This is a genomic window from Planctopirus hydrillae (assembly GCF_001707835.1).
GTDB lineage: Bacteria > Planctomycetota > Planctomycetia > Planctomycetales > Planctomycetaceae > Planctopirus > Planctopirus hydrillae.
In genome coordinates this window covers 57,672-115,342 of sequence record NZ_LYDR01000071.1, presented here as the reverse complement: position 1 = coordinate 115,342, position 57,671 = coordinate 57,672, and the positions used below count along the sequence as shown (strand labels likewise).

Annotated in this window: 48 protein-coding genes and 1 tRNA gene (2 of these 49 cut by a window edge); 18 read left to right on the top strand and 31 right to left on the bottom strand. The window is 54.0% G+C overall.

The window, feature by feature from the left end; all coding sequences use genetic code 11:
* Positions 1-80 carry the 5' portion of a sigma-54 interaction domain-containing protein gene (locus A6X21_RS10205; RefSeq protein ID WP_205847449.1) on the bottom strand. The gene continues 1,093 nt to the left of window position 1, outside the view, so the window shows 80 of its 1,173 coding nt (coding positions 1-80); its start codon is at positions 78-80; the stop codon falls past the left edge of the window.
* Positions 81-869: 789 nt separating this feature from the next.
* Here A6X21_RS10205 and A6X21_RS24330 point away from each other — a divergent pair.
* Positions 870-1,220 (top strand): hypothetical protein, encoded by a 351-nt coding sequence (locus tag A6X21_RS24330; protein WP_131818281.1) that lies wholly within the window; start codon positions 870-872, stop codon positions 1,218-1,220.
* A 649-nt stretch (positions 1,221-1,869) separates the two neighbouring features.
* Here the strand turns inward: A6X21_RS24330 and A6X21_RS10195 are convergent.
* A complete protein-coding gene (locus A6X21_RS10195; protein ID WP_068847664.1) occupies positions 1,870-2,853 on the bottom strand; it encodes a glycosyltransferase family 9 protein in 984 nt (327 codons plus the stop codon).
* 182 nt (positions 2,854-3,035) lie between these two features.
* Here A6X21_RS10195 and A6X21_RS10190 point away from each other — a divergent pair, with 182 nt between their 5' ends.
* Positions 3,036-3,329: a helix-turn-helix domain-containing protein gene (locus A6X21_RS10190; RefSeq protein ID WP_068847663.1), complete on the top strand. Its 294-nt coding sequence runs from the start codon at positions 3,036-3,038 to the stop codon at positions 3,327-3,329.
* Positions 3,330-3,571: 242 nt separating this feature from the next.
* Positions 3,572-4,348, top strand: coding sequence for a hypothetical protein (locus A6X21_RS10185; protein WP_131818280.1), 777 nt, complete (start codon positions 3,572-3,574; stop codon positions 4,346-4,348).
* 77 nt (positions 4,349-4,425) lie between these two features.
* On the opposite strand, the gene A6X21_RS10180 is transcribed toward A6X21_RS10185, so the two are convergent.
* The 3 genes from A6X21_RS10180 to A6X21_RS10170 all read right to left on the bottom strand — a co-directional run bounded on the left by A6X21_RS10180 (position 4,426) and on the right by A6X21_RS10170 (position 7,762).
* A complete protein-coding gene (locus A6X21_RS10180) occupies positions 4,426-5,700 on the bottom strand; it encodes a tyrosine-type recombinase/integrase (RefSeq protein ID WP_068847661.1) in 1,275 nt (424 codons plus the stop codon).
* A gap of 114 nt (positions 5,701-5,814) precedes the next feature.
* Positions 5,815-5,887, bottom strand: a tRNA-Val gene (locus A6X21_RS10175).
* 252 nt (positions 5,888-6,139) lie between these two features.
* Positions 6,140-7,762 (bottom strand): serine/threonine-protein kinase, encoded by a 1,623-nt coding sequence (locus A6X21_RS10170; RefSeq protein ID WP_068847660.1) that lies wholly within the window; start codon positions 7,760-7,762, stop codon positions 6,140-6,142.
* 345 nt (positions 7,763-8,107) lie between these two features.
* Here A6X21_RS10170 and A6X21_RS10165 point away from each other — a divergent pair, with 345 nt between their 5' ends.
* On the top strand, positions 8,108-9,415 hold the full coding sequence (locus tag A6X21_RS10165) for a CPBP family intramembrane glutamic endopeptidase (RefSeq protein ID WP_068847659.1): 1,308 nt from the start codon (positions 8,108-8,110) through the stop codon (positions 9,413-9,415).
* 58 nt (positions 9,416-9,473) lie between these two features.
* On the top strand, positions 9,474-10,559 hold the full coding sequence (locus A6X21_RS10160) for a DUF2891 domain-containing protein (protein WP_165603750.1): 1,086 nt from the start codon (positions 9,474-9,476) through the stop codon (positions 10,557-10,559).
* A 9-nt stretch (positions 10,560-10,568) separates the two neighbouring features.
* On the opposite strand, the gene A6X21_RS10155 is transcribed toward A6X21_RS10160, so the two are convergent.
* The 4 genes from A6X21_RS10155 to A6X21_RS10140 all read right to left on the bottom strand — a co-directional run bounded on the left by A6X21_RS10155 (position 10,569) and on the right by A6X21_RS10140 (position 15,180).
* Complete coding sequence (locus tag A6X21_RS10155) at positions 10,569-12,362, bottom strand: hypothetical protein (protein WP_240490229.1); 1,794 nt, start codon at positions 12,360-12,362, stop codon at positions 10,569-10,571.
* Between the two features lie 211 nt (positions 12,363-12,573).
* Positions 12,574-13,722 carry a TlpA family protein disulfide reductase gene (locus A6X21_RS10150; RefSeq protein WP_165603749.1) on the bottom strand — a complete coding sequence of 383 codons (1,149 nt, stop codon included), beginning with the start codon at positions 13,720-13,722 and terminating at the stop codon, positions 12,574-12,576.
* A gap of 194 nt (positions 13,723-13,916) precedes the next feature.
* Positions 13,917-14,090, bottom strand: a complete 174-nt coding sequence (locus tag A6X21_RS24645) for a hypothetical protein (RefSeq protein ID WP_165603748.1) — start codon at positions 14,088-14,090, stop codon at positions 13,917-13,919.
* Positions 14,091-14,151: 61 nt separating this feature from the next.
* Entirely contained in the window at positions 14,152-15,180 is a 1,029-nt protein-coding gene (locus A6X21_RS10140; protein ID WP_131818283.1) for a DUF1559 domain-containing protein, read from the bottom strand.
* Positions 15,181-15,838: 658 nt separating this feature from the next.
* On the opposite strand from A6X21_RS10140, the gene A6X21_RS10130 reads away from it, so the two are divergent.
* On the top strand, positions 15,839-16,783 hold the full coding sequence (locus A6X21_RS10130) for an AraC family transcriptional regulator (RefSeq protein WP_131818279.1): 945 nt from the start codon (positions 15,839-15,841) through the stop codon (positions 16,781-16,783).
* A 147-nt stretch (positions 16,784-16,930) separates the two neighbouring features.
* On the opposite strand, the gene A6X21_RS10125 is transcribed toward A6X21_RS10130, so the two are convergent.
* Both A6X21_RS10125 and A6X21_RS10120 read right to left on the bottom strand, forming a co-directional pair.
* Complete coding sequence (locus A6X21_RS10125) at positions 16,931-18,097, bottom strand: hypothetical protein (RefSeq protein WP_068847652.1); 1,167 nt, start codon at positions 18,095-18,097, stop codon at positions 16,931-16,933.
* A complete protein-coding gene (locus A6X21_RS10120; RefSeq protein WP_068847651.1) occupies positions 18,094-18,507 on the bottom strand; it encodes an ACT domain-containing protein in 414 nt (137 codons plus the stop codon). Before A6X21_RS10120 ends, A6X21_RS10125 begins: the two co-directional genes overlap by 4 nt.
* 335 nt (positions 18,508-18,842) lie before the next feature.
* On the opposite strand from A6X21_RS10120, the gene A6X21_RS10115 reads away from it, so the two are divergent.
* The gene (locus A6X21_RS10115) at positions 18,843-21,713 is read left to right on the top strand and encodes a hypothetical protein (RefSeq protein ID WP_068847650.1); all 2,871 of its coding nucleotides are present in this window, start codon (positions 18,843-18,845) and stop codon (positions 21,711-21,713) included.
* Between the two features lie 15 nt (positions 21,714-21,728).
* Here A6X21_RS10115 and A6X21_RS10110 read toward each other — a convergent pair whose 3' ends face one another.
* Both A6X21_RS10110 and A6X21_RS10105 read right to left on the bottom strand, forming a co-directional pair.
* Positions 21,729-22,802: a hypothetical protein gene (locus tag A6X21_RS10110; protein WP_068847649.1), complete on the bottom strand. Its 1,074-nt coding sequence runs from the start codon at positions 22,800-22,802 to the stop codon at positions 21,729-21,731.
* A 250-nt stretch (positions 22,803-23,052) separates the two neighbouring features.
* The gene (locus A6X21_RS10105; RefSeq protein WP_068847648.1) at positions 23,053-24,306 is read right to left on the bottom strand and encodes an NAD(P)/FAD-dependent oxidoreductase; all 1,254 of its coding nucleotides are present in this window, start codon (positions 24,304-24,306) and stop codon (positions 23,053-23,055) included.
* 311 nt (positions 24,307-24,617) lie between these two features.
* Here A6X21_RS10105 and A6X21_RS10095 point away from each other — a divergent pair, with 311 nt between their 5' ends.
* Positions 24,618-25,154: an NUDIX hydrolase gene (locus A6X21_RS10095; protein ID WP_068847646.1), complete on the top strand. Its 537-nt coding sequence runs from the start codon at positions 24,618-24,620 to the stop codon at positions 25,152-25,154.
* Positions 25,155-25,191: 37 nt separating this feature from the next.
* On the opposite strand, the gene truD is transcribed toward A6X21_RS10095, so the two are convergent.
* The 13 genes from truD to A6X21_RS10030 all read right to left on the bottom strand — a co-directional run bounded on the left by truD (position 25,192) and on the right by A6X21_RS10030 (position 39,754).
* Positions 25,192-26,418: a tRNA pseudouridine(13) synthase TruD gene (gene truD, locus A6X21_RS10090; protein WP_240490228.1), complete on the bottom strand. Its 1,227-nt coding sequence runs from the start codon at positions 26,416-26,418 to the stop codon at positions 25,192-25,194.
* A gap of 171 nt (positions 26,419-26,589) precedes the next feature.
* Positions 26,590-27,360 carry a peptidylprolyl isomerase gene (locus A6X21_RS10085; RefSeq protein ID WP_068847644.1) on the bottom strand — a complete coding sequence of 257 codons (771 nt, stop codon included), beginning with the start codon at positions 27,358-27,360 and terminating at the stop codon, positions 26,590-26,592.
* 115 nt (positions 27,361-27,475) lie between these two features.
* Positions 27,476-28,765: a beta-ketoacyl-ACP synthase II gene (gene fabF, locus A6X21_RS10080; protein ID WP_068847643.1), complete on the bottom strand. Its 1,290-nt coding sequence runs from the start codon at positions 28,763-28,765 to the stop codon at positions 27,476-27,478.
* Positions 28,766-28,996: 231 nt separating this feature from the next.
* Positions 28,997-29,485 (bottom strand): 3-hydroxyacyl-ACP dehydratase FabZ family protein, encoded by a 489-nt coding sequence (locus A6X21_RS10075; RefSeq protein ID WP_068847642.1) that lies wholly within the window; start codon positions 29,483-29,485, stop codon positions 28,997-28,999.
* Between the two features lie 176 nt (positions 29,486-29,661).
* Positions 29,662-30,048, bottom strand: coding sequence for an acyl carrier protein (locus A6X21_RS10070; RefSeq protein WP_068847641.1), 387 nt, complete (start codon positions 30,046-30,048; stop codon positions 29,662-29,664).
* Between the two features lie 199 nt (positions 30,049-30,247).
* Entirely contained in the window at positions 30,248-31,003 is a 756-nt protein-coding gene (gene fabG, locus A6X21_RS10065; RefSeq protein ID WP_068847640.1) for a 3-oxoacyl-[acyl-carrier-protein] reductase, read from the bottom strand.
* 160 nt (positions 31,004-31,163) lie between these two features.
* Positions 31,164-31,667, bottom strand: a complete 504-nt coding sequence (locus tag A6X21_RS10060; protein WP_068847639.1) for a 3-hydroxyacyl-ACP dehydratase FabZ family protein — start codon at positions 31,665-31,667, stop codon at positions 31,164-31,166.
* Between the two features lie 344 nt (positions 31,668-32,011).
* A complete protein-coding gene (locus tag A6X21_RS10055; protein WP_068847638.1) occupies positions 32,012-33,574 on the bottom strand; it encodes a hypothetical protein in 1,563 nt (520 codons plus the stop codon).
* 51 nt (positions 33,575-33,625) lie between these two features.
* A complete protein-coding gene (locus A6X21_RS10050) occupies positions 33,626-35,284 on the bottom strand; it encodes a hypothetical protein (protein WP_131818278.1) in 1,659 nt (552 codons plus the stop codon).
* Positions 35,285-35,329: 45 nt separating this feature from the next.
* Positions 35,330-37,573 (bottom strand): hypothetical protein, encoded by a 2,244-nt coding sequence (locus A6X21_RS10045; RefSeq protein WP_131818277.1) that lies wholly within the window; start codon positions 37,571-37,573, stop codon positions 35,330-35,332.
* Positions 37,574-37,609: 36 nt separating this feature from the next.
* Positions 37,610-37,981 carry a hypothetical protein gene (locus tag A6X21_RS10040; RefSeq protein ID WP_068847635.1) on the bottom strand — a complete coding sequence of 124 codons (372 nt, stop codon included), beginning with the start codon at positions 37,979-37,981 and terminating at the stop codon, positions 37,610-37,612.
* A complete protein-coding gene (locus tag A6X21_RS10035; RefSeq protein WP_068847634.1) occupies positions 37,975-38,694 on the bottom strand; it encodes a hypothetical protein in 720 nt (239 codons plus the stop codon). The genes A6X21_RS10040 and A6X21_RS10035 overlap by 7 nt, the downstream gene beginning before the upstream one ends.
* Positions 38,695-38,884: 190 nt before the next feature.
* Positions 38,885-39,754, bottom strand: coding sequence for a lysophospholipid acyltransferase family protein (locus tag A6X21_RS10030; protein WP_240490227.1), 870 nt, complete (start codon positions 39,752-39,754; stop codon positions 38,885-38,887).
* Between the two features lie 215 nt (positions 39,755-39,969).
* Between A6X21_RS10030 and A6X21_RS10025 the strand changes: the two genes are divergently transcribed.
* The 4 genes from A6X21_RS10025 to A6X21_RS10010 are packed head-to-tail and all read left to right on the top strand — an operon-like array spanning position 39,970 to position 43,095.
* Positions 39,970-40,779 (top strand): MotA/TolQ/ExbB proton channel family protein, encoded by an 810-nt coding sequence (locus tag A6X21_RS10025; RefSeq protein WP_083233526.1) that lies wholly within the window; start codon positions 39,970-39,972, stop codon positions 40,777-40,779.
* 51 nt (positions 40,780-40,830) lie between these two features.
* The gene (locus A6X21_RS10020; RefSeq protein WP_068847632.1) at positions 40,831-41,352 is read left to right on the top strand and encodes an ExbD/TolR family protein; all 522 of its coding nucleotides are present in this window, start codon (positions 40,831-40,833) and stop codon (positions 41,350-41,352) included.
* Entirely contained in the window at positions 41,349-41,861 is a 513-nt protein-coding gene (locus A6X21_RS10015) for an ExbD/TolR family protein (RefSeq protein WP_068847631.1), read from the top strand. Before A6X21_RS10020 ends, A6X21_RS10015 begins: the two co-directional genes overlap by 4 nt.
* 55 nt (positions 41,862-41,916) lie before the next feature.
* Positions 41,917-43,095 (top strand): hypothetical protein, encoded by a 1,179-nt coding sequence (locus tag A6X21_RS10010; RefSeq protein ID WP_131818275.1) that lies wholly within the window; start codon positions 41,917-41,919, stop codon positions 43,093-43,095.
* 66 nt (positions 43,096-43,161) lie between these two features.
* Here A6X21_RS10010 and A6X21_RS10005 read toward each other — a convergent pair whose 3' ends face one another.
* From A6X21_RS10005 to A6X21_RS09995, 3 genes are all read right to left on the bottom strand, one after another.
* Positions 43,162-44,916: an ATP-dependent DNA ligase gene (locus A6X21_RS10005; protein WP_068847629.1), complete on the bottom strand. Its 1,755-nt coding sequence runs from the start codon at positions 44,914-44,916 to the stop codon at positions 43,162-43,164.
* Positions 44,917-45,018: 102 nt separating this feature from the next.
* Complete coding sequence (locus A6X21_RS10000; protein ID WP_068847628.1) at positions 45,019-45,939, bottom strand: sugar transferase; 921 nt, start codon at positions 45,937-45,939, stop codon at positions 45,019-45,021.
* Between the two features lie 56 nt (positions 45,940-45,995).
* Positions 45,996-46,193 (bottom strand): hypothetical protein, encoded by a 198-nt coding sequence (locus tag A6X21_RS09995; protein WP_131818274.1) that lies wholly within the window; start codon positions 46,191-46,193, stop codon positions 45,996-45,998.
* 687 nt (positions 46,194-46,880) lie between these two features.
* Here A6X21_RS09995 and A6X21_RS09985 point away from each other — a divergent pair.
* Positions 46,881-47,435, top strand: coding sequence for a hypothetical protein (locus A6X21_RS09985; RefSeq protein WP_068847625.1), 555 nt, complete (start codon positions 46,881-46,883; stop codon positions 47,433-47,435).
* Positions 47,436-47,577: 142 nt separating this feature from the next.
* Here the strand turns inward: A6X21_RS09985 and A6X21_RS24640 are convergent, their stop codons facing one another.
* Positions 47,578-48,975 carry a BBP7 family outer membrane beta-barrel protein gene (locus A6X21_RS24640; RefSeq protein ID WP_068847624.1) on the bottom strand — a complete coding sequence of 466 codons (1,398 nt, stop codon included), beginning with the start codon at positions 48,973-48,975 and terminating at the stop codon, positions 47,578-47,580.
* Between the two features lie 496 nt (positions 48,976-49,471).
* On the opposite strand from A6X21_RS24640, the gene A6X21_RS09970 reads away from it, so the two are divergent.
* Positions 49,472-50,722, top strand: a complete 1,251-nt coding sequence (locus A6X21_RS09970) for a serine hydrolase domain-containing protein (RefSeq protein WP_068847622.1) — start codon at positions 49,472-49,474, stop codon at positions 50,720-50,722.
* A gap of 22 nt (positions 50,723-50,744) precedes the next feature.
* On the opposite strand, the gene A6X21_RS09965 is transcribed toward A6X21_RS09970, so the two are convergent.
* Positions 50,745-51,803: a DUF1571 domain-containing protein gene (locus A6X21_RS09965; protein ID WP_068847621.1), complete on the bottom strand. Its 1,059-nt coding sequence runs from the start codon at positions 51,801-51,803 to the stop codon at positions 50,745-50,747.
* A gap of 777 nt (positions 51,804-52,580) precedes the next feature.
* Here A6X21_RS09965 and A6X21_RS09950 point away from each other — a divergent pair.
* The 4 genes from A6X21_RS09950 to A6X21_RS09935 all read left to right on the top strand — a co-directional run.
* The gene (locus A6X21_RS09950; RefSeq protein WP_068847618.1) at positions 52,581-53,405 is read left to right on the top strand and encodes an ATP-binding cassette domain-containing protein; all 825 of its coding nucleotides are present in this window, start codon (positions 52,581-52,583) and stop codon (positions 53,403-53,405) included.
* The gene (locus A6X21_RS09945) at positions 53,402-55,876 is read left to right on the top strand and encodes an ABC transporter permease subunit/CPBP intramembrane protease (protein ID WP_068847617.1); all 2,475 of its coding nucleotides are present in this window, start codon (positions 53,402-53,404) and stop codon (positions 55,874-55,876) included. The genes A6X21_RS09950 and A6X21_RS09945 overlap by 4 nt, the downstream gene beginning before the upstream one ends.
* A gap of 237 nt (positions 55,877-56,113) precedes the next feature.
* A complete protein-coding gene (locus A6X21_RS09940) occupies positions 56,114-56,785 on the top strand; it encodes a vWA domain-containing protein (RefSeq protein WP_068847616.1) in 672 nt (223 codons plus the stop codon).
* Positions 56,786-56,903: 118 nt separating this feature from the next.
* On the top strand, positions 56,904-57,671 hold the 5' portion of the coding sequence (locus tag A6X21_RS09935; RefSeq protein ID WP_068847615.1) for a helix-turn-helix transcriptional regulator. Its footprint extends 282 nt past the window's final position; the window shows 768 of its 1,050 coding nt (coding positions 1-768); the start codon lies at positions 56,904-56,906; its stop codon lies beyond the right edge, outside the window.

Below are 57,671 nucleotides of genomic sequence, written 5' to 3'. Positions count from 1 at the left end.
CGAACACCCTCTTCCGCCGAGGACTCGATCAATTCAGCAGGGAATGACGTCTTTGCCAGTAAGACCCAGACCGCGGCCATTGCTGGAGTACCAGGACTTACATGAAAGGTACGATTGCGGACAACACTTTCTGATTCGAGGGACCGTAGGACGCTGACAGCAGCTTCGTAAATCTCGCTGAAGCGAGTGGGACCGCTCAGGCTCACCGGCCAAATCTCGGCGTCGATTCCGGTTTGCTGCGAAAGCCACTTTACAAACGCTTTGGTGTCTGAAGAAGGGTGGTCTGAGAGCAGATGGATTTCGTCAAACTTGCGAGCCAACGCGGCGTTTGCAATCGGTCCGATACCATCCCGAAGTTCACCTCGCGCTGCTCGCAGGTCAGCCAAACCGATCCAGGAGATGAGTGCGTTCCGTTTCATCGCCACAGTTTACAAGAAATCTTGTGTTTCGCAAAGAGTCTTGTGCCGTCTGGCCATTTGAATGTTGGGGCACCCGGGGGCAGCCCGAACAGCCTTGATAAAGCGAAGCGGAAAACGCGCCATATAGGGTGATGCCCCTGGCGTAGCTCTCAACAGCTCGCCGCGAGCGAACAGCACCCTCTTGAACATCGGTTTCTGACTGGTCTTCGCGAAGCTGTTCTGTTTTCTGGAGTGGCTGTCAGGCAGGCGGAAGCGATGGTCGGTTCCGCGCGGTATTCCACGAAAACGGAGGAACTGAAATGTTTCGCAAATTGTGCAGATTCAGACTGAGGTGCGGGACCCGGCTGCCATTCAGGTGGCGTGAAATTGGCTTAAGTTACCGGTATCTGTTTTTGGCGAGACGAAGCTGTTCACCAGCTCGGCGGTCGGGCGGACAGTGCGGTTACCGTAATGACACTTTTAGGTATCGCCACTGCGACGATCACTTTTGCCATTCTTGGCGAGCGATGGGGCAAGCAACGGCCTCTCGACCGGTTCCTGCAAGGATACTCCATGGAAAAAGCGACGACTACGCGACATCGGCTGCTTCGGCCAACCAAGAAATGGCCGGGAGATTCCTCCCAACAACTTTTGACCCATAGGAAGCCGTCGCGACTTCACGACGAACAGCAATCGCTATTGCGGCGGATGTCACGACTCAAGCAAGTCTTTCACGCTATCGAGAAGCAGCAGCGGATCCATCACCCGCTTGGCGGTGGCGACTGGGTCTTCCGCCAGATGCGACTGCTGGCTCTGTCGTAGCCGCACTGGATGCGGGAGAGATCGTCAATGGTCGATATGTTTTACAGCCAGGAGTCTTTTTCCCGGCCAAATCGATCGACGCAAGTGTAAATATCGCCCCTATCGCGATCGTTGCTGGAATAGACCAGTGTGTACCGTTGGTTCGGTTGGAGGCTGGTCTGCTAGACGAACTCACCAAACCCAATTGATCGTAATCCAAAAGATGTGTCGAGTCATCATCGATGATTAAGCTAATGCGGCTGAGGACATCATTCATGTGACTGGAAATTCCGTCGTCGAAGGTCAGTTCCCGGCCATTGGGAGAGGTGAGCGTCTGCTGCCGCACGGTATTGGCACTGCCGTTGGCAAAGCCCATCTGCACGCTGGGGGATGCCCCCGTTTTGAGCACCATCCCCAAATTCAAACAGATGAACGAAGCCTATACGGCCACCTGCGACGCTTGAAACCGCCTCGCGAAGTTGGAGGAAGAAGTCTCCAAATCCTTAGAAACCGTCGCCGAATACCAGTACGAAGCCAGAACTTTTTGCATTGTGCTGAAGAACTATGATTCAAGAGTTCTCTACGAAACCACTCACGCCTAACAGCTGGCAAACATCGAAGAATGAATCGACATTAGATTTACACCATCTCAGCACTCCAAAAATCCAATCTATAAGGTGCTTTTCACCTCACTTACGACTTTAGAGACAAAGTGGGGTGAAAGCAGCGCCATGCATTGGGGTACTCTTTCTGTTAGACATTCAGGAGAGAGATTGGTGCATTTTCTAGTGTCATGATCGTTATCTGGTGAAACGTTGGTTTTCCAGCAGCCATCCTTCTCACAGCAGTTCAACCGCCCAATCGTGTGGAGGAAATGGTGCGGAACTCTCACTGGTTCACACTTCTTGCCAAAATGCCCACCGGGTGAATTGGTGTAGGCTTCCCACCACCAGGGTTCGCGGCCTCCGGCGATCACAATGCAAGGTTTCTGGAATGCGGCTGCGGCATGCATTGCGAAGGTCACCGGGCAAATGACACCAGACGCGTTTGAGATTACGACTAGTGCTTCTCGAAGAGTTGTCTGTCCGACGAGGTCCACTACTCCGCTGAGGCGAGGATGTGTGTGTCCTGGAAGCTGGGCTCCGATCTGAACAACTTGGATTCCCTGAGTTGCCATTTGGTCAACGAGATTCTGCCAGTAACGAGTGGGCCATAGCTTTGCTCGATTGCTTGTTTTTCCGCCCGCCACAACAACCCAGTATGGGTCGTCTACGGGTACATGTGATTTTTCGATTTCGGTAAGATGCAGGTCTCCATAGGGCTTAAGGAGTTCTAAATTCAGACCGAGCTGTGCGCTGAGCCGTCGATGAAATGAAGTGAGATAGTGGAACTGAATGCGAGTTGCTTCCGCTTGTGGATTCTCCAACGTCAGTTCCATACGAGGCATACCCGCTGGAAACTCCGCTCCCCAAAAGTGAGCGATGTGAGGATTGTTCTCCCAGATCGCACCGCAGGCGCCAGCGATATGAATCTCGAAGCGGTCGGGATATGACAGGGCCAGATCCCGCACTACGGATGTCGCACAAATCGTGTCACCGGGTGCTCGCCAGTGAGTCAACAGAATCGGCTGTTTGTCGGTTCGTTCTAACGGCATCGGCCAATCTTTTCTTTGAATGATCCATTCTCAAGCCAATTGTGATTCGGGGCCTAAATTTCCACAAAATTATCTCCGTGACACAGGTTGCCAGTGGATGACAGTGGGCTGACACAGAGCGTGCTTATGTTCTTCTTCGTTTCGAACTGTGGCATTCACTTTCATTGCAAACGGAGTTGAGCATGGCGATTGATCTTCGAGCGGAACAGCTCATTCTTCTGGGAGAAGCGTGTCGCAGGCTTTCGGTTGTCGCCAGTCCCCCGACATTGTGGCGCTGGCGTACCCGAGGTGTGAATGGAGTTAAGTTGGAATGCGTCCGCGCTGGCCGCAAGTGGTATACCACCTACGAAGCCCTGAATCGTTTTCTTGATGCTCAAAGTAGCCTTCCTGTCCCATCTCCCGCCCCAAAATCTCAAGAACTCAGTATCAGAAGTGACAAGACACATGACCGTCTGAAAGCTGCGGGGTTGCTCTGAAGCGACGGACGATTGGGCAAGCTTTCAGCGGATAGCGATCTACAACGGGGCTGGATTGACTGTGTGCACTGCGTGCCATCATGTTGACCTCTCCTCGGGTACAATGCTCTCTGAAAAGCTGTCGTGAACTGGTAAGGCACGGGATTCGGTTTCACAAGCCAAAGGAGGTTCGCTAGCCTGAACAGCATGCAAACCTTCAGATGGCTTTATGGATCCATCCGAATCAAGCCCAGAGTCACGAGATGCCTGCCTCGTCCAATGAACCCTTCGATGCTACGGATCCCGATCGGGCCGCCGAATTTCGACTGGCGGTCGCTGGCTTCATCAAGAACCTCATCTGTGCCAGGGAGAATTCTGGATCAGCTCCACTTCCCACAGCAACGACAACCCCTTGGTTCCCTGATCAGAAGCGATCCATGGCCTCCTGCAGAGTTCTGCTCAATCAGGCCCGAACCCAGTTTTCGTCCCTCCAGAATCGTTTCTGCGGTTACTTGGACTCCGAACCATACTTTGATTCCTCTGAGACTCCCAGTTCACTGGCAGAAGTCTTCTTTCACACCCGAAATCTCCTCCTCGACTTTACGACAACATCCGCACTCGATGCGGCCATCGCCAAAAGCGACAACTCTTCGACCATCTCGTGGGATCAGGTCGCCCGCTGGGAACACCTGCCACGGCTTCGATTTCTCCTGGATCGCTTGCCCATCTCACGGACGTCCTTAGTGCGTCAAAGTGCCTATCCGACTTTTCGCATGGACCCCTCGTTTCGGTGTGTGGAAAATGGAACCTCCTTCTCGTCCCTCTCCCCTTCTGGGAAGAAGCTTCTCCTCGCCATGAGTGGACGCTGCTCGATCAGTTTCCATGCTCTGTGGGACCATGTTTGGGGGCCTCAAAAAGTCTTGTCCGAAGACGCCATCCGCAGTTTGGTCAAACGGCTCAACAAGCAATTCCAACAAGAGGATTTTCCTTGGCGATTATCGACTTCCGGACAGACTCTCTCCTGGATTCCCCACGCCTAAACGGCCAGACAGAGAGTCATCTTCGACTCGCTGTCCCATCCATCTGATGGGGACACGATCCGGTGGAGCTGAGAGATCTAGCCGATGAGCCGCATAATCTCGGCCGCCTTGGTGAAATCGCGTTCCGCATAGATTTCGGTGACTTTGGGGTCAGCATGCCCCAACACGATCTGGGCGGCCTCCAGACCAAAACGTTCCCGGATGGTAGTGGCCCGTGTATGTCGCAACTGATTCGGCGACCAGCAGTGCTCCTTGCGCCAGGCGGCCGCTTCCAATTGCCGTTCCTTCTTGAGTTTGGCGAGCTGTGCTGGAGTGAGCGATTTGTCTCTTTTCAGGAATCGATCGATGTAACGCAGTTCGTCCGGCATTTCGAACGCCGTTTCACAACCCCGTTGAATGGCCCGATTGTAGGTGTCCTTGGTGTAGAACTCGCACAGCGTCCGCTGATCGGCCCGCCGGGCCTGTGAGGGGGTCATAGGCGATTGACGGGATTCCCTCCGTGTACGACTTCGCTCCTGTTCGGACTCACGGGGGGAGAAACAATAGGCGTCGGCGGCTCTCAACAGATAGGGGGCGAGAATCTTCTGGCCTTCGGGACCAATGAAGATCTTCCGCTGGCGTCCATGATGTTCGGTCTTGTGATGACGGGGGATATAGCTCCATGCCTCGTTATCCCGTCGGGTCACGTCGCCAGGGCGCAACTGGCAGACTTCTCCCGGCCGCATCCCCGTGAGCAACTGGAGCCGCACCATATCGGCCACGACAGATGTGAAGGCCGGGAGTGTGCGTTCGACAATCGACTCTGGAACAGGACGAACCGGATCCGATTCGCGAGCAGCCGTCCGGCCTTCCCGGAGCCCCGACACAGCCACCAGAGCCTGATAGACGCCGGGAGGCACCAGTTCTTCCTCCACTCCCCATCGGAAAACCCGTTTGATCTTGCCAACCAGGCAGTTGATGTAGTTCCGGCAGTGACCAGCTTCGATCATCGTCTCCCGGACTCTTTTGAGAGACCGGGGGCCGAAGTCGCGAACGAGGGTTTGGCCGTAAAGCTGAATGACGGGACGCAGGGCCTGGCGGAAGTGGTTTGTCGAGCGGGTTTCCGTGCCATCCCGATGACGGTAATAGGTTTTGGCAAAATCCAGAAACAGGAGGGCCAGATCATCGATCGTCAGGGCCACTTGGGAAGGGTCCTGCCCCATCAACCACGCGGTGACCAGTTCCTCGTACCGCTCGCGGCTCTCGGGCGTGCCGAACTTGCCGAGGTACGTGTCTTTTCCCGAAATGCGGACCCGGGCTTGTCCTGTGGGACGATGCAGAAGGTATGCCGGTTTTCGTTTACTGAGCGACATGGCAGCAGCCACCTCAAAAAAAGTGGTAGAAAAGTGGTAGTCACCCACTTTTCTGCTGCACCGCCGAGTGTGGCGGGTAGTCGCAAGTATTGACTCAGCAAGGACTTACAGGATTGGTCGATACAGGATTCGAACCTGTGACTTCCACCGTGTGAAGATGGCACTCTAGCCACTGAGTTAATCGACCGTTGTGTCTCGTTCAATGAATCGATGAGAACATTGCATGTGTAGAGATTCTGGCAGATTGCTGGTTGTTTCGCAACTTTGCCGGACCGTCTTGATTCATGATTGAGCAAAGGTTGGCTGTGACGGTTGGGGCTAGATCGAGTGAACTGGGGCAGCGTACAGGCTGGTTCGGGCCCGAAGGGGACATGCATACATTCCATTTGGGGGAAGCGAGAAGTTCCTGGAGAGGGGACCGACACGGGCGAAATCTGTCTCAATTCTTATCAATACCCGTCAGCAGTTTCTCAATCGCATCAGCCTGGTGACCAACCTCGAGGACACTGCGGCGAATTTCTTCAGGATCGATGGTCGAGCGCGGGTAAGTGTCGAGCATCACAAACACGCTGACTCCGTCGATCTCACGAATGGCCAGTCCTCCATGCAGAATGACCGCATTCAGTCGGAGTGCTGTTTCAAAATAAGAGGGCGTCGCTTCACAGCAGATGCTCGAGATCGTCACCAGTCGATCGACAGCCGCATGCTGGCTCGGTTCGATAAAGGCCGCCTGCTTACGACCACCCGGCAAATCGATATCGATACGAAAGCCTTCTTCGCCATGCCTTGACCACCGCACATTTGCGTGATGGCGGAACGCTTCCTCCACCAGCGCTTCCAGATCGACCTCATGCCCCAGAATGGCCTCCAGCAGTCGCGCTGCTTCAATTCCTGATTGAGGCCTGTTCCCCGGAGCAGAATCCATTAACTGATGCATGGCTTCTGCCATTTCGAGTGTGACTCGCGGGTTGATTTCCCGGGCCGGTCGATACTCTCCGCGCGAAACCTGTTGAATCAGTTCAGGAACTTCGTGAGCCGGAAATGGCAACTGACTGGTCAATAACTGATAGTACATCACTCCGAGGGAATAGACATCGCTGGCAGGTGTGGCTGGGTCTCCTCGAAACAACTCGGGAGCCATATATTGAGGTGTGCCAACAATTTCCCTGCGACCATGAAGTGCTCCCTCGACGGATGTCCGGCGGGCCAATCCAAAGTCGCCGATCTTGGGAACCCCCTGATGTGTCAACAACACGTTATCGGGCTTGAGATCGCGATGCAGAATCTCATGTCGATGGGCCACTCCCAGGCCTTCGGCAATGCGTAAGGCCATCGAGGTTGCGCGAGTAGCCGCCAGGATCCCTTCATCCTCCACTCGCTGACGTATAGACATACCGGGGACAAATTCCATCTCGAGATAATGCAGACCGTCGATTTCTCCCAGGGCATAGATCGAGACAATATTCGGATGATTCAAAGCTGCTGCTGCCTGCCCTTCGTTATGAAAGCGATCGACAAATTCACGATCCTGCTGGACCAGTGCGGGTGGCAGAATCTTGAGGGCACAGAAGCGTTTGAGGACTCGATGCCGAGCCAGATAGACCCGTCCCATGGCACCTGCACCGAGCAATGCTTCGCACTCATAGGGGCCAAAACATGCCCCAATCAATTTTTGATCAAGCCCTGCTTCGGTCGATGCCTTCACAAAATTTCTGGAACGAAAAGCCGCCGGCTTGGGTTCTCCTTCGGGTTGGCCTCCCTCTGGCGCAGTCTTGTGCCGAGATTCCCCTTGTGAGAGAGGATCAACCTGTACCAGAGGATCAATATGCAGGTGCGTACTGCATTCGGGTGAGTGATGCTGATCCACCGTTGCGCCACAACGCGGGCAAACGACATGCTGCTTCTCACCCATGGTGGCTTTGGTTCGATCCACACGAGTTGGTTCAGCCTCTTCCAGATCCATGTGAAAAGAAAACTGACAATCCGGACAAAAGACCGCAGCCAGGAGCCTCGCATTTTCCGAAGGCGTAATTCCGACAGAGGGTTGAGGCGTTGAATCCATGCAGCTTATTCCCACCACGCATCAGCGAATGGCTATGTAAGAAACTTTAGAAGCCCTTTGGTTAACTCCGGGGTCTTTCTGTCGAATTTGCGTTGTGCGATCAAACCTGCTTCAACACGACATGGAAGTTATGGTAATCAAAGCCAGCAGGAAAAGACCATAATCCTTTGAATTTGGCTCGCATTTCATCGCGAAGACGAACCATGTTGTTTATGTTCAAACGGTACTTTTCAGGAGTTGCGACCGCATAGAATCATTCCCCTTTGATCCAATTGCATTGTGTCTTCGTAGTACCTCTGCCTCAGAGAGCCGTCTTCCAACTCGACAATTCATCATGGAATCTCCATGTCCGATGACCTTGAACCAGCCAGTCCTCAGTTCGCCCAGCCAGTTCCAGGTGATACGGGAACTCCTGCCATTCATCCGGTACAGCCGCCACTTTCGTTGACCGATTTTCTGGATGAGGAATCTGCTCCGCCTGTGATCAATACTTCCTTAGTCAGCAATGACGAGAGTCTGCCGAAGTTTGTCCGTTCACGACAGTCACTTGGCCCCGGCCTGGGCGAAGCCATTGGCTGGACAGCGGGTGTCTTTGGCAGTCACCTCCTCTTGAGCGTGGGGCTGCTATTCATCATCTCGATCGTTTCCGCTGTCTATCTGGTTTCGACAGAAGGCATTAAAGACCCCAAAGAGCTCGAACGACGACTCACCATCGACTCCATGGGCTCCTTGGGAAACACCATTCTCGTCTGTGGCGAGCAGTGGTTGATGGTCGGTCTGACCATCGTGGCTGTCTGGCTGCGCATGGGAAAACAAGCCACCCGGCAACTCAATCTCGATATGCCGCACCCCTACCAGCTATTGATCGTCACCTGCCTCGTGCTCCCTCTAGGTGGCATCGCCGATCTCAGCTATCGACTCGCTTCGATCCCGTGGGATTTTCTCACGAATCAAAGCGACTTATTTGCCCAACTCGATCAGGTGAACATGGTCGAGCAAATGCAGAGTATGACGGCAGCGATCCCTTTGCCACTATTGATTCTGGCGATTTCGGTTTCACCTGCCATCAGTGAAGAACTGGTCTTCCGGGGCCTGCTGGTCCGTGGCTTGCTGGCCCGCTGGGGTGTTTGGTGGACAATGCTGATCTCGTCCATCCTGTTCGCCTTGATCCATTTTCATCCCCTGCATGTCATGGCAGTCTTTCCGATTGGCATGGCACTTTTCTGGATCTACTACACCACGCGTAACTTCTGGTTGCCCATGTGGCTGCATCTGCTCAATAACCTCTGCTCGATCCTGGTGATGCGCTGGCAGGGAAGTCTCGAAGAGGTGCTCGACAACACCAATACCATGCACTTGGTGGTACAGTCGGGAATTGCATTATCGGGAACTTTGATCGCTCTATGGCTGCTCCATAAAAATCGAACCCGGTATGTGAGTGCCTCAGGAGACGAGTGGAATCCTCCCGCGGCTCCCATCTCGTCTCCTCCAGTTCAGCTCGGTTTTCAACGCCAGGTGAAGGTCGTGGGAATTCCTGTATTTGTGATTGGTGCAGCTCTCACGGCTTTGTTGCTCTTCGTTCAGGTCCGCTCGATGATCGGGCCACTTGATGAAACGAAAGCTGGCGTCAATGAACCTGCTCCGGCAACATAAGTGCACACGACCTCACGTTTCGCTCACGATGATTCCGCACTTCCACGGCGAATTCCGCATGCCCGCAACCTCTCCACCCGGTCTAGATATCGAAGAGATCACCACGATCATCAGTCGGTGGGCGCAGGGAGGACTTGTCCGCGAGTTCCCCTCGTTTTTGCCGCAGGTTCTGCAGCAACCCTCGAAGATCAGTTCCCCGCGTGAGCTCTGGCCTGTCTTCTATGGCTGCTTTGACTGGCATTCGGCTGTGCATAGCCACTGGGCTCTCGCTCGCTATGTGCGCTGGCTTCCTTCTCACCCGCAAGCCGTATCCTGGATCGAAACGCTGCAACATCAGATCACACCATCCGGGATGGCAGGTGAATTGGCCTTCTTTACTCGATCCAACTGGCCCAGCTTCGAAAGGCCGTATGGCTGGGCCTGGTATCTGGAACTTTGCCACGAACTGGCCACTCATCCCGAGCCGGTTTTGCGGAACCTCTACCCGAACTTACAACCACTGGAACAGATCTTGAGAGATCGCTTCCGGGATTGGCTGGAATCGCTTGATCGCCCGATACGGACTGGGGAACACAATCAAACAGCCTTCAGCCTTGGAATGATTTACGACTACTCAAAGGGCATGGGTGATGATGCACTCTGCACGCTCATCACTCAAAAGTCCTTATCCTGGCATGCTCGCGATACCCACCTTTCCTGGTCATTAGAACCGTCGGCTCACGATTTTCTTTCGCCTTCACTGGCAGTCGCGGATCTCCTGAGCCGCACGATCGATGATCCCGAGGAGTTCCGCCAATGGCTGCGAAACGCCTTCCCTCAGTGGCATGACAATTCAGCCACATTGCTCGCATGGCCCACGGTCGAATCCCTGGATCGCATGGATGGGAAGAACGCCCATTGGGATGGTCTGGCATTCAGCCGGGCCTGGATGCTGCTGAGGATCGCCCGGCGACTTCCCCATGACCACCACCTCAAATCGGCATTTATCGAGGCCAGTCATCGGCAGGGAAGACGCGGACTGAATTCCCTGACCAGTGACAGCTACATGACAACCCACTGGGTGGGAAGTTTTGCCGCTTACTGGCTTTCATTCCACCTCAGGCATGATCCACACTCTGACAAACCTTCTTCCAGCATCGCCTGAGCCCGATCTTCAAGTGGCGGGCTTGGCCACAGGCTCGGTTTTCGTCAGGAAGGTCGATTCCAGTTCGGCAATCCGGCTCAATGCCGCCAGATTTGCAGTGTCCTCCATCAACTTCAAATTGGCTGAGAGTACCACAGTTTCGAGCCAGTATTTCAGTCGTTCGAGTTTGACAACATCCAGCTCTTTCTGCTCGCTCTCTTTCGAAAGCTGCTTAATTGTCGCGAGTTCCTTTTTCATTTCGGCATAGCGCGGATGCTCGACAATCACTTGCCGCACAGCATCGGCTTCTTCGGAAATCAAACGGGCTGTCTCAGGATGCCAGGGGCTCGCCATCACTGGCCAACGCTTCTTCACAGCCGCACCAATCTCCCGCTTGATACTCGATACGGTCGTCCGTCGGCGACGGACTTCTGAGTCTGTCCGTGCTTTCTCATCACGCTTCTGACGAATCGCTTTCTCGACATCGTCCGCACGATCAGTCCCCGTCAGTAAGAACTCCCGGCTCAGCCCTTCAATTACCGACTTCTCAACTATCGTCGCATGCTTAACCAGCTCATCAACTGGTGAATTTGGTGTCAGTAAGCCATCCTGCCCTTTAGTTTTAGAAGCGTGTCGCAGAAAGATGTCGGTCGTCCGCACGGGAATGTCGATAGTACGCGCTGTCAGCACGGTATAGGCATGAGCTTCCAGAAACGAAGTACGACCGTCCTGATCATAATCAGGGCTCGTTACCGATTGACCCGTTCTCGATTCCCCACAGAGAGCTTCAAAGAAGTAAGACGAATACTCTCGATAATCGGCCTCGTTGATGTTCGGCGTACAGCCAGCCGCCACACGATCAGGAACTGTCGAGAAGAACCCGCACCGGGGATGCTCTGCCAGACCATTGGCAGGATTCCCCTTTTTAAAGATAAAGTTCCCAAAGCCACCGCTGTAGCACTGCACCATGACGGCCACCACCGGCACATCGGGCGAAAGCTCATCCAGTTTCTCAGTCCACTCTGTGACGGACATATCCGTACTCTTCCACAGATGCATGATGTTATTAGCAAACGCCGGTTTGCGATTTCCTCCCTCGGGACGCTGCCGATCTGCCGGACGTGGTTCGCGTTCTGCATCGGCCCCGGTTTTGGAACTGTCGGAAACAGATTCCTTATTGCTGGTCTCTGCCTCGACAACAGCCTCTGGTTTGGCTGAATCTTCGGGTTTGCTCGACTCATCCGATTTGGATTCGGAACTGTTAGATGGCTCCATCCGGGTCGGTCGTGCCGATGCGGGAGTATTCATTACTGGTTCATTGCCCGAGCGTGGGAATGGGCCTCGTGAAGATGACGATTCGCCGCGAGCTTTCCCGCCATGGCCAGTGAAATAGACAATCAGGCGGTCGCCACCGGCCAGTTGTGCACGAAAGTCCTTTAAGGTGTTCTCGATTGTCGTCGGATCAGCCGCTCCATCCACGACGGGAAGCAGGCTGGTGCGATAATCGAAGTTCACTCCGTTGGCCGGGCCAATGAGATCTGCCAGCAGCATCCGGAGATCTTCAGGGTCTCGCTGAGCATCGAACTGTAAATCCGTCTGTACATCACCACCATCCGAGAAAAGAATCTTCTGGTGGATATCTGAGATATTCAGCCGCTCAAGCACGCGCTGAAGATAGCGAACGTTATTTTCGAGAGAGATCTGATTGCTCTCAGGCCGCGGGCCGCCGCCAATCGTCAGCAGATGATCGCTCGCCCAGAGTGTCCCCCGGGCCAGCATCGACAGGGAACACACAACAGCTATAGTCAAAGAGATTCGAAGCATGTCATTCCCATCCAGACAAGATCTGTCCGATGACCGGGCGAGCCCCCGAATCATGAAGACCTGATGAACTCATCTTCAAATTGTGATCAAGACCAACGGGTCAGTACAGAAAAAAGCATCTCGAGCGCGCGCATTTCAGAAAGTGCTCGTCCATCTCGTCAAGGAAAGGGAGAGAGATCGACCCACATGTCAGATACCGAGCCACGACTCGTTAAGGTTTATCAGACGATTTATCTGTAACCGCTTCAGACTCCGGTTCCTTCTCGACTGGTGGTTCGACTCCTGGAAACTCCTTCTTCAATAGCTCTTCGAGTGCCTGACCCCGTGCGTTAATCGAAATCACTTCGAAATTCCGCCCGATCAGAATCATGCGAGGAATCGAGTTGATCGAATAGTAACGCGCATTCGGTGAACCTGCCCCTTCCTGATAATCATGGACAATCGTCCAACGAAGCGGCTTTTTCTCCAGGAACTGATCGAGGGCTTTACGGTTGGAATCGACACTGATCCCCACAATTTCAAACCCATGGGGATGATAAGTCTCATAGAATTTTGTCATGCGGGGAAACTCAGCCACACAAGGGCCGCACCATGTCGCCCAGAAGTCAACCAGCACAACTTTCCCTTTGTAAGCAGCCCAGTCGAAGGAGTCGCCCGTGATCGTTTTTTCGGCAGTCAGCACCATTTCATGACCTGGCAACTGTAAACGACGCAATACCCCTTCAGCCGACGCCAGGAGTCTTTCGGCTCGAGGATCAGTCACCGTTTTCAAGTCGGCGACATACCCTTCCAGCAGGTCGGCCGCAGCCTCTTGTTGAGCCGGCAAGGCCGAATTCGCCAGTTGCACAATCGTCGCCATCACGCTCATCTTCTCACTGAACGAGGCCTCATCCAGCAACTTCTGATGATCCTTTAACTTCGCAATCGTCTGGTCCAGCGGCGTCCCGGGCTTCAACAAATCCACCTCTAAACACTTCAGTCTGGCGATTCGGTAGAATGATTTGTCTTCCCGAGCCTGCAGCCCGCTGATCAACTCTTCCAGTTTCTCCTCCGATCCCGCACTTTTCAGGCTGACCAGACTCAGAAGAATCTGAACTCTGGCCAGTACCAGGGCTCGTTGATCCACTTCAGTCACAGCCTTATTAGAAAGTTCTTCCGCCTGAACCAGCAAACCTGTCAGTTGCTCAACACGCTCACTCGGCTTCAGCGTCGCCACCTTCGCCCGACTCCCCAGAGACTGCAACTGCTTCTGCAACTCGGCAATCGATTCCACCACGGTCTTCTGATCTGTGCTCTGTTGGCCAGGAGCCACTTCCTGTCCATACATCACGGGACAAGCGACATAAGAAAATAATGCCACAACACTCAACAGCCGCCACATTCTTGATAACATAACTACTTAGTCCATTTCATATGATAGAGCAGACACATTGGCACCGGGAATCGATTTCAAGAGCCAGATTGTCTTACAAGAACAGCAATGACAATTCTTTAAATCAATTATAATAAAACGTCATATGACGAATTTCACCAAGATCTATTTGTTATCAAAATCTAGTTAACCGGCATCAGTTCGTCCGAAAGAGGCTGGCCATCTTCGGATGTCCGGGCCTGCTGATCCTGGGGGTGCGGCCCATCCTCAGGTGGTGCCAAGAACCAGAAACTCCCCAGCCAAAGGACAAAAATCACTCCAAACACAATGTAGAGAGGCTTTATAGAAATCCGCATAGTCCCATGTGGCTCCGCACCAAATCCTGAGGCCATCGACACGACAACTTAATAGCTGAACCTAGTATTCACCCACCACATCGGCATCGCCAATCCCGGCCAACGACTGCCTGAGTATCACCTGATCCATATTGATACTGAACGGCCTGACTGAGCCATCAGCCAGAGCGAACATCGCCATTCCGGGATGTGCGCTGGCGAAGCGGTAGAGCAAAGTCTGGCCCGATCCTGCGTAATAATTATTGGCCACAGTGCCGAAGCACATTGGCATCGAGTTGGTGCCCATCCAGGCAGAGGACTGGTACAGGATTTCGTTCCGCCAATCTCCGCGCACCTCTCCAAATAGTAGCGTGTTGGTGGTGCCATCAGTGATGTCACGCAGCTTGGTCTTGCTACGTCGAAAAAAGACACCTTTGTACTTATCGAGTGTGGGGGCTTCGATAAAGCCTGCCCAGCCAGCGACGCCCGCATAACTGGTACGACCCAGATTTCGAGCGGGTTGCCCGCCCAGCGTCGATGCCACGGGCGTACCATTGGCCACAAAGGTCGCGGCAGTTCCGCTGGTGCTGCGAAAGGTAATGAGGGCGGTATTCACCTGTAACGTCGAATCGTAAGGATTAGGAGTGCTCGAGGGACAGATGAGAATTGGCAACCGGGTGAACGCCGCTGTGCGGGTCGTGGCCTCGTTAGTCCAGAATGTCTGCGTGGTCGTGCTGACATCGGGATCGATCTGATTGCGGTTAATCGTGTTATAAACTGCGCCCTGATCAAAGAAGGGGAGCATGTGAGGAAACGGCCCTGTCCGTGAACCGGTAATCCCCGTGGCTGAGATAATATTCCCCGAAGGTTCCGTACCAGCGGCATTGTACCCGGGGGGCAGATAGCCAAAAGTTTCTTCGAAGTTGAATGCCGCCAGGGCAATCTGTTTGAGATTGTTCTGGCACTGTGCCCTGCGGGCTGCTTCGCGGGCCTGCTGCACAGCGGGTAACAGCAAAGAAATCAGCATGGCAATGATGGCGACCACCACGAGCAATTCGACAAGCGTAAAACCTCGGCGAATAACGCGAGCCTGATGGCAAACTCGATGCATCTTGATCCCCTTGAAATTTTGAAACCCTTGCAAACTCTGCTCACCTGGTGGCACGAGACGACCCGGCAGAGCCTTTGCGAATTTGACAAACGAATAACCAGATGAATTCGACGGGGAGCGCAAAGGTGTGATACAGCCACTTGAAGATTCCAACAATCGGGTGGTCTGCTATTTGCTGTCAAAATCCCGAGAACTGTAGTCTCCGTTATGGTTCGCCCGGTAAAAAAAACTCCAGGACTCTCCGGAAGGCCGTTTCTCACAATCTTTCTTATGCAAACCAGCAGTTTCATACTTTGAAAAAGCCCGCTGATTGTGTTCCTGCGGGACTGTGCCAAACCCCTGATCTGAAACGAATACCGATTGCTCGGCAGACCAATTCTCAGAAAGACACCAACATGTCCCGCTTGAGAAAACTTCTGACAACCCCCTTCGAAACACGCCAAAAACCGTCATCTGTCGGATTTCCACCGAATCGGGAATTGAAATCACGACCTGATGGGTTATATATTCATCTTTCGAGAACAACCACTGCCTGAACCGCAGCATTGCTTCATCAAGTTGAAATCAGCTCTTGCCTTATGGGGCGAGTCATAAAATCGACTTCTCCCATGCACTCCAGCCCCCGGCATGCCCTCCCAATGCACTCCAGAGTTCGAAGATGAATCCGTCTCCCTCGCCAGCACCTGCCACCAGCGGTCTGAATCAGCAGCCGTTCTCCTCACATTTCATGTCAAAATATGTGCAGCCGGCTGTCACGGATCGCGACTTCAGAAATGTCGAATACCGCCTCCATAACCGCAGATCGGTCGCGCTCTATCGCTGCTCCCGGGATTTCGCCACACCTTCGACTCCCAAGCCCGATTTCATGCTCAGGCTGCATCTCAATAAGTTCCCCGCTCAGCATGAGGTCAACTATGGTGGTGGCTGGCTCAAACGCATGCCCGATTCCTATGTCCTCGCACCACCCCATGTCGATTCCCGAGTTCGCGGCAACCTCCAGAACCATTTCACCAGTCTCATTCTGGTCTTCCCCGAAACAGAACTTCGGCAAGTCGCCGGGGAGCTCCTTGACGCCGAGGGTAAACACCTATGGCAACCACCTTCGAAAGAACTCCACGATACATCGATCTCAACGTTGATGAGGCAACTGTGGGAGTCTTCCTGCAGTTCGGCACCGGCCGAATCTGTGTTGATCGAGGGGACATTTATTTCTCTTGTGGGTCGCCTGTTACTCTCCGGACAGCAGAAACGACTGGCCATTCCCAAATATGAAAGCAGTGCTTCGCTCATCACCAGCAAAGCTCTGAACTACATGCAGGATCGTCTCAGCGAAAAACTGACGCTGGAAGAGATTGCCAAGGCTGCCGGGGTCAGCCGCTCGTACCTCATTCGCGTCTTCGCTCAAGCAACAGGTAAAAGTGTGCATGCCCGCCTGATTGAACTTCGCATTGAGCGAGCCAAACAGCTCCTGATCCAATATGGCCGGAATATGACCCTCGACCAGGTGGCTTTAGCCTGTGGATTCTGGGATGGCACGCATCTGACTCGCTCATTTTTTGAGCATGTCGGCGTTACTCCCCAGCAGTTCCGCGAAAATTCGTGATCGCCTTACTCCTGCCAGAAACTCCCCAACATCAAAATTTTCTTGCCTCCAGAAAGTTCTCACCCCGGAGATATTTTTGACTTCAAGAGTTGAAGAGTGCCACCTGCGCCATGCTTGCAGCACCGGCCCAGCCTGCTGGAGTGACTCTCAACGGTCCATCCACTTCTCGATCGCCAGCTTCAATTTCTGTTCGACCCGCTCCTTCAGTGCCACAAAGTAGTGGGCATCTTCTGTGAGGCCTGCTGTGCTGGCAAACCGAATCAGCGGATCGAGCAGCCACAGCTCGGTCGGCGACAGCTCCGGCTTTAATGTTCCGGCTTCCAGTTGCGACTGGATCCATTTCAAGCTCGACGGGACATGCTCGCGGGGCCCTTGAGCGATCTTTAAAGCCGCTTCGTAGATCTCTTCGAAAGATTCGTCTGGCCTGTAGGCCCTGAGTGCTCTCCCCACAGCCACGACATGCCGGGCCAGTTCACGAACTTCCACCCACTCCTCTTCGGGATAGATCTCGCGAATCTTCAGCAAATGGAACGTCCCATCCGCATCAATGGCTTTAATCTGCCCCAGCAGATTCCCCCACAGATTCACCAGAGCCTTATCGAACTCTGCCCGGACAGCCGGTGCTGATTCGGCAACTTCGAACCACCCTCCCAGATTCGTCAGAACATCAGCGCACCAGCGGCGATGTGCCAGATCTCCACCGGCGAGAATTGTGCGACCAGCCGGCCCGCAATGATAAACCGCGTCGGCACCTGTCCCTTCCCGATGCCCCGTCTGCATCGTCACACCACGCAAAAGTTTGCCCACAATCTGGCCCATCGCACCACTCCACAGATCGGGCAAACGACCGTAGAGCATCGACTCTTCCAGCAGCTCTACGAGAAAGCGCCGCACGCGCTCGTGGTAAATCCCGTTGCTGCACAACACCAGAATGGGCAGGCGGCTCACAGCGACATCCAATCGCGATGTTTCCGCCAGTCGCTCGAGAAGTTGGACATACTCCTGCATCACCACCAGCAGTTGATCGGTCTGGGTGCAGACCAGAAGAACTTCAGGAATCCACTGCTGGTCAACACACTTTTGCAGTTCGGGCCGACAGACCTCATCGACCGTCAACGGATAGGTCGTCCCATCCGCAGCGAATGTGAGAATCCCTCCGGCTCCCCACGATGCACTTCGCGTCGCCCCCTTTCTCTGGATGAACTGCACGCTTCCATCCAGCCGGCAAAGCCCGCGTGTGAGATGATAAAAGTAAGCCGCTCCCAAAGCACCCACAGGGAGAATGCCAATGTTCGCCCGGCTCGAGCCCGTCATGACAGCTCCTGCGTTTGAGCCAGCGCATCGCGTGTGGCGGCAGGATAAGCCGTCTTGAGAATCAGCATCGCTGGTCGGCCGCGTTCGGCTGTCGAAGCATAGGCGTACTCAATATTGATATCGGCCTTCGCCAGGGCTTCACCCACAGTCGCCAGATTGCCGACGCCATCGGTCATTTCCAGCACTACGACTTCCGCTTCGACCACGGGGAGGCCCGCACCAGTGAGCGCTTCTCTCGTGGCGGTCGGGTTGTCAGTCACCAGTCGCACCATCCCCTGTTCGACGTTATCAATCACACTGAAGGCTCGAATATGAATGTTCCTGCCCGCCAGTAAACGGCCCACCTGTCCCAGTCTTCCGGGTTGATTTTCAATGGCAATACTTAGTTGCCTCTGGATATCGACCTGCATGATCACGCACCTTCACCAGCACACGCCTCGCCCGACATCATCTGCGGGACATTGTTCACTTTGCCGACTGATCCTACTCACTCCCGTCGTTGATCAACAGCCACTCATCGTCGTCCCTTGCCAACAAAACTGTGAACTTATCATCTGGCGAACTGACCTTTTTCACAGTATTGTCCATCGGGAATTGTCCACCGGGAATTACCGATGCAGTATTGTCCTCGGAGAATCTTCAGCCAGAGACTCTGACACGAGTGTCTGTTTTTCTGTTTGCAATTCCCTGCCACGCAATCATCCCTCCGCATTGACGCTCAACATCTGCCCACCCGGAAATACTGATGAGAACTCTTTCGCTCGCACTCCGCACGTCGGCGATTTGCCTCCTGGCCATTTGCTTCGCGAACTTCAACTTGAGCCCTGAGCTTGACGCCGGTGATCCTCCCCTGGCTCCTACAACCAAAGCCAATCCCGACTGGCTGCTGAATCCGGCTCCGTATCGCAGCCAGATCCAGACAGTTCCGCCTGTCGATCCCCTTCAATCTGAGGCGCATCGACCCACCGAAATTCGCCTTACCAATGGACTGGCAGAACGTGTCTGGCAGATCTCACCACAAGTGGCCACCACCAGCCTGAAGCTCTTATCAACGGGCGAAGAATATGTACGGGCTGTGGGGCCAGAAGCTCGCCTCACCATCGATGGCCAGAGCTTTCCCATCGGCGGATTAACGGGCCAGCCCGTCAAAAATTACCTCAAACGAGAATGGCTGTCCCAACTGAAGCCGCTTCCTGGCAGCTACTCATTCGTCTCTTATCAGACAGGCCCGATCGAGGAGCGATTTGCCTGGAAGAAACGCCCCGAATGGATGCCTCGCGACCTTCCCTGGCCTCCTCCGGGTCAACACCTTGTACTGCAATTTGCACCACCAGCCATACCACCGCAGATCGAAACTGGCAAAGTCCTCTTTCAGGAACGTTTTGGCGAAAACTCTCCGGCTGCGAAAATCGATGCCGGTTGGAAACCGACGGTCAGCACCAGACATCCTCGCACGTCGTTTCACAACGAAGGCAAAGCGGGTGAGTTAATGGCTTTACCCGATACCTGCGTCTATCTCGAACGCGAATGGCCAGCTGAAGGTGCCAGCGTCGAGCTGACCATCGACTGTGGCGACGACACCAATGCCAACTCCTGGGGCCCAGGCCTCGCCTGGAAGTTCCCGGAAGGAACCATCAGCCTCGTCGCCAGACCGCACAGCCAGCAGTTGGAAATCTATGGCTTCCAAGGGGGCGAGCAGCTTCTGGGAGAGTTCGATCGCACACAGCCCATTTCCTTACGACTCTCTCTCCAGCAAAACGAGGTTGTCTGCGAAGCAGCTCAAAAGGGGGCCTCGTTTCAATCACTGGCTCGTATCCCTGTCACTTCTCATCCACAGACATTGCGAATTGGAAAGATCGGCAAACATGGCGACGGCAAAGATTACCCGACAGCCCAGGGTGAACCATGTCGCAACCATTTGCACGAAGTGACGCTCCGTGCCAAACCGGCGCCTTCCGCTCAACCAGTTCTTGCCGATCTTCCCCGGGTGGAAATGCATTATGAGATCTACGACGGACTGCCCCTCTTTTCGAAGTGGATGGTCGTCCACAACACCACCTCTCGCCCGGTCGTGATCGATCGTTTTGTTTCTGAAGAGTTGCGTCTGGTTGAAGTCGAATCGAGTGTTGAAGATGCCACACTCACTGAGCGTTACAATCTGCATGTCGAAAGCGAGTATGCCTTCCATGCGATGGATGCTGCCCATGCCTGCGAAGCGGGTGTCCGCATTCAAACCGATCCCGATTATCCAACGCAGGTCAACTATCGTAAACAGACTCGCTGCCTGCTCGATGCCTCTCCTCTGCAAGGCCCGGGGATACACTTACCACCCGGCCAACGCTTCACCACTTACCGCGTTTATGAATTGCTGCTCGATTCGACCGATCGCGAACGACGCGGGCTGGCTCAACGCCGGATGTATCGCACCCTGGCACCATGGGTCACCGAAAACCCTCTCATGTTCCACAAAGTTCAAAGCGATCCTGCATCAATCCGCGAAGCCATTACCCAATGTGCCGATACAGGCTTTGAAATGATCATCATGTCGTTTGGCTCTGGCGTGAATCTCGAAAACTCGAATGCCGCCTACCGCCAGAAGTATCGTCAACTCGCTGATGAAGCCCGCCAGAAAGGCATTGCCCTGGGTGGCTATACACTCACCGGTTCGCGAAGTGCCGGGACACCTGCCGATAACACTCAAGGTGCTCCGGCTGCCTTCGGAGTCATGCCTTGCCTTGGTTCAGCCTGGGGACGTGATTACCTCCAGCGGGTCAAAGATTTTCTGTTTGATGCCGGCTTGAGCGTTCTCGAAAACGACGGGCCTTATCCGGGCGATCTTTGTCATGCCACCACACATCCACATCATCATGGTCTGGCCGATTCACAATGGGTGCAGTGGGAAGCACAGTCAGATCTGTACCGCTGGTGCAGAAAACAGGGCATCTATGTCAATCAGCCCGACTGGTACTTTCTGAATGGTGGTAACAAAACAGGCATGGGCTATCGCGAAACCAACTGGTCCCTTCCCCGAGCCGAACAGGAAATTATCGAACGACAAAATATTTACGATGGTACCTGGACGAAGACGCAGTCGATGGGCTGGATGTTCGTACCACTCAGCCAGTATCACGGCGGTGGTGCCGCCGCCACAATTGAACCACTCGCCGAACATCTCGACCATTACGAAGCCAGACTCGCCAATCTGATCGGCTCAGGAACTCAAGCCTGCTATCGCGGCCCCAGACTTTACGACACGCAGGCCACGCGTGAGGTTGTCTGCAAATGGACACGCTTCTTTAAAGACCATCGTGAAGTCTTAGGCGGCGATCTCATTCATCTCCGTCGAGCCAATGGCCGCGACTGGGACGGCTGGATGACAGTGAATCCCACAGGTCGAGAACGCGGCCTGGCCTTCTTCTACAACCCACTCGAAACCGAAGTCCGCCAGACCATCCAACTTCCCGTTTACTACACCGGGCTGGCCACAAACGCCCGTGTCACTGTGGAAAAAGAGACACCACGAATCCTGCCAATTCAGGCTGGCCACCAGTTGCCTCTGGAATTGATCATTCCCCCACGCAGTAGAACGTGGGTACTGCTCGAAGAGGTGAACTAAATAGTCAGGTAAGATCTACACGTGCAAATGCAACCTCTGCTGACCATAGGTTTCTCCCTGCCAGTACCAGTGAGCCAGATGTCGCAACTTGCCTGGTTCTTCTGGCAATTCAATGAACAGAAATGGATCAGCCGTGATGATCACCGCTGGAGTTGTGAGCAATGGCAGAAGCTTTGCGAGAATCATGACAGGCATGACCAGTCCACCCGGCGCTAATCCTGCCAGAAATGTCGGCGTATAAGCCTTGGCAAAACTTTCGAGCGTTAGCAGTGCTTCGGCCCCGGTTTCCATCGATTGCCCCAGCCGGGTGGTATGCTCAGGAATTTTTGTAAACGTACAGCCATACCGGCACTGCTCGATCTCGGCCTTGGCCATGGCCCGCAAACGTTGCCTCGCATCTCGACGAGCGGTCTGCCACGACTTTTTGATCCCCTTCAGCATATTCTCGACAATGGTGGCAATCGCCTGGACAGCGGCCCACGACATCAATGGAATTGCGAGCACACCCGCTACCAGCTTGAACAGCCAGCCATACCTTAAAGCCTGCTTCTGAGCTGACTGGATTCGCTTCTGCGCCTCAAGCTGAACCTCTTCCGCAGTGACAGGAATGGGAAGCCCGTCCTGATTGACTCGATCGCTGAAAAGTGGCACTCCAAACCAGACTGTAGAATCTGGGTGCTGCCGGTAAGCCCGTGTGACAGCATCCATCACCAGAGCCGGGGGATTATCCGGAATCTGCGAAGGATTGCGCACCATCGTCATCACCAGATCGGAATGCCCCTGGATCCACAACGATTTTTCAATCAGATGTACGATCCGATACTCTTCGACAAGTTGGGGATTTCGAGAGAGGACATGATTCACAAACTGAGGATCACGAATCTGCTTTCGATTGCCGCGTAACGCCAGTGCTACAGCCAGTGTCTGAATGGCGTCTGCCTTCAGAATGGTCAGTGGTTGCCGCAAAAATGCCTGCAAACCAAAGGAGGAAACATCATCCAGCCAATCGGCTGTGACCCACTCTGGCCGGCTGGAGACCACCTGTCCCTGCGAACGACGAGCCTTACGACGTGCGAGTTGCTGTGCCATACTAAGCCCTTATCAGATGGTCACGAGGGATGCGAAAGCATCGATAGGAAGTGAAGACTTCAGACAGACAGGAGCGAACAGAGCGGACTTTGGTTGCCGCTGCTGACTTCTCCCCATACAGGATGAGTGACGACGAAAAAATTGTCTAAGAAAATCTTCCAAAAATAAAAAACTCAGGGCAGAACGACTGGCGCCGTCTGCCCTGAGTTCAAAAAAAAAGGAAGGTCCGAGAAAGCCGAACGTGGGAGAATCAGGCGACCACTGGTTGAGCCGCCATTTCTTCGAGCATCGAGTCGACTTTATCGAGTGTCAGATCGAGTTCAGCGCGGAAGAGGTCTCCCATCAGCAGATCCGTGATATCATCTTTGGTCTCAGGATACTTCATGATCAACTTGCTGAAGTTCATACCTTTGTAATAAGCCAACACCAGCTTTCTCATTCGCTCCATACCCAGCACATACTCAGGCTCCCAGGCACCGAGCGTCGTTCGAGTGAGATCATTAGTCATCAATCCCTGATGGACGGCATCAGCCGCCAGCTCACCCGATTTCACAGCCAGCAACACACCAGAAGAATAGAGTGGATCGAGAAATCCATAGGCATCACCAATCAGCACCCAACCCTGCCCTGCGGCCTGCTTGGCACGATAGGAGTATTCTTTAGCTGCCCGATACTGATCGCAGCGCTCAGCACCTTCCAACCGTACTTTAACACCCGGGCAATGATCCACCTCTTCCTGAAAGAGCTCACCCAGGTCTTTTGTCCGCTGCTTATTAAACAGATGCGAGAAATCGGCAACAACACCCACACTGGTAATGTTGTCATGCAGTGGGATGTACCAGAACCAACCCTTCTTACCTTCAGTCTGAATGACCGAAGTGGCTCCCGCATTTTCACCCTCGTCCCGCCAGGCATTCTTAAAGTATGTCCAGACGGCGGCTTTTTTCAGTTCGCTATCCCATGTCCTCAATTGCAGGCGATCGAGCAGCACTGAGCTTTGGCCACTCCCATCGATGACCACCTGAGCCCGCACCTGACGCTCTTCGCCAGTCGTCTCATTTTTGACGCGTACTCCGACGCAACGATCTTCTTCAAAGATCGCTTCGAGCACACGATGATTCTCATAAACCTGCACACCCGCCTCGCGAGCATGATCCAGCAGCATCAGGTCAAAGTCGGCTCTGCGAACCTGCCATGTCTGCGACGACTCGACCGGCTTGTACTGCGTAAAGAAAAATGGAGCCGAGACTTTCCCCGTATCACTCACAAACTGCACGCTGTACTTCTTCACAAAATGGCTGTCCTTCAGCCGCTCGAGCAGCCCCGTGCGTGCAAAAACTCCATAAGTGCAGGGAATCAGCGATTCGCCAATATGGAATCGAGGAAAAACTTCCCGCTCGAACAACTGCACGCGATGACCAGCCTGCGCCAGAAGTGTCGCCGCTGTTGCACCCGCCGGGCCGCCACCAATCACAATCACTTCAGGATCTAGGCTTTGGATCATTGCAGACCACCATCAAACAGTAGATCAAAACTCTATCACAAACCTTGCCAGCCAAAGTCACTGACAATTAACAATTGTTTCAACAAGTATTTTGTCGGCAACTCCCCCAATCGGCAAGAGGAAACTTTTTCATGACTGATTCCCACATCAGCCAAAACTGCCACAATCTTCCGCAACTCCATTTTTAATAAACACTTACGGAATCCAAGGAACTTTTGTTCTAAGAGCAACGCCGTCACTTCCTGTCGCGACAGAACCGCTACAATCCTCTGCAGTAACTCGCACAAAGCTCGATCTACAGAAAGCCGTTTATGGAACCCGCTCAATCCACAGAAGAACTCTTTGATGTGGTCAACGAGGCCGACGAAGTGATCGACGTCTTGCCCAGATCCGTCGTCCATGCCCGCAAGCTCTGGCATCGCGCCGTGCATGTTCTGGTCTTTAACTCAGCGGGCGAACTGCTGATTCACCAGCGGTCAGCACAAAAAGACGAGGAGCCACTGACCTGGAACTCCTCCTGTTCAGGCCATGTCTCGGCAGGCGAAGATTACGACCTGGCCGCCAGACGTGAACTTCAGGAAGAGTTAGGGCTCACCACACCCATCGAAATGATTGGGCAGCTCCCCGCCTCGCCCCAACTCGCTTACGAACACACACGAGTTTATCGCACAGTCACCGACCAGCCACCCGTCTTCGATCCCGGTGAAATCGCACAGGGCTGCTATCGCAATCTCCCGGAAATCATGGCCGACGTCGCTGCCCGGCCATCTGTTTATTCCCAGCCATTTCGCACGATTCTCGCGTGGTACCAGGAAGAGTACCTCAACCAACCATCGCTGAAGATTTAGCAATCTCCGTCCTGTCAAACAGGACACACGCAGGCAATCACTCTTCTTCAGCCAGAGCCACCGAACTTCCGGCACCCTCGTGTGTTCGCTCACTCACTGCCGTCGGATCAAGCGTCAATCGCTTGAGCACAATCGTCGCATACGAACCACGCGGCAGTTCAAAGTCACACGTCACTTTGTATCGACCCGCATACTGCTCATCACTGGCCATCGCCATCTGCAGATTGTGTGGCACAATCAGTGCCGGCCTTTCGCCCTTGGAGAAGAAGCTGTCCCGCGGATACTTCACCCGCAGTTCGCGTAGTTCAATCCCCAGTTCCCGCAGAACATTCTCGTAATGCGCTTCGAGAGCCGATCCCTCCAGATCGATGCGTGCGGAAGGCAAAGGGAGTTTGACTCGTGACAGCTCGTCCTGCTCTTCCATCGTCAACGACGTGCAGAAAGCGACCTGCTGGGCCGAAAGACCCACTTCGTAAACCCGTTCATGCCAGACCTTACTGCGAATCAATTCTGCGAGAATATGATTCCACAAGTAGCTCTGATAAGCCGACAGAAACAACCCCCGCAAATCGACACGAATGAGTGCAAAAGCATTCTTGAAGTTGGTGGGATGATCACACAGATAAGTCACAATACTGCGACGCGAAGACTGAGCCAGCTTGGCTTTGCAATCGACCCAGTTACCCCAGTTGTCACGAAGAATACGCTTTTCTTCACGATCGTCTGGCCGATCATGCGGATTGGGTTCCGCCAGTGCCAGCCATAACGCTCGCTCGTAATTCCCTGCACACCAGGGCTGTGCAATAAACTCCCGCGATGCCCCGAGCGAGCCAAATCGCTGATCGTCAAAGTAATTCGGCAGCCGATCGACCAGCAGCGATTCCCGCAGATTCACATACTTCTGAGCCACATTCCGGGGCAGATCGCGAATGACAATATGGAAGCGATTGCCGGAAATATCGGTCGGGCCAAAATGCTGCTTCGTCTGCCCCTGATAAACCAGCGTAAAGTTCTGCTGATTCAAATCCCGCCGCGGACCACGACTGATCGTCACATACTGCTGGGTAATCGCATGACGATCTTTGAGACCACCATAACTGATGTGCTCTCGCTTGATTTTCCATCGCCGCAAAATCGCTTCGATAGCTTCGGGAGTTCCCAGAGATGTCTTCGTAAGTTTATAGACGGCATAATTACCGCCCTGAATCTCAAACTCACTCAGTTCTTCAACCTGGAAATCTTCGGGGAGGCACTTCAATTTCATGCGTGCAGCCACAGCTGGAGTGGGCAAAAGCGTCGTTGGTTCCAATGAACAACAACAGTATAACGACCGCATTGACCACAAGCTATGGGTGTACGGAAAACCACATTTTTCGCAACCAGCCACCGACTTTCTGACGCCAGAAACCCTCGTATCTACAATCCAGATAGAGATTTATGGCTTAGATGGCTCAGTAGCCTCGGTCGCCGCCGGTTGTGGATCCGCGGAAGCTTTCGCCGATTCCGGCGTCAGAACCTTGGCAGAAACAATCCCATCAAGCTTGGGAAACTCCTTCGAAAGATATGCATCGCCCAGCTTCTCAATCAGTGGCTGCTGTGGAAATTCGCCATACTCCGGGTTGATCTGATCAACGAATTCCATCCCTTTGGTCACAATTCCAAACGGACTGAATCCCATCGAGTCCAGCCGACTGTTATCAGCAAAATTGATAAACAACTGAGATGTGCGTGTATTGGGCCCTGATGTCGCAAACGTGACAGTTCCTCGGCCATTTGTTTGCTTGACGGGGTCATCCCGCAAGGGTGCACCATTCCACTTGGCATGCACCTGAGGATCAGCCGCAATCCCAAACTGAGCCACGAATCCAGGGACCACGCGGAAGGATTTGGCATTGTCGTAGAAACCACTCTTCACGAGTGTGTAAAACCGATCAGCCCCCCGTGGAGCCCAGTCGCGATGAACTTCCACAACGACATCACCGTTCGTTGTCGTCAAAAGCACTTCAAACAGATCAGGTGCCCGCTCATCATCCGGTGTTAACGGCTCGGCACTCGCACCTTCCAAAGCCGGTGCGACGGGAGCCTTCGCATCTTTCATCACCGGTGAAGAGTCACAGGCCAGTCCAGAACCCAGCAGTACAAAACTGAGAATTGTCCAAACGGCTTGACGCATCAAAACCGGGTGATTGCGAGTCATTCGAAGCATGGCGATACATCTCTTGATCTAAGGAAATCACCACTCCCTGGCGATCTGCCGTCCATGAATCGTCACTCACGCTGCAACAACATCTATCAAGTATCAACGGCGTACAAATCAGTTTTTACGCCTTATACTCCGAGAAAATCAGCGAAACGTTCTGACCACCAAATCCAAAGCTGTTCGACAACGCCCGGCGAACTTTGCGATCACGAGCAGCATTCGGAATGTAATCCAGATCACAGTCCGGATCAGGAGTGGTGTAGTTAATCGTGGGTGGCGTCACACCATCGCGAATCGACAGAAGGCAGGTAATGGCTTCGACACTGCCGGCGGCAGCAATCAGATGGCCCATCATGCTCTTGATACTCGAAACCGGGATCTTGTAGGCCCCCTCACCAAAGGTCTGCTTAATGGCCAGAGTCTCAACTTTGTCATTCACTTCGGTGCTGGTGCCGTGAGCATTGATGTAATCAATCTCATCCGTATTCAGCCTGGCATCCTGCAATGCCATCTTCATGCAGGCAATGGCACCCCGCCCTTCGGGATGAATATCTGTAATCCGGTAGGCATCGGCCGTTGAACCATAACCCACCACTTCACCGTAGATGTGGGCTCCACGCTTTTTGGCATGTTCGAGCTCTTCCAGAATCAGAATGCCGGCACCTTCGCCCAGTACGAATCCATCACGATCCTTATCAAACGGCCGCGAAGCCGTCTGCGGGCTGCTGTTGCGAGTCGAAAGAGCAGTCAGCAGGTTAAAGCCAGTCACTCCAAAGGGATGGATCATGCTGTGAGCACCACCCGAAATCATTGCATCGGCATCACCCCGGCGGATGATTTCTGTCGCTTCCCCAATCGCCTGGCTGGATGCCGCACATGCCGTCAGGCAATTCAGATTCGGCCCCTGAGCATTGAACACCGCAGCCAGATGTCCGGCTGTCATGTTCGGCTCCTGCTCCATTTCTTTCTGGGGATGCATGCGGGCCAGTCCTTCCCGCGTGAAAACTTCCAGATCGACTTCTCCTGTCGCTGTGTTCTGGGCCTGAGCAATAATGCTCATGATCATCAGAAAATCCTGCTGCCCTTCCCCTGCACCCAGGTAAACTCCCAGGCGACCCGGATCGAGATCGCTGTCCGATAAACCCGAATCATCGTAAGCCTGCCGGGCAGCACCCAGTGCGTAATGAATGTTCTTACCGCTGAACTGGAATGGCGTCGTGTCAGCGACATACTTGTCGAGCTGAAACCCCTTCACTTCACCAGCAAAAGTCGTCGGAAATCGACTGGCATCGAAATGCGTAATCGTGCTGATGCCGCATTTCGCCTCCTGCTGGGCCTTCCACATCTCCTCAATTGAGTTACCAATGGGAGTAATAGCACCAATACCGGTAATGACTACTCGACGTCGCATATCGAAAACCTCAGGTGAACTTATCTGTCAGCAAGCTGACAAAACGATCCATTCAAACTTTATGGAGACTCTTAAGTGTCATACGCAATCGTCGAGTCTGCTGCTAACGGCCGCTTGTCATTTCGGGTGACTGGCAATATCTGGTCACTGGTAAAATAAAAAACTGTTGGAATGCAAAGCTGGATTCACAACGCCGGGTTAAATCGAACCTCGCGCCACAGTCCCAGAACCTTAAGCGACAGGCAAAGTGGGGTCACCCGTCTTTCCCACATCCAGTATTCCGCGCAACAGCTCAAAAACAAAACTTTTCTGATCAACGCGTACACTGCCGCTCTGCTCGGAATTGACATGCGCAAACAGAATCTCCCCTTCGGCCACCAGTCGATCACCGACTTTGGCAGTCGCGGAAACCATGCCACCTTCGGCATTGGCTTCTTCAAGAGTCGTCCGATAAGTGAGCGTCTCACCAGGCGTGACGTAGCTGTGGAAGGTCATTCGCGGCACTTTGGCCAGAACAACCACCTTCGAAAACTGATGAGATTCTCCCAGCAGAATGCCACCCGTCTGCGCCAGACCCTCGAGGATCAGCGAATGGGGCATGACCGGGAATCCCGGAAAGTGATCGTGGAGATGCTCCTCCGCCAGACTCACATTCTTGATTGAAACAGCTCGCTTGCCGCTTTCAAACTCGACAAAGCGATCAACCCACATCCAACGCATGGCAATCTCGAGAAACGAATAGGGGAAGCTACGACAAGGCAAAGCCCCTTCCGCATGCGAGAAGCTCCCCAGCCATGCATGCGGAAGGTGTTGCTGTTCGTTCCCTTGACCCTCGGAAATCTCACCCGAATCGATCAGACGACATCCGATCGATTACGAGAGATCAACTCCGAAAATCAGGACAATTTACTCTCAAGAAAATTCACGATCATCTTCACTGTCAGAAGATCGGTCAGCTTCTCAACCTTAGGATCCTTGGCAAATGAGTCAATATCTGCGTGTGGCATTTTGGCTTTCAACTCCGCCACACCGGCGGGAGTCAAGACACCATTGGACACGAAATTCGGATCAGCCGCTGTCACGTTCTCAGGCAAAAGTTCCGATCGGGGAATCTTGATCCCGAAAGCCTTCTCCAGCCGGAACAGAATGTCGAGAATATCAATCGACTCAGCACCCAGATCGCCAAACAGCGTCGAAGACTCTTTCACTTCGTCGTCATCAACTCCCAGGGCGTCGCACAGCGTTTCCCGGACCTTTTCGAAAATCTCATCGCGCGATGGCATCCACTCACTCCTTGAGCAGCCCGTTCCGAGTTGACGTCTCTCAAAACAGTACCGCTTGTCGCGTCCGTATCTTACAGTCGCTCACAGATCTTGGCATTTCGGACGGACTTCTGCCAGATCGAACCCACGTCAGCGCTGCTGAAAACTTATCTTCAACACCCCTCGAAAGAATCGTCGAGGAGCAACACCAACACCGCAATTAACCCATACCACCCAGAGTCAACCCACCATCCACCTTCAAAGTTTGACCTGTGATATAACTGGCTTCATTCGAAACCAGAAAATGAACAGCGAAGGCAATATCGTCTGGTTGACCCAACCTCTTGCAGGGAATCGCTTTTTTAATCGTTTCACCGGCTGCGTTCACCACAGCCACCGTCATATCAGTCTCAATAAACCCAGGCGCCACGCAGTTCACAGTCACATTCCGCTTCGCCAGCTCGACAGCCATACACCGGCTGAATCCCTCAATGCCAGCCTTGCTCGCCGCATAATTGGCCTGACCTGGATTCGAAAAATCTGCCGAAACACTCGACATGTTCACAATCCGACCATACCGGGCCGACATCATCGGTCGCGTCACTGCCTGACAGAAATTGAAGACACTGGTCAGATTCGTATCAATCACCGCCTGCCACTGTTCAATTGTCATTGTGGCCAGCAGTCCATCTCGAATAATGCCGGCATTGTTGACGAGAATGTCAACTTTACCCCACTTCTCGACAACCTGTTCGACCACCTGATCGCAAGCCGCTTTATTGGCAACATCACACTTCAAAGCCCAGCTTTCGTGCCCGGATGCCTTCAGCTCCTCGACAATCGCCAGGGCTGGAGCTTCACTCGACTGATACACAAAGGCCACCTTGGCTCCCGCGCGGGCCAGCTTCAGCACAATCGCTTTACCAATCCCACGGCTGCCACCTGTCACCAGTGCGACGCGTCCAGTCAGATCCATACTTCATTCCTCGTCTTTAGTTCTTCAATCGATTGCAATTCAATGCTCAGCCGATCGATCATTGGATTTTCAGCGGGCTCAAGCCTCTGGGTTGCAGCAGATTCACTGAGTCAGTTTTTCCAGTCACCACTGCACGGCATTTCAAACCTGCAACTTCAACTCACGACACCAACTCCTGCCCGGCAGGAGCTGCAGACCATAACGTGGGAAACAATTGCCTTAACCAGGCGATTCGAGCCTCATCACTGGCTCGAGCCGAAGGATCACGATCTGCCACATTAAACTGTGTCAGCACAATTCGGGCACTGACTGCCGATTCCTGAGTACTGGCCAGCACGCCAGACCCGGCAAACTCCCAATGCTGTGGACCGATCTTTTTCACCTTCATCGAAAGCTGGAGTTGGTCGCCCGGTGCCACAAACGCATTGTATTTCAGAGCCCTGGTTTCCTTCAGCAGAATCGTGCTGTAAGAAAAATCGGTGCTGGCACGCATCAGCCACGCACCGGTCTGAGTCAATGCCTCCAGCATGAAAACCCCGGGCAGCACTGGAAAACCCGGAAAATGATCGGCCAGGTATTCCTCGGCAATACTCACGTTCTTGACCGCTGTAATCGACTCGTTGGGCACGAGACTCGTGATGCGATCAATCAACTGAAAACGCATAGTGTTTCATTATCCGGGGATGGTTGATGACTGAGCAACTTCGCAAGCCCTCGACCCTGCACTGTTGACTCGCAGATTCGACTCGCAGATTCGACCTCAGGAGCTCCACGGATTTCCTGGAGATCACCCGAGTTGAAAAGCCAGCGAAACCGGCATGATAGGGTCTGAGCAACTCTGCCTCAACCCTTCTCGCCACAAAAAATGTACTAAAGTTCACATACGGGCAAGATCTGCGAACTTTCAACCTTTGATGCCCGAGGCTTGAGACTCTGGGCTGTCATGACCTGACAGATGATCACCAAATAGCCCGAAAGCAGCGTGACGCGGAACAAAATTCTTCGCTTTCAAGCCATAAACCCCGACCCCACCGCCAACCACAACAGTGCCGCACTCACGAGAATCACCACACCGAAACTGCCCCATGGAACGGATCTGGCCCCAATCGGCAACCCGGCAAAAACCAGTGCCAACCACCGAAAAAAACCGACCCAGACCAACAAACTCGAAATCAGCACCAAACAGGCTCCGGGCAAAAGCGACAGCGAACCGAGTTCCACACGATCCTCAGGCCCAGACCTTACCTGCCAAAGCGACAACAATGGCTGTGTATCCATCAACCAGCCGGGCCAGGGACTGCTCAACAGGAACAAAGACACGCCGCCGATGACTGCCAGCACCCCACTGGGGCAAACGGAAAATAAACCTTCCCACTCTTCAAAATACTGCAGCCGACGACCAGTCCGGAATGCCTCACTGATTCCCCATTTGATCAGTCCAAAGCCCACCACCATCACAGTCAGTTGCCGGGACATCCCCTCCCAGCGTTCCCCTTGAGCCTCAACCGGAACAGGCTCCAGCAAACATAAAGACCAGACCCACCATCCCGTCCCGGCCATCAAAATCGTAGCCACCCATCGGCTCCACTCCTCCTGCTTCAAAATGATCAAACCCGCTGCCAAGGCTGTCCAACCACCGATCAGCGACCAGGCCAGCGCCTCCATCGAGACTGGCAACGCATCTGCTGCGATTCCGGGCATATTTCTGGGTGCCAACCAGCTCAGCACCCAGAGTCCGCACAGCCAGCAAACGAGTTGATGGCCGCTAAGCACTCCATGGAGAGATCTCCTGGTAGTCTCGCCAACATTCGGTGAGAGTCTGCATGGGCTCAACATCGCTGCCAGATCCAGCCACAGAAAATGACCAGGGATCAGGCAGAGCCTTCCAGCACAACCGGCCACCATCAGTACCCAGCCCACCTGCTGCCACGAATCTCCCTGCCAGCCTGCGACGGGGTTTGACATCGACGTCAATCGGCTCTCCTGCTGATTCATGAGCAGCAACCAACCCGTCCAGACAAAGATCGCCGTCGTGCCCTGCCACAACAGCATCAGGCCTTTGAGCCGACTTTGAATCCCCACACGACGGGATTGATCTCCAGCAGCCTCGCAGCGAACGAATTTCAACGAAGTAAGCTGAATCAACTCCCACGCCAGCAAAGCCCCGGCCAGATGCGGCGCGCTCAGCATCACGACTCCCAGCCCCAGCGTCAGCAGGAGCCACCAATCCCAGGCATCCATCTCATCCAAATCTGTGACTTGGCCAGCCGTCACAGGTTGTAAGGCGCCACCGCACCGTGCCAACCAGGAGCCACGAGCACTGGCACCCAGTGCCATACCGACCCCGACTGTCAGGCAAATCAAGATCCCTTTTGAGAGCGGGTGGGACATTGCTGCCTGGCTCCACACACCGGGCCAGCCAACAGCCGCCAGGCTGACGAGCCCTGCCAGCCACGCCAGCAAAGAGAATGGCCAACGCCTGGCCTCTGGCAAGACCATCATTCCGACCATCGCCAGGACAATCCACATCCCTCCCGCCAGATTCCAGTTCATCGTGACAGGAAATGTCATTCGCCCTCTTCTCTCAACAAAGCCCACCATCACTTAATGCCGGTTCATCCATCAACACTCGATGAGCCAGATCAATCCCACGCTGGCTAATGCCACCATCGTCATTGCCAGGAAAGTCCCCAGCGACAAATCATCCACTCGATCGACACGGATGCCTTGTGGTTGCCCCGGGTTGATACCCTTCGCTTCCAGCTCTGGTAAAGCCGGAATTCTTTCCCTTCCCCAGAGCAGCTTCAACACCAGATTCAGCAGCGTCGAAATCAGAATCATCCAGCTCACCAACACACCAGCCACCCACCATGGGGACTCACTCATCAGTAAGCCAGACAGTCGCCAAATCCCCAGGCCGATCGCTCCTGGAAGCCCCCCAGCCAACAACCAACCGGCGACCCCCAGCATCTGCGACCAGCGCGGAATTTTTTGCGATAACCCACCCCAGGCATCCAGTTCTCGGCCCACATACTGCCTCTCCAGATGGTGCAGGAGCAAGAGCATGACAGCCCCGCTCAACAGCGAACCCAGCACCAGGAGAACTGCCACATCACCGACAGTATCACCACCCACCCCGAGACATCGGGCAACCATTCCCAATTGCTGCACTGCCAGCACTGTATAGCCCACGATCTTCCGCAGATCACTTTGAGAAATCGCCAGACACGCCATCCACAGAGCACCACATAAAGCCACACCTCCCCACCAACCCGGCAATCCCTGCCCAGGGCTGGCGAACAAAGGAATCAGCACCGTCGATACATACCAGAGGCTGCTCATCGCCAACCCGCTGATCAATAAGATGGTCAGTGGCAAAGATTGACCTGTGACCAGCGATCCCCACCAGCCATGCATCGGGAATAATCCAGCACGAATCCAGATGCCCAGGCCCAAGAGAAACAGAACCATTCCCGAAGTTGTCGACCACACGCGCGACGACATTTCATTCTGTTGACTCCACAGTGCGATCTGGTGGATCAATTCACTCAACCGGTACTCTGCCGGTGGTGCCACTGGCACAAGATCAGCCTTCAGCGGGGAAAAAATCGCCGACAACAGCAGCATCGCGAGCATCAGGCATAAACTCGCCACTCCCTGCCAGATCAGTGTCGATGTCAGGTCACTTTTTGACTCTCTTCTCGAAACAGCCACAGCGAGACCGGCGGGATGGACACTAGCCACCTTACGTTCGATCAACAACCCCCACAGTCCCATCAGCCAGCCCACATCGAAAGAGAACAAACTCCATCTCCAGTCCGTGGCCAGCCAGCTCCAGGTCCAGCATAGCTGGACAAAAAAAATCACCAGCCAGCGGTGTTCAATCCCCTCATCGCTCCTCCCCCCGATCGTTGAAGAAGACGGCTCTGAAAAAGTCGTGCGACGAGTCTTCTCCATTGAACTGATCAAAGCCACCAGCAACGACAGCGCGAAGACCATCAGCCAGGAGTCCTTCACCCACGAGACCTTCAGCCAGGAGAAATCATCGCTCGCAATCACACGGCTCAACTCGCCCGAGTCATTTAAACCAGATCTGTGCCATCTCGTCGTCAAGAGATTTGTCACAAACCAGAGACTCACGTTGAACCAGGGGAGTAGTGGCAGCACACGCCGCACACCCCCTGCTGAGGCCGGCCAGACCTTCGTTACCAGCAGGAAAAGTATCCCCACAAGTGGCAGCAGGCTGGCCAGAAGTGCTATCCGCAATAGCCATTCCGGCACGATCATTCCTTTGTCACAGCAGGTGGCAGCCAGCAGTCGTTAAACTCAACGTCTCACAAACAATAACAGCCATAAACTGGCAGTCAGCACCAGCATGGTCATGTAAAGCGACAGTTTGCCAGTGTGCAACCCTCTGAGCCACATTCCAGCCTGTACTCCCAGTGAGCCGACCCGTTGCCAGCATCCGTCAATAACCAACCAGTCGCCCAGTCGCACCAGTTGGGCGATCCCTCGCACAGGAAGATGGATTCCCCAGAAGAATACCTTCTCCACCAGCAGATGGTCTCGCCCCAGTTCCAGAAATGGCTTCATCATCTCTCCGCAGGTTCGCCACGCGAGCTTACGGACTGTTCCTCTTCCTAAAAGGATGGCCAATAGCCCCCCTGTCAGTACCGTGCTCGCAATCAGTAATTGTCCCGCTCGCCACAGAACCTGGCCCTTTTCGATGAAAGAGAGGAAAAACTCTCCAGGGACTGCAAGCAAAACGTAAACCCCCATCAGGAAACAGCTCGCCACGAACAGAGCCTCTCCTCCGGGTCTTGGCGGATGCTCAACCTCTCGGGTGGCAGGCCACATGATCCCCATGGTCAGCCACAGAATGCCCAGCAGTATCGCCATTTGCTGCCAGAGCTTGACTCCTTCCAGATCAATGGGCAGCCAGGCGAGACTCAACCACCCCACGCCGATCCACCATCGATGCTGTCCCACGGGACTGATCAGCCACCATGCTCCCAGCACCCAGCCCGACATCCACGAACATCGAGACCACGCTGCACTCCAGTCGATCTCCGTGAATGATAAATCACCCGCCTGACCAGCCCGTTGAAAAAACTGAAAAGCAGCCAGGCTCAACAACGTGGCCAGCAACAAAGTGCTCCGACCAGGATCAGACCACTGCTCGTTCCAGTCATCACTTTTCCAGCCATCACTTTTCTGGGGTCCCTGAATTCCACCGAGATTCTGTTCGATCACTCCAGCCCGAATCGGTACACCATCCATTCCGGTTTCATCCGCAGGCACAGCCAGCACTCGTCCAGAAAGAAACATCCAGCCGCACAGAACAACCGATATCGAACTGAGCTGTGATGCCAACTCTCGCCCCGCTGAACCTCCCGCCAGCGAAGCCTGAGCCATCAAAGGCCAGCTGCTTTCCAGCAACAACACACCCGCACCAGCACTCAATACCGCCAACACCAATCCGGAAGAGGACAGTCCAACAACCTTTGTCGCACGTTCTCCTGCCGACAATTCCGCGATCGCCCCGGCAGACAACATCGACGGAAACAAAAACAGTTTGGGCAAACACCCCAAAAACCAGCAGAGAATTCCCATCTCCAGCAGCCCAAACTCATAACTCCCCGGCAGCGCAACCTTCACCCTCTCCAGATCTTCAAATCCATCAATTCGAAATCCCTGCATCAGCAGCATGGCAGCGACCAGCAGCAGCAAATCTCCCGGCAATTGATGCAACAGCCATCTCTGCAGCGAAATCAACACTCGCGGAATCGATGATGTTCGATCTCCCCATCCGAACTGGCAGAGCAACACAGCCAAAGTGATCAGATGAGCTCCCACAATCAGCAACACCAGCGGGCTGGCCATCGCCAGCAGCACCAGCCCCAGCAGACCGACGGAAACACCCAGAGCGGCCATCTTGCGAGGAACCGCCTCATCGATGACCGTCGGAACCGGGGCCCTGTGAGCCATGTGCACAATTTCAGAACGCTCACCGCTCCGGAATCGGGCCCGACTCTCCGCCAGCATTAACGCCAGGCCCACTCCACAAAGCATGGCCAGAATCGCCATTCGAAGAGGGCTGATTTCCAGACATCTGACTGCGTGACTGGAGTTGCCGTTTTCAATCCTCTCTTCTCCCGATTCGACCATCGGCAAGGCGCGAGAAACCACCCGCCAGACTTCGTTCGAGACTTCCAGAGATGTCTCTTGAGAAGCTGTGAATTGAGCTGGATTTTTGCCCAATCCTCCCCACCAGACGGCACTTGCCAGAGCCAACGTTCCGGTGATAAACCAGACCAGCAGACTTCCTCTCCAGGCCCAGCTCACGCTGTAAGACCCGTCCCCCTCAGAAATCGCGTGCTGAGTCACCTGCTGGAAGCCAGGAGCCAGCATTTCCCCACCGCTTTCCACGCAAAGAGTCGTTTCATCACGCCGCTGCAAACGTCGATTTGCACGGAGCGTCCGCGGCTCTGGCAGCAACGCCAGCACCACCAACCAGCAAAGGGGAATCGCCAGAAGTGTGAGGCAGATCATCCCTGAAATCGACGGCACGACCACTGACAATCCCCTCCTGTCCGGATACCGGGCCTACTGGAACGAAGCTCGATCAGCCAGTCGAGCGGCTCCTTCCTGAGCCATTGACTCTTCGTACTGTAAAGCCTGCTGCTGGTATAGGCCGCGATCAGTTTCTTCGGGTTCTGCGGAGGTTCCTGCGAGCTGATCCCCAGTCCATACTTTCGAAACACTCCATGTCGCCAGCACCAACAGTCCACCGACACACAGCAACACACCCCACAGCAAACCACTCCCATCCGGATGGGCCGCAGGCCGGCTGAGCATCAGGATTGTCATTCCCAGAAATGCCACCGCAAGACTGCTGACCTGCTCTGGAAATCTTCCAGCCAAACCACGGGAAAGCCCCACACAGATCATGACCAGACCAGCACTGCCCATCAGCATGGCAACTCCTCCACCTTGGCCATCCCTGCCGAAGATCGCCGGGATTTCCAGACAATTCCCACTCCAATCATCAGGAGGAGCAGCCCGGCTGGCCATTCTTCATCCATGCGAAACACGCTCTGCTCGATAGCGGGCGAATTTTCGTGCATACGACCATCGGCCGAAATCATGAGGGCCGAAAACAACAGGATCGCTGCTGCCAGAGCACTGATCGTCATACGAAATCGCACCAGAATCGCCGGCGAATTCACAAGATTCATTAAGCCTTGGACAACTGCCGGTGGAGCGTGCGATGCAACCGGAAAGAACTGCGGAGTATTGGTAGCGACAATGTACAGCACCATCGTACCTGCCAAAGCCATCACTCCACTTTCCCAAAGTTTTCCTTCCAGAAGTGTCCCGAAGAGAGCACAGGTCATTCCCCCCGCCAGAAACAATAAACTGATAATTCTCGATCGAGGGGAAGCACAGCGATACGTCGCCCAGGCACCCACCAGTGCCACAGTGGCGAACCAGCACAGATCCGCCGGGCGGGAAATCTCGAATGTTGAGCTTTGACCTTTCGCCAGCTCCCCAAGTATGGCCATAAGTCCCATGACGACGACGACACATCCCAGAGAATTCACCAACAGCCGACGTGACCAACTGGCAGCGCCCCACGCCAACCCGACGACGACAGGCCAGAAGAGCTCGACTTGTTCTGTGATGTTCATAGCCAACGAGATCATCTCTCCGCCCGGATATTTCTCGAAAGAACCTGATTCCGTTGACCCTGTCTTTTCCAGACCGTGATCTCAATCTGAGAAAAAACCATCGCGCAATCTTGGCAACAAACTCACTCAATGAACCATTTCACCCTGTCAACAAATTCACCCCGTCCACAATTTCACTTCGTCAACAATTTCAGAGGGGCCCTTCAGGAGCAGGCCCACCCCGCCGCCAGGCTTCGGCGGCTTGAGCACAGGCTGCGATTCTTTGCCGGACGAGTTCAATCAGTTCAGCATCCTGTTGCTTGCTGTAAGCGGCAATCTCCTCAGGCAGGATCGGCTTCCCAAAGACGACACGCACCCGCCGGGGACGCAGCATCAGTTTGCCTCGTGGCAGAGCCAGATGGGCTCCCGCAATCCCTGCAGGATAAACGGGGACTTTCCCACGTCGCATCAGGGCCAGAAAGCCTGGTTTCAGTGGCCCCATTTCTCCATCGACTGAACGCGTCCCCTCAGGAAAAATTCCCACAAGATACCCCTGTTCGAGACGGCGCTGCATTTCCCTCAGGCTTCCCGCACGCGCCGCATCCCGATCAATCGGCACCACATAAACCTTCCTTAAGAAAGCTCCCAGAAACCGCTTTTCAAACAAGGTGCTTCGCGCCAGATAAGTGACTGGTCGACGAAACGCCAGTGGTAACAGTAAAGGATCGAGCATGCTCTGATGATTGCTCAGAATCAGCCCACCCTCCGGGTTATTGAACTGTTCCGATCCACTCACCCGATAACCCATCCAGGGGTAGAACACCATCCGGAAGACCATCTGGCAATAAAACCAGACCCGATTCCGCTGAACTCCCAGTGGCAACCCGGGAGATGGAACAGGTTGTGATTCCTCAGCTTGCTGGAATGACGCGGAAACAGCCGCCGATACGTTCGTCCCCGCTGCTACAGAGGTGGCTGGCTCATGATTGACCACATCGTCAGGAGTGGTCGAGGGAAGACCGGTATTGTCCACGCTCACATCTTTCTTCATCAATTCTGGCAGATCAACTGGGCTGGTCATCAATCTCAAGTGGAAAACATGCTGTGTAACCATCGAGAATCAATTCGCCAGAACAGTAACAGAACTCGGGTTGTGTCGAAATCCCTTTGGATTCATAGTCTCAGGACAACGGCATTCGTTTCTCGCAGGCAGAATTGGCAATTCCCACTGGCCCGGCAATCATGGTCTATTCACCCATCGAATCGCAGCCATCGAACTTCAAGAGGCAGACCGGTATGTCTTCGTCGATCACGTCTCACCTGCGCTTGTGGCTTGTTGTCTTCATCCTGACGGGTGAAGGCTGGTTCCAACCTTTACCAGCGGCGCTCGCACAATCAGGTGGAACTGCTGCCAGCGAAAATCAGGCGGCCAACGATCCCGGCTCCCTCGACCCGCAGGAAAATGGCCTCTCAGAAGGGCGCTCGACGTTCTGGTGGTTGATTGAAACTTCCGGCTGGATTGGTCTGGCCCTCTTGATTATTTCCCTCTATTTCGTCGCCAAAGTCACACAGTGCTTTCTCGAACTGCGCGAATCCGTCCTCATGCCGCCCAAATTTGTGGCCAGATGCCATCAACTGATTGCAGAGCGGGAATTCACCACGCTGCTGGCCACGGCCAAGGCAGAAAATTCTGAGATTGGCCGCGTACTGACCACCGCCTTCTCGGGTTTATCGATTGGCATTGCCGAAGCTCGCGAAGCGGTGGATCGCGGTGCCGACACACTGGCCGTCAACCTCGAAACTAAAATCAGCATGCTGGCCGTGATCGGTTCCTTAGGGCCGATGATTGGTCTGTTGGGCACTCTCAAGGGGATGATCTCCAGCTTTTCGGTCATTGCTCTCTCCGATCAACAGATGAAAGCCAGTGCTGTCGCCGGCGGAATTTCGGAAGCATTGATTCTCACCTTCGAAGGAGTCGCCCTCTCAGTCCCCGCGATTTACTTCTTCGCGTTTTTTCGCAATCGAGTCGCCAACCTGACAGTCGCTGTCCAGAACACGGCCGATGAAATCGTCAAACGAGTTTATCTCGCTGCCAAAAACAACTGATTCAGTCCCTGAGCATCCTTCGCACCCAGATTCTTCAGGAACAGATCCACAATGCCCATTCAGCGCCATGCTCACGGCTCGGAAATGAATCTTGAGCCCAATCTCACACCACTGCTTGATCTCGTGTTTCAACTCATCACGTTTTTCATGCTCGTGATTAACTTCAAAGGAGCATCTCTCGATTTAAGCCTGAAGCTCCCCGTTCTGGGCTCAGCCAGGCCCATTGAATGGAAAAAAGGGACAGAGCCCATCGTGATCAATCTTCGCAGCGACGGGACGGCCCAGGTTTACGGCGAACCCATCGATCCTGCCGAGTTTTTCGCAGCCATGGCTCGACAAGTCTCCACTGCGAAAAATCCCGATCAAGAGGCCGAAAGCCGACCTGTCATTCTGCGTGCGGATGAACGGGTTCCATTCTCACGGATCAACGAACTGATGACTCTCAGCCGTGAGCATGGATTCGAGAATTTCGCACTCAGTGCCATGGCACCTTCCACTCAGACTGCGCCTCGAAATCGTGCCACTTCCGATCGAACGATTCCCGCTGCCAGAGAGCCAGGAGGTTCACCATGAGGCATCGGAATCGATTCTCTCACGGAAATGTGGAACTCAACATGGCCGCCATGCTCGATATGGCGTTTCAACTTCTGGCATTCTTCATTCTCACATTCACACCCTCGCCCATCGAGGGGCAGTTCGCACTCAAACTGCCACCCCCAGTGGCGCAAACGCAGCCTGAGACTTTGACTCCCGCCAGCAATGATGCCGAGGCGATGCTCGATCTGCAGGCGATTCATCTCACGTTACTGGCCAATCCCGAAGGCCGATTGAGCGCGGTTCTGCTGGAAGATCAACCGCTGTTCGAGGGCGACTGGACACCCCAGCATGCGACACTCCTGAACAATCAGCTCAAAGAGATCTTTCAAACACCAGACTCTCCCTTTCACCAGATTCAGATCATCTCGGACAAAACTCTGCACTACGGCGACATGATGAAAGTCGTGGAGGTCGTTTCCCGACAGAAACTGGCCAATGGCAAACCTCTGCGGGAAATTGGATTTAGCGAACGAAACACCAGATGATGTTCTGGTTCCTTGGTTGACCAGCAGATCGATTCAGCGCTTGAGTGGGTGGAACATGGCACGCCGAACAAGAGTCAGACCCTTTGGGGCCGGCATACCAGCGGGGCGAACCCTTTCGCTGGTGCTCCTCTTGTTCATTGTCGGTCTCTGCGTACTACGCGCCAGGCAGCCCGGGTTCTGGACATGGATCGCTATCGATGATTCCCGCCAGTTAGTTCTCTCTGCCCAGGATCTTCCGCAAAACCAGCTTCACACAATGGTCAAAGCCCACAAAGCATCTGCGGAAACCGGTGCAGCGACTCAGGTCATCAACAACACCCTTCCCGATGAATGGTCGAGTTTCACAGCCGAGACTCAACCCATCGAAGATCGGCAGGCACTTCAACAAGTCGATATTCCCGCTTACTGGCGATTAATGAGCTGGGCCAAAAGTGAATCATTTCTCGAACTGCTCCAGCGTGCCAACCCGCATGTCCTCTTCGTGAATCTCTGGGAAGAACCGCAGGTTCACCGTGGCCAGCCTGTCCGGCTCCGGCTCAATGTCCGCCGCGTCCTTTCCTATCAGGCGGGTGAGAACAACCTGGGGATTACTCAACTCTATGAGGCCTGGGGTTGGACAACAGACTCGAAATCGTTTCCTTACGTCGTGGTCTTCCCCGAACTGCCAGCCGGCCTCCCCTTAGGTGCGGATGTCAACGCCGAGGTCGAGTTCGCTGGCTATTTCCTGAAGGTCATGGCCTACGACGCCTATGAAACGCGCCGCGGGGCTCCTTTACTGATTGGGCAGCTTCGCCTGCTCCAACCCACAGCGACAAATTCTCCCACCTGGCCTCAACCACGAGAACTGATTCTATGGGCAGGTGGTCTGCTTACGGCTGTCGGCCTTGCCATCGCATTCGGGATACGTCAGTACCGCCAGAGTCATCCGTCCCTGGCCGCGATCATCACCAAGACCAGCGAGACAGTTCAGCCCCGTCTCGTGGAGCAGACCGAGGTTCCCACAGCGTCAACTCCATCAACGACCGAGAATCAGTTCACAAGAACACCACAAGAAACAACCTCATCCACGGAATCGAACAATACGCTGTCACCATGGCCAGACGCGGAGAAAACGCCCTCTGCCTCGAACGATCAGCCGTGGTTTAATGTGTCCGATTCGACCGCTCAACCTGCCGGTGGAATTGATCTCTTCGCACAGCCCTTCAGACCCAAATCTTCATCCGCTGAGAAATAATCTGTCGCTCGCTGTCGATCGAAAGAGCGTCTGTTTGCCGAATGGAAGTTCTTGCGAGGCATGTCGTCATGCCTCAGGCTGATCGTCATCCGTCAGGTCGAAATCATCACCAAACAACAGCAGTTGAGACTCGGCCCTGGTCGATTGGGGAGCTTTGAGTTTTCGCCGCGCCACCAGAGGTGCTGACTCTTCTCCCTGAGGATCGTCACGCCGCTTCATCGTTCTCAACATCTGGCGGATCTCTTCCATCCGATCGGCCTGCAGTGGTGTCTTATCTCTTCGCCAGCGGAGCATGCGAGGAAATCGCACGGCAATCCCGGATTTATGCCGGGGCGACTCCTGAAGGCTTTCAAAGCCAATTTCAAACACCAGTTCAGCCTTCACACTGCAAACCGGGCCGAACTTCTCGATGGCATGCTCGCGAACAAACTTGTCCACTTCCCGCATTTCATCATCGGTCAAACCCGAATACGCCTTGGCAAACGGTACCAGCACATCCCCTTCCCAGACAGCAAATGTATAATCGCTATAGAGACTGGCCCTTCGCCCATGACCCCGCTGGGCATAGACCAGCACGGCATCAATCGTCATCGGTTCGATCTTCCACTTCCACCAGTCACCACGCACTCGACCAGCCTGATAAGTCGAACTCTTTCGCTTAAGCATCAAACCTTCGACACCTCGCTCCCGGCTCGTAGCCCGCACGTTCGACATCGCTTCCCAGGTCAATTCGTGAATGAGTGGTGCCAACTGCAAGCGAGCGAGCGGCAATCCCTCAAACAGTTTCTCCAGCAACTCCCTGCGGCGCACTAAAGGCTCATTTCTCAGGTCTTGCCCTTCGTGCTCTAACAAGTCGAAAATCATCATTCCCGCTGGGACATCCTGCTGCAGTTTCTTACCGACCGTTTTCCTGCCAATCCGCCTCTGCAGTTGTGAGAATGGTTGAAGCTGTCCTTCTTTGATGATCAGAATCTCTCCATCCAGCACTGTCCCCAGTGGCAACTGCTCAATCTCAGGAATCAACTCCGGGAAAGCCTCGGTGATCAACTCCTCACCGCGCGACCAGATGAAGACCTCACTACCGTTTAAGCCGATAACCTGTCGATGAATCACCTGTGCTCGAATTCCATCCCACTTCCATTCGGCTTGCCACTCCGAGGTTGCTCCCAGCGTTTGAATTTCGTCCTCCAAAGGGTAAGCCAGACAGAACGGATAGGGCTGACTGATATTCAGTTCCTGCCCTCCCGGCTCGATCAAGGCTCGATAGCTCTCTGAGGTCGGCTGCCAGTTTCCCATCAAGCGATGAGATAAAATGGGGACGGCAATCCCTGTCACTTGAGAGATCGCCCGCACAATCAACTGCTGCGAAACGCCCACTCGAAAACCGCCCGTCATCAGCTTGTTCCAGACAAACCGTTCGGTCGTGCCCAGCGATCTCCAGGCGTGCTTGAGCATTAATTTCTGCTCAGCTTCACCGGCATTGCGCAGCTTGAGAAGTACTTGAGTAATCCACCACGAAAATGGTCGTTCTTCACTTTCCTGAGGTGGCGGAAGCAGCAGCGCAATCGTCTCGGCCAGATCACCTACCGCTTCATAACATTCAGCAAACAACCACTCAGGAAGTTCTGCGAGTTCAGCTGCCCAGAGCCTCAGACGCTTCACCGGAACAGGCTGCGCCGGGCGATGGCCACTCAAAAACCAGACAGCCCAGGCGGCATCGACAGGCTCTGCCTGGGCAAAATATCTCTCCAGTGCCGCTAACTTCTCGCTGGTGCGGGTCGTCGCATCCAGTTCTTTGAAAAGTTGAGAAAAGCGGCGCATCCTCTGTCCTTCACCAGATCAGCGTGGTTGCTCAATTGTAGCAGCACCACAGATCGAGAACAGAGTCATCGAGATCTGCCTGAGTATTCCTTTACATCAGCTTTACAGCGCGCCGCTCCCCGTCAGCACGACACGAACAGTTCGCAGGAGAATCTTTAAGTCATTCCAGATCGAGCAGTTCTGCAGATACAACAGATCGAGATTCACCTTGCGTCGAAAGCTTTCGATGTCGTTGTCGTAACCGTTGATCACCTGTGCCAGACCAGTCAGTCCGGGTTTCAGCCCCAGTCGATTGATGTAATTGGGAATCTCTGCCGACAGTTTTTCGATGAACTCCGGCCGCTCAGGACGTGGCCCGACCAGCGACATTTCCCCCTTGAGGACATTCCATAACTGGGGCAGTTCATCGAGGCGGGTCTTCCGCATGAACCGTCCCGCAGGCGTCACTCGAGGATCACCCTGCACTGCAAACTGGGCTCCATTTTTCTCGGCATCTGTGCGCATCGTGCGAAATTTATAGAGCGTAAACGGCTTGCCATAGCCATCTTCTTTCCGGCGGTTATTCTCAGGATGACGTCGTTCAACACCCGGAGGAAGAGCCGCTTGCCTTTGATTGCGGCGATCACGACGCCCCGACTTCCGCTGATTGAGACCCACTCGTGTCTGGCAGAAAATAATCGGCCCAGGAGAAGAGACTCGAACAAGGATGGCAGCCAGCACCATCAGCGGAGCGGTCGCAGCGATTAATACCAGCGCTCCCACAATGTCCATCACCCGCTTGGCCAGGCGCGTCCCTTCGCTGAGACACCTGGTACTCCGCCGGGTCTTTTCCAGCTTCAGTTGTGTCAACCATTGAGGAGGAATTGTCGAATCATCCGCCACGTACTGATCGTACAAATCGGCGAATTCGCTTCCCCCAAGATCATGCCGCTCTCTTGCCGACGGATTCGGCAGAGTGGTCGAGATCTGATCTTGAGGAGTCGCAATGGTGGAGTGTGGCTTCTCGAGAATTGTCGCGCTCATGGCATCGGCACCTGGCCTTGATTTCTCATCAAGGCACCTGCTGAAACAAGGGATGATCAGCCATTCGAATCCAGTGCGAATGGGCCAAAGCTCTCTGGCAGAGCCTGTGTTTTCGTATCGAGCTTACGTCGCATGATCGCTTCAGGAGGCCATCTCCTTGCCGATCTCCAGAGGCTGGTCGTGGTTCTTTGGCCACCTGGCGCGGTTGTACCAGCATGTGGCCATTTCGCCACATGCTGGGTGAGCGTGGCCATCAGATCCGCCGTTGAAGAATTTCTTGATTTCAACAGGGCGGGAAAACCACCCGGCACAGCCGTTCGTTCAACAATCGATACAAAATGTAAAGAATCGCGATAAGCAGCAGAATCGCTTTTATCACTACAACCCTCACAACCAGACCTTTGCCTCTCTCACGGATTCCTCGTAACCACAATGTAAGACGGATGTTACATCACGAAGTCCGCTTGTATCGATAGTAGCGATTGTAACAATGGCACGTCCTGTGCTGTTTGTAGTGGCATCGGGGCTGAAAACGCCCTGTCTGTGTGACGAGCGTGTGATGGAGACCTGAGACCTCCTGAATCACGCCTTGAGATGCATGCCTTCCGCGTCTGTGGCAAGCGTGGAAGGCTTCCGGCCGCCAGGAGTCTGGGGCGGCACAACGCGCTTTCATCACTTTCGTGAACTGTAGTGAAGAGAGCACGTGCCCCAGACCCTGCGGCGTGCTGGAACCAGCCGCCAGCCCGAGATCGCGTCATCACACCCCACACCGATCGCCGCCACAACTTCGATCACCGACGACCAGTCAGCCCAAAACGACTCTTTGCAAGTCAGGCCTGCCTGACTTGCACCATACATCACTCACGACCTGAGGGCCGTGCCCTGCCCATGAACGAACTGAAGGATTGCGTTTTCCCCTATTTGCCACGAGAGGAATGGTTATGTTGAGGTCATTATTTCGAGATGAAAGCGGTTTTATTGTCAGTGCCGAACTGGTCCTGATTGGCACGTTGGTTGTTCTGGGAATGATCACAGGCCTTGTCTGTCTTCGTTCGGCTGTCGTCGATGAACTCGCTTCGCTGGGAGCGGCATTCCGTGGCATGAACCAGACCTACTACACACCGGCATTTTTTGGCTGCCGCAAGTGGTGGGGAAGGACCAGCTTCACTGCCGGTTCGTTCTATAGTGATGGGCGCTATTTTGCGTCGTATCCTCTAGCGACCGAGATCCAGGGTGGCTGGGGAACAAGCGATTTTGTTCCCGTCGCACCACCTGTCATCAACAGTGCTCCTGGCGATAGTAAGACAGTAACACCCACGCCTTTGACACCTCAGCCCGAAGACTGCCCACCGCCCGCAGTCACAACGCCTTGCGACAGTTGTCCTCCTGAAGGGAACGTTCACGGCCCTGTGGCTCCACAATTCCCTCAGTATGGGCCCGATGGTAAGCCGTTCATCCCTTTCGGCCCATCACCACAAGCGTTACCTCAGTTTTAATAGCGATCCTTCAACCATCGATTGACAATTGAGACTCGCTATCAGCTTGAAAACACAGACAGGCCATGAGGAATATACCTCATGGCCTGTCTGTGTTTAATGTGAGTGATGCTGGGCTTCGTAGGAAGCTGTCGATCATTCTTTAATAGCGAACTTCACCACCAACCGTCAGTCCCTGCAGGAAGGCATCTGTAAATCGAGGATTCAGCCTTAAGTTTGACTCAGGGGGATTGGTCTGGTTTGTGCCATCATAGTCTATGTTCATGTAGGGCCGACTGACCATACCTGTCCACATCCCTTCCCAACTGACAAAAATTGAGAAGTTTTCGGTGAGATGAACCTTACCCGAGACTTGCAGATCGAGAATCGGCCCGAAGGTTGTGTCAGTAACGGACTGACTGGTAAGTCCTTCACCTTCACGCACATTCTGATCAGACAATGTCGCCTTGTAGGAGTTCAAACCAATCAAGGCTTTAGGTTCTGCAGCCAGTGAGAATCGCTTGCCAACCAATTCAGCCCGCAAACCAATCTGCGGCCCGTAGTAGTTGTTATTGACGCTGGAATCAATCGTCGTTGTGTAGGTCGTCGCTGCAGGATCCAACGGGTCTTCCCCTGCCGATGTATTCACACCAACCTGAGAGAATGTTTCCCGGAAGTTCATGTAGCGAAAGCCGATCATCGGGCGCACTTGAAAGAAAGCGTTCGGATCGGGAGCATCGACCACATAATTCGCTTCGGTCCCCCAGATGCCAGTTCGCAAAGTTGCTTGGTAGGATCGGTCAAAGCTTAAGAGCAAATTAGTTCCATCCACATTGAATGGAATTACCGGAAAGATTCCATCTAGAGCCCCCGTGGAGGAAGGTAATTGCACGCCACCCACAATGCTCGATGTATTCGTCTGCAAGCTGAAGACACTGGTTTCCAATGTCCCTTCAAAAATCGGCAAACCCCAGGTTCCGCGAATACCGTTGTTGTCCTTCAGCGAAATCGTATCGAGGTTTTGCACGACTCCCTGGCCGATCAAAGCCCCTGTGACAGGATCAGTCACCGGAACCAATGCCCCAGGATTGTTCCGGAAGCCCGAAAGATCGGTACCCACCACCGTATTGCCGGGGTCTTCCACATCCCAGAGCAGATATTCGAGACGGAAGAATCCGTGCCGGAAAGTGTTCTTCAAGGCCTTCTCGATCGGCGAATCGGCATACAGCCAGCCACCGTCATCCGGATACTGCGTGTAAGTCGTATTCGGCATGTTTCCATCGATAAAGCCATTTCCCGGATAGCCATAAGCCGGAGGGAATGGTGCAGAGTACCCTTGCGGACCATATCCGCCCTGATATCCGCCATGCGGGCCTTGAGGCATCATCCCCTGCCCATATTGACCCTGTCCTTGTGGGCCGGGACCAAACGATGGCTGGGCATACCCCCCAGAGCCGTAAACGCTGTCAGCCTGAGGAAACGATCCATTCTGCGCAAAAGCATTCGAGCTCAGCGCGAGTGGTAGCAGGCATAATGTGGTGAAAAGGTACCGCACCGGCATGTTCACCTTCCCAGGTCGAGTGTCCACAGTAGGGGCATCCTGCTGGCGACAAGACTATGTGTGCTCGACTGGTCTCACCAGAGATCCCCTGGTCCCAAAGCACACGACAATTCCGAATGTGTCGTATGTATCGGTTGTAAGAGCCAATCGACTTGCCGCTTTCCTGTGCCGGGCTGTTAAAAAACTCCGGCAATGCCGTCTATAGCGAATCTAACGGCGAAACATGCCTTTCCTGTATCGGCAAAGTCTGCCATTCAATGAGGTTGAAGCTGTGTTCGACAGCGTGCTCGCCATCTCGCAGAGATCATGGAATCTCGAATCAGGCCGATGGATCAGGCGAAGTGGCAGGATATATTCAATGATCATCAGCCAAATACCTGTCAGGCCATCGAGAGAGTTCCGCATGCCTTCCACGACAATTCTGACCTGCAGAGACTGGAATTTTTGTCGACTCCGACACAGATTCCTGACTTTCACTCTCTTGATATGCTCGGCTATGACATCGATTTCAGCTTTTGCTGACGAACTGAAAGTCGACGAAGTGCAGCGGTTGATCGATGCGTATACCCGCAAGCATCCCACTGCCGTTGTTGCAGCCAAAATCATCCGGCCAGCCGGTGACCTCTTTGTGACTTCGGGAGAATTCATTCCTGATGGAGTCGTTCCGCCGGACAAGTCCGCTGCTGAAAGATCGGACACGCAAAAACCGAATGACAAACCAGCACGTTCTGCTGATGAACATTCCCTCTTTGCGCTGGCCTCGGTGACCAAGACTTTCACTGGGGTGCTTCTGGCACTTCTTGCCGAAAAGCAGGTTCTCTCCCTCGGGGATCCTGCCAGCGATTATCTGCCGCAAGCCTGGAAGCTCCCGAGCGAACATCAGGCGGGCATCGAGCGAAAAATCTCACTCGTGGAACTGGCCACACACTCATCGGGCCTCCCCGTCCAGCCCCCAGATATTGCGAGTTTTGCCAGGCAGCACCAGACCGAAAACAATCCCTATTCTCTGTATGATCACAAGGCTCTCGAACAGTCGCTTTCCGGAGTCAAGCTCAGCCATCCGATAGGCGAAAAGTACCTCTATTCGAATCTGGGCATGGGCCTCTTAGGACACGCACTGGCAGATGCGACCAAAGCCGCGAACTTTGAATCGGCCTTGCGGACTCATCTGTTGGACCCTCTCGAGCTTCACGAGACAAGGTTCCACTTAACACCAGAAATACAATCGCGACGAGTACCGACTTTCAATCAACAGGGGATCGCTGCCCCCACCTGGTCATTTGCAACTTTAGAAGCCTGTGGTGGGCTCCACTCCTCCATCCATGATCTCACTCGCTGGGTCAAAGCCCACTGGCCACCACCAAACGATGATGAGAAACCCCTCACCGACCAAAAGTCGCAGTCACAACAACACGCTTCCGCAGAGATTTCTGCTGCGTTCGCCAACAGCCTGAAGACTCATTTCCCTAAACAACCCGACCCACTGTCGACAAAACTTCAAATGGGACTGGGATGGCACTTGATCACCATTCCTCTGCCGAAAAACACGACGGCCGACAACCAGAAAAATGAACATCGCCCCCGCATGAAAAGGATTGCTTTCCACGCAGGGGCGACGACCGCCTCAAGAAGTTTTGTCGCTCTCGATGCCGAACAGCGTGTCGGTGTGATTCTGCTGGCCAATGTCCCTCATTCGCTGGACGAAATCGGCATCCAGGTGATGCAGCGATTACTGACTCATGAATGAGCCTGTTTCAGCAATCATCCAACTATTGCCGACGGAATCGATACTCTTCGTTCTTCGAATCGAAATCCGCTTCAGCTAACTGCTGGCCAAAAGAAATCTCTGTGTAGCTGTAGGCTTCCAGTAAGGTTTCCTCATCGACCGTCTCCGCATCGGCAGTACCATTCGATGGCCAAGAAAAGTTCCGAATACAAACAGGCACTTTCCACTCGTTATCAATGATTGTGATCGTCTTGCGATAGTCCGGAGAAACCTCTTTTGAACGATATTCCACCTGGAATGCGGTACATGGTCGATCGCCAAACGATTCGCCTTCCAGCACATCGCAAGTGGCAAAATTGGCCGTTTGTAAATCCATGGTATGATAGTGAAGCATCAGTTTCGTCAGTTCCAGTAACCCTGCTTTTGTCACAGGGTACCGCGATTCAGCCATTGCCAGTGAACTTTCAGGTTCAATCGAAATCGCTGGCAAGCGTGCCTTCCAGCCACCGGCGTGCACAATCATCTTGTCTGCATTTTCACCGGCGACATACAGAACTTCTCGACCTGCATCACCAGTCAGCCATTTCAAATAAATACTGAATGGCTGATGACGAATCTTGACATAAATCGACTGCTCTTCCGTCAACTCACCAGCCACCAGTTCCTGCTTCGTGAACTGGGCGGTGTAATCCGGTGTCTGCTGCAGAAAAGCCAACCCTTCACGCAGCATGCTCACTTTTCGGCGCAGGTTCACAGCTTCAGGAGTCTCTGCAGTGACTGGCTCAACCTTCTCGATGACGCTCCGCCCCATGGAATCGGGAGTGGTCGCTGTCGCCATGGCCACTTCAGTCGCCGGATTCACGGCAGGAACGGGTGATGTCTCTAGGGTTGCATCCGCTTTACTCTCAGGCGCTGCTTTAGCAAACGACATCTTGAGTGGCTGAGATTTTTTGACCACGATCTGGCGATAGTCAGCACCGGCAATCGAGGGATCAAATTCGAGGCGCAGCCCGATCAAGGTCACAAGGGCCAGAGCCACGGCTGTTCCATTAGCACGATGAACAGTCGGCAGACTCCAGTAAAGACGAATCATTCGACGCATACATGGGGTTTCCTGGTTGGGGAGCCACAGTCGATCACTCAGAAACGAAAGGCAATTTGCGTCGGGGGCAGATTCCACGAGACAGGATGCGCACTCACAGTTTCGACCCAAACCAGGATGCGACCAGGTTGGCCCAAGCCAGGACTTGCCCAGATGTCACCGAATTCATCATCGGCAATTGAGCAAGCTGGTTATGAGGCACGAGTCGATGACATCAGCAGGATTTGCCAGATGAACTGCCGATCAGCGAGAAAGAATTGCCAGGAAAGAGCCCACCAGGAAGAGAATCGGCGAACCTTGCAGAACTTCCACACCCCGTTTCTCTCTGACTGATTGACCAGACTCCTCGGGACACATGCCCCAGCCGTCAGAGTCTCGCATCGGAATATGACGAAAGAATCATCTGGCATCCCACTTGTTCAGGATCGATTTTCTCACCTCAGCCATCAAAGAAAGCTGGCACCAGATTCACACTGCTGTAGAAACGTCTGCAACATGGGTTGAATTGGCCGTGAGCAAAGGGTTGGATTTGCCGCGAAACTGAGACATTGGTTGAAAACCTGCCACATCGGGCGAATTTCACGAGGTAGACTATCCACACGAGGACGATGGATTGTGGAATTCTCTCAGCAGACGCCATTGTCAACCACAACCTTGACCAGATGATCTGGTCACGTTGTATCGTGATTAACAATCAACACGAAGTTAATGATTATCCGAGCGGGGCCGGGCTTTTCTCTGGGGAGAAGGTTCTGCCGCGAAGACCATTGGCAACTTATGATTCAACTGGATCGACTGACGAAAAAGTTCTCAGACTTCAAGACGGGTGAACGTCTGGCACTTGATCACGTCAGCTTCGATGTCAAACCCGGCGAAATCTTTGGACTACTGGGCCCCAATGGCGCAGGAAAAACCACCTGCCTGAGAATTCTCAGTACCGTCCTTAAACCAAGTTCCGGTTCCGCCATCATCGCCGGCTACGACGTCGCCACTCATCCCGCTCAAGTTCGCGCCCGCATCGGCTTCATGTCGAATAACACCGGCATCTACGACCGCATGACCGCCTGGGAACTTGTCGAATACTATGGTCGGCTCTATGGCATTCCGCAGGCACAACTCACTCAGCGACTCGAAACCATCTTCAGCACTTTGCAAATGAACGAAATTCGTGAAGTGCTCGGCTCCAAAATGTCGACCGGCATGAAACAGAAGGTTTCCATCGCCCGAGCCATTGTGCACGACCCTCCCGTCATGATCTTCGACGAACCGACCAGTGGACTCGATGTACTTGTCGCCCGCAGAGTGATTCACGCTGTCGAATCACTCCGAGATCAGGGTAAGTGCATCATCTTCTCAACACACATCATGCGTGAAGTCGAGAAACTGTGTGACCGCATTGCGATCATTTATCGCGGTCGTATCCTGGCCCAGGGCTCGATTGAAGAACTGCGCGATAAACATCATCAGCGGGATATCGAAGAACTCTTTTTTGAACTGATTTCCGCCTGCGATGCCGAAGAAGCTGAGCGTCTGCGTGCCAATGAAGACTCCATCAATACCGGCCTCGACGACACCAGTATGAACGTCGAGGTGAGACCATGAACTGGCGCAACGTCTGGCTGATTTTCCGCCGCGAAGTTCTCGATCAATTGCGCGATCGCCGCACATTATTTATGGTGGCTGTTTTACCATTACTGCTGTATCCCGCACTGGGGATCGGCATGATGCAATTGACCGTACTCTTCAGCGAGCAGCCGCGCACAGTCGTGATTCTGGGAGCCGCTGATCTTCCTCCGCCTCAACTGCTCGATGGTCATCGCTTTGCTCAAGCCTGGTTCGAGACCAATACCGAGAGCCAGAACAAGCTCGAAGTCATTACCGATCTGCCAGCAGAGAATGCAGACAAAGAAAACTCCAAAGCTTTATCGGCCGATGCTGAGCAGCCGACGAATACCACAAAAAAACCAGCCGCCTCTTCTGCCGATCTGGCTCGCCGGCAAAGAATCCTCAACCAGGCTAAAGAACTACAGGTTCTTATTGAACAACTCAAACTGCTCAATCCCGCTGCGGTCGAAAGAGGTCGCCCTGCGACTTTACTTTCCCCCGAACGGGAAACCACTCAGGCTCAGCTTCGCAAAACGATGAGTGAGCTCTTTAAGCAAAGCGGCATTCAGGTTCTTATTATTATCCCGCCCGACTTTGACCAGAGTATCGAAGCCGTCAAGCAGCAACTCGCCAGTCAACGCAGCCAGCCAAGAGAAAACAGCGCAAAAGATGCCACCGCACCACAGACCCCAGCGAGCAATTTTGACTACCCCAGACCACTTATCATTCGCAATCGTGCCGATGACAAATCGGTGATTGCCTACACACGCGTTGTCGAAGTGATGGAGTCGTGGGAAAGGCAGATCCTTCGCGATCAACTGAAAGCCGGTGGTCTTCCCGAACAATTGCCCACACCCATTCGCGCCCACGTCGTCGAACTGGCCGATTCTCAACAGGTGGCGAATAACGTCTGGAGCAAGCTCTACCCCGCCATGCTCATTATCATGGCGGTCACGGGCGCGTTTTACCCCGCCATCGATCTGGCTGCGGGTGAGAAAGAACGTGGCACCATGGAAACACTCCTCATCTGCCCGGCCAGCCGCACCGAAATCGTCATTGGCAAATTCTTCACTGTCATGGGCTTCAGTATGGCCACGGCAGTGCTGAACCTCTTAAGCCTGAGTTTCACAGGCAAGTATGTCTCATCACTGGCAGCATCCAATCTCTCTCGCAATGTCGATCTGACACTCCCCGCATTTTCATCGCTTGTGTGGGTTGCTGTGCTTCTGATCCCCATTGCTGCTCTCTTTAGCGCACTTTGCCTCGCACTGGCGACATTCGCGCGAAGCTCTAAAGAAGGTCAATACTATCTCACCCCACTCCTGATGGTCACACTCGGACTCACAGTCTTCTGCCTCTCACCCGCTGTCGAGATGCAACCGTTCTATAGTATTCTGCCAGTCGTTGGCCCGGCTCTCCTGTTAAAAGAGCGACTCCTCGGGACTGCCGATTCACATTTATTGTGGCTCTACTCGATACCAGTCCTGTTGACTTCTGCAGGCTATAGCCTGCTGGCTCTCTGGTGGGCCATTGATCAGTTCAGTCGAGAAGAAGTCCTCTTCCGCGAGTCCGAACGCTTCGAACTCAAACTCTGGCTTAAGCAACTCCTGCGTGACAAAACGCCGACACCTTCCTTTGCAGAGGCTGGAGTTTGCTTTGTCTTGATCATGCTTCTGCAGTTTGCAGCTCTCAAAATGTTCCAGCAACCACTCAGTCAGGCCAAGCCCAATGAACTAGGCGGCATCATGCTCAAACTGATGATTGTTCAACAGGTGGCGATCATTGCTACTCCCGCTCTCATGATGGGAATCATCCTCACCACGAGCGTACGGCAAACCTTTCAATTCCGCTTACCAAAACTGCGCTATCTGGCTGCCTCGACCATCCTGGCATTAAGTGTCTTCCCCCTGTCGCTGGAACTCTCCCATCGACTGGCCTGGTTCTTCCCGCCATTACCAGAAAGCATGAAGCAGGTCAGCGAACTCCTTTCGAAGAATGAGCAACCTCTCTGGTTACTGTTCGTCGCCTTTGCGATCGCACCTGCGATCTGCGAAGAACTGGCTTTCCGAGGGTTTATCCTGAGTGGCCTCAGGCAGGGCGGCCGACATGGCCTCGCCATTGTCATCTCGGCCATCAGCTTTGGTGTCATTCACATGGTTTCACAGCAGGTTTTCAATGCCGCACTTCTAGGTCTGATCATTGGACTTCTGGCCGTCCAGAGCCGGAGCATTTATCCGGGAATGCTCTATCACTTCCTGCATAACGGGATGCAGGTGGGCCTGAGTCAAATACAAACTCAACTGACGAAACCTGGTCTGCATCAGGTTTTCATCACGGTCTCGGAGAAGGAACTGACCTTCCGCCCGCTGCTGCTACTCCTCTGTGCGTTGACCGCCATGGCGGCACTCACCTGGCTCGTCAGCCAGCCATATCCACCTCGTGAAGATTCCCCCGCACCAGCGAACTGATCTGGCACATGCGGCCTAATCCATCTGTACATTCGTCACGACAGACATGGGTTGACCACCTCGCTGGTTAATGTCATCTCCAACAAGCCAGTTCTGTCCCTGCCTCTGTGAGCCGGGGACCTCGAAGGACTTTCGAGATTCAGCAACTGGTCTCCTCAGCCATCATCACGATCACATCTGCAGACATCCCCAGCGGTGATGTTCTGTAGAACTCGTGGAGTTTATGGAGACATCAGGATGACGCGTCGCGATCTCACACATATTACGTTTGTGCTCGATCGATCTGGTTCCATGACATCGATCAAAGCCGCCACCATCGAAAGTTTTAATGCCTTTCTCAACTCCCAAAAGGCATTACCCGGCTGCGCCACCATGACTCTGGTGCAGTTCGACTACGCCTACGAACTCCTGGCCAATATGCAGCCACTCGAAGCGATCCCTGAACTCGATCTCGAGACATTCGTCCCCCGTGGTTCGACCGCATTACTTGATGCCATAGGACGGGCGATTGCTGAGACGGGTGAAGCACTTTCAAAGCTGCCCGAAGCAGATCGCCCAGGAACCGTCATCTTCGTGACGCTGACCGATGGTGAAGAGAATTCGAGTCTGCACTTCGACATGGCGACCATCAATCAGCAGATCAGCCATCAGCGGTCGGTCTATCAGTGGCAGTTTGTTTTCCTCGCAGCCAATCAGGATGCGATTGCCACGGCAGCGAACCTGGGGATCGGCGCCGGCCAGGCACTCCGTTTTGCCAGCGATCCCGAAAAGGTAGCCGCTACTTTTAACATCATGAACGCACAGATGAAAAAGATTCGCGCTGCGAAAATGTCCAATGACGACGAGGACAACCCGCTCCTGAGCGAAATCGAATTCACCGACGCCATGCGAATCCTGGCAGACGAATAACTCTTCACTCAGACAAACGTTCGCATAACAAACCACTTGTGCGCGAGTGTTCACTCAGGCATGATCTTCTACACAGTTGTTCTCACCCGCTCACCGGTGCGTCAAGGGCCACATACGCATGTCGGACACCACCCAGATTCTGCGTCAATGGATGCTCTTGCGGATCCTCTCTGCCCGTCGGCAAGGCGTTTCTCTCAAGGCTTTGGCCGAAGAACTCAAGGCCTCGACCAAAACTATTCAGCGCGATCTCGCACTCCTCCAGCAACTCGCTTTCCCCATTGACCAGGAGGTCTCTTCGCACGGACGCAAACTCTGGAAAATGACTGATACCACCGGCATCCCAGCTCTCACCTTTACGCTCGAAGAAGCCGCCGCCCTTTACTGGGGAAGTCAGTTCCTGGAAGGGCTGGCTGGCACTTATTTCTGGCAAGGCTCACGGACAGCACTCAAGAAAATTCGCACAGCGCTTGGGGCACCTGCACTCAAACACCTCCAGAAACTGGCCACTGCCATTCATCTCACGCATGCCAGAGTTGTCGATTATGAATCGCGGGCCAGACTGATTGACGATCTGATGGTCGCGATCGAAGAACGCCGACTCACAGTGATTACTTATCAATCACTGCGAGCGACAGAACCAGTCACACTTTTAGACATCTACCCTTATGCCCTGGTTCATCACAAGCATGCTTTATATATCATCGCCTGGTCACGGGATCACGAGGCTATCCGCACCTTTAAGGTGGATCGTATCAGCCACGTCGAACTCCACGGCTGGCAGTTCAATCGCCCCGAGAATTTCGACCCGGCAGCCCACCTCGAACATTCGTTCGGCATTTTTTCGAGCGATAAAGCACCAGAAACTGTGAAAGTCCGATTTGCTCCT

Coding starts and splice junctions, on each gene's coding strand:
- A6X21_RS24330 (WP_131818281.1), top strand. CDS start 870: ATGACACTTTTAGGTATCGCCACTGCGACGATCACTTTTGCCATTCTT.
- A6X21_RS10195 (WP_068847664.1), bottom strand. CDS start 2,853: ATGCCGTTAGAACGAACCGACAAACAGCCGATTCTGTTGACTCACTGG.
- A6X21_RS10190 (WP_068847663.1), top strand. CDS start 3,036: ATGGCGATTGATCTTCGAGCGGAACAGCTCATTCTTCTGGGAGAAGCG.
- A6X21_RS10185 (WP_131818280.1), top strand. CDS start 3,572: ATGCCTGCCTCGTCCAATGAACCCTTCGATGCTACGGATCCCGATCGG.
- A6X21_RS10180 (WP_068847661.1), bottom strand. CDS start 5,700: ATGTCGCTCAGTAAACGAAAACCGGCATACCTTCTGCATCGTCCCACA.
- A6X21_RS10170 (WP_068847660.1), bottom strand. CDS start 7,762: ATGGATTCAACGCCTCAACCCTCTGTCGGAATTACGCCTTCGGAAAAT.
- A6X21_RS10165 (WP_068847659.1), top strand. CDS start 8,108: ATGTCCGATGACCTTGAACCAGCCAGTCCTCAGTTCGCCCAGCCAGTT.
- A6X21_RS10160 (WP_165603750.1), top strand. CDS start 9,474: ATGCCCGCAACCTCTCCACCCGGTCTAGATATCGAAGAGATCACCACG.
- A6X21_RS10155 (WP_240490229.1), bottom strand. CDS start 12,362: ATGCTTCGAATCTCTTTGACTATAGCTGTTGTGTGTTCCCTGTCGATG.
- A6X21_RS24645 (WP_165603748.1), bottom strand. CDS start 14,090: ATGCGGATTTCTATAAAGCCTCTCTACATTGTGTTTGGAGTGATTTTT.
- A6X21_RS10140 (WP_131818283.1), bottom strand. CDS start 15,180: ATGCATCGAGTTTGCCATCAGGCTCGCGTTATTCGCCGAGGTTTTACG.
- A6X21_RS10130 (WP_131818279.1), top strand. CDS start 15,839: ATGAATCCGTCTCCCTCGCCAGCACCTGCCACCAGCGGTCTGAATCAG.
- A6X21_RS10125 (WP_068847652.1), bottom strand. CDS start 18,097: ATGACGGGCTCGAGCCGGGCGAACATTGGCATTCTCCCTGTGGGTGCT.
- A6X21_RS10120 (WP_068847651.1), bottom strand. CDS start 18,507: ATGCAGGTCGATATCCAGAGGCAACTAAGTATTGCCATTGAAAATCAA.
- A6X21_RS10115 (WP_068847650.1), top strand. CDS start 18,843: ATGAGAACTCTTTCGCTCGCACTCCGCACGTCGGCGATTTGCCTCCTG.
- A6X21_RS10110 (WP_068847649.1), bottom strand. CDS start 22,802: ATGGCACAGCAACTCGCACGTCGTAAGGCTCGTCGTTCGCAGGGACAG.
- A6X21_RS10105 (WP_068847648.1), bottom strand. CDS start 24,306: ATGATCCAAAGCCTAGATCCTGAAGTGATTGTGATTGGTGGCGGCCCG.
- A6X21_RS10095 (WP_068847646.1), top strand. CDS start 24,618: ATGGAACCCGCTCAATCCACAGAAGAACTCTTTGATGTGGTCAACGAG.
- truD (WP_240490228.1), bottom strand. CDS start 26,418: ATGAAATTGAAGTGCCTCCCCGAAGATTTCCAGGTTGAAGAACTGAGT.
- A6X21_RS10085 (WP_068847644.1), bottom strand. CDS start 27,360: ATGCTTCGAATGACTCGCAATCACCCGGTTTTGATGCGTCAAGCCGTT.
- fabF (WP_068847643.1), bottom strand. CDS start 28,765: ATGCGACGTCGAGTAGTCATTACCGGTATTGGTGCTATTACTCCCATT.
- A6X21_RS10075 (WP_068847642.1), bottom strand. CDS start 29,485: ATGCGTTGGATGTGGGTTGATCGCTTTGTCGAGTTTGAAAGCGGCAAG.
- A6X21_RS10070 (WP_068847641.1), bottom strand. CDS start 30,048: ATGCCATCGCGCGATGAGATTTTCGAAAAGGTCCGGGAAACGCTGTGC.
- fabG (WP_068847640.1), bottom strand. CDS start 31,003: ATGGATCTGACTGGACGCGTCGCACTGGTGACAGGTGGCAGCCGTGGG.
- A6X21_RS10060 (WP_068847639.1), bottom strand. CDS start 31,667: ATGCGTTTTCAGTTGATTGATCGCATCACGAGTCTCGTGCCCAACGAG.
- A6X21_RS10055 (WP_068847638.1), bottom strand. CDS start 33,574: ATGACATTTCCTGTCACGATGAACTGGAATCTGGCGGGAGGGATGTGG.
- A6X21_RS10040 (WP_068847635.1), bottom strand. CDS start 37,981: ATGCTGATGGGCAGTGCTGGTCTGGTCATGATCTGTGTGGGGCTTTCC.
- A6X21_RS10035 (WP_068847634.1), bottom strand. CDS start 38,694: ATGAACATCACAGAACAAGTCGAGCTCTTCTGGCCTGTCGTCGTCGGG.
- A6X21_RS10030 (WP_240490227.1), bottom strand. CDS start 39,754: ATGACCAGCCCAGTTGATCTGCCAGAATTGATGAAGAAAGATGTGAGC.
- A6X21_RS10025 (WP_083233526.1), top strand. CDS start 39,970: ATGTCTTCGTCGATCACGTCTCACCTGCGCTTGTGGCTTGTTGTCTTC.
- A6X21_RS10020 (WP_068847632.1), top strand. CDS start 40,831: ATGCCCATTCAGCGCCATGCTCACGGCTCGGAAATGAATCTTGAGCCC.
- A6X21_RS10015 (WP_068847631.1), top strand. CDS start 41,349: ATGAGGCATCGGAATCGATTCTCTCACGGAAATGTGGAACTCAACATG.
- A6X21_RS10010 (WP_131818275.1), top strand. CDS start 41,917: ATGGCACGCCGAACAAGAGTCAGACCCTTTGGGGCCGGCATACCAGCG.
- A6X21_RS10005 (WP_068847629.1), bottom strand. CDS start 44,916: ATGCGCCGCTTTTCTCAACTTTTCAAAGAACTGGATGCGACGACCCGC.
- A6X21_RS10000 (WP_068847628.1), bottom strand. CDS start 45,939: ATGAGCGCGACAATTCTCGAGAAGCCACACTCCACCATTGCGACTCCT.
- A6X21_RS09995 (WP_131818274.1), bottom strand. CDS start 46,193: ATGGCCACGCTCACCCAGCATGTGGCGAAATGGCCACATGCTGGTACA.
- A6X21_RS09985 (WP_068847625.1), top strand. CDS start 46,881: ATGTTGAGGTCATTATTTCGAGATGAAAGCGGTTTTATTGTCAGTGCC.
- A6X21_RS24640 (WP_068847624.1), bottom strand. CDS start 48,975: ATGCCGGTGCGGTACCTTTTCACCACATTATGCCTGCTACCACTCGCG.
- A6X21_RS09970 (WP_068847622.1), top strand. CDS start 49,472: ATGACATCGATTTCAGCTTTTGCTGACGAACTGAAAGTCGACGAAGTG.
- A6X21_RS09965 (WP_068847621.1), bottom strand. CDS start 51,803: ATGCGTCGAATGATTCGTCTTTACTGGAGTCTGCCGACTGTTCATCGT.
- A6X21_RS09950 (WP_068847618.1), top strand. CDS start 52,581: ATGATTCAACTGGATCGACTGACGAAAAAGTTCTCAGACTTCAAGACG.
- A6X21_RS09945 (WP_068847617.1), top strand. CDS start 53,402: ATGAACTGGCGCAACGTCTGGCTGATTTTCCGCCGCGAAGTTCTCGAT.
- A6X21_RS09940 (WP_068847616.1), top strand. CDS start 56,114: ATGACGCGTCGCGATCTCACACATATTACGTTTGTGCTCGATCGATCT.